This is a genomic window from Isoptericola sediminis (assembly GCF_013085345.1).
In the GTDB taxonomy this organism is placed as follows: domain Bacteria; phylum Actinomycetota; class Actinomycetes; order Actinomycetales; family Cellulomonadaceae; genus Isoptericola; species Isoptericola sediminis.
In genome coordinates, this window is record NZ_JABFAJ010000017.1 from 56,309 (window position 1) to 107,300 (window position 50,992).

Annotated in this window: 54 protein-coding genes and 3 tRNA genes (1 of these 57 only partly in view); 28 read left to right on the forward strand and 29 right to left on the reverse strand. The window is 73.1% G+C overall.

Annotated elements, in window-relative coordinates:
• The 4 genes from HLI28_RS09260 to HLI28_RS09275 all read right to left on the reverse strand — a co-directional run.
• A protein-coding gene (locus HLI28_RS09260; protein WP_216077559.1) for an ABC transporter substrate-binding protein crosses the window boundary here: on the reverse strand, positions 1-904 show its 5' portion. The gene continues 359 nt to the left of window position 1, outside the view; the window shows 904 of its 1,263 coding nt (coding positions 1-904); its start codon is at positions 902-904; its stop codon lies beyond the left edge, outside the window.
• A gap of 65 nt (positions 905-969) precedes the next feature.
• A complete protein-coding gene (locus HLI28_RS09265; RefSeq protein ID WP_171247231.1) occupies positions 970-1,776 on the reverse strand; it encodes a carbohydrate ABC transporter permease in 807 nt (268 codons plus the stop codon).
• Complete coding sequence (locus tag HLI28_RS09270; protein ID WP_171247232.1) at positions 1,769-2,713, reverse strand: carbohydrate ABC transporter permease; 945 nt, start codon at positions 2,711-2,713, stop codon at positions 1,769-1,771. Before HLI28_RS09270 ends, HLI28_RS09265 begins: the two co-directional genes overlap by 8 nt.
• Complete coding sequence (locus tag HLI28_RS09275) at positions 2,713-3,936, reverse strand: ROK family transcriptional regulator (RefSeq protein ID WP_171247233.1); 1,224 nt, start codon at positions 3,934-3,936, stop codon at positions 2,713-2,715. Before HLI28_RS09275 ends, HLI28_RS09270 begins: the two co-directional genes overlap by 1 nt.
• Positions 3,937-4,148: 212 nt before the next feature.
• Here HLI28_RS09275 and HLI28_RS09280 point away from each other — a divergent pair, with 212 nt between their 5' ends.
• From HLI28_RS09280 to HLI28_RS09295, 4 genes are read left to right on the forward strand one after another with little or no spacing between them, the layout of a single operon-like run.
• Entirely contained in the window at positions 4,149-4,601 is a 453-nt protein-coding gene (locus HLI28_RS09280) for a cation diffusion facilitator family transporter (RefSeq protein ID WP_171247234.1), read from the forward strand.
• The gene (locus HLI28_RS09285) at positions 4,598-5,341 is read left to right on the forward strand and encodes a DUF4389 domain-containing protein (RefSeq protein ID WP_171247235.1); all 744 of its coding nucleotides are present in this window, start codon (positions 4,598-4,600) and stop codon (positions 5,339-5,341) included. Before HLI28_RS09280 ends, HLI28_RS09285 begins: the two co-directional genes overlap by 4 nt.
• Positions 5,342-5,384: 43 nt before the next feature.
• Positions 5,385-5,939 carry a hypothetical protein gene (locus tag HLI28_RS09290; protein ID WP_171247236.1) on the forward strand — a complete coding sequence of 185 codons (555 nt, stop codon included), beginning with the start codon at positions 5,385-5,387 and terminating at the stop codon, positions 5,937-5,939.
• Positions 5,936-7,525: an FAD-dependent monooxygenase gene (locus tag HLI28_RS09295; protein ID WP_171247237.1), complete on the forward strand. Its 1,590-nt coding sequence runs from the start codon at positions 5,936-5,938 to the stop codon at positions 7,523-7,525. The genes HLI28_RS09290 and HLI28_RS09295 overlap by 4 nt, the downstream gene beginning before the upstream one ends.
• Here the strand turns inward: HLI28_RS09295 and HLI28_RS09300 are convergent.
• The 5 genes from HLI28_RS09300 to rnhA form a co-directional block, all read right to left on the reverse strand.
• Positions 7,500-8,672, reverse strand: coding sequence for a MarP family serine protease (locus HLI28_RS09300; RefSeq protein WP_171247238.1), 1,173 nt, complete (start codon positions 8,670-8,672; stop codon positions 7,500-7,502). The two genes, HLI28_RS09295 and HLI28_RS09300, sit on opposite strands and share 26 nt — an antisense overlap.
• 407 nt (positions 8,673-9,079) lie before the next feature.
• Positions 9,080-9,775, reverse strand: a complete 696-nt coding sequence (locus HLI28_RS09305) for a nucleotidyl transferase AbiEii/AbiGii toxin family protein (protein WP_171247239.1) — start codon at positions 9,773-9,775, stop codon at positions 9,080-9,082.
• Complete coding sequence (locus HLI28_RS09310; RefSeq protein ID WP_171247240.1) at positions 9,772-10,344, reverse strand: type IV toxin-antitoxin system AbiEi family antitoxin domain-containing protein; 573 nt, start codon at positions 10,342-10,344, stop codon at positions 9,772-9,774. The genes HLI28_RS09305 and HLI28_RS09310 overlap by 4 nt, the downstream gene beginning before the upstream one ends.
• A gap of 241 nt (positions 10,345-10,585) precedes the next feature.
• Positions 10,586-11,989 carry a dihydrolipoyl dehydrogenase gene (gene lpdA / locus HLI28_RS09315; RefSeq protein ID WP_171247241.1) on the reverse strand — a complete coding sequence of 468 codons (1,404 nt, stop codon included), beginning with the start codon at positions 11,987-11,989 and terminating at the stop codon, positions 10,586-10,588.
• Positions 11,990-12,046: 57 nt separating this feature from the next.
• Positions 12,047-12,499 (reverse strand): ribonuclease HI, encoded by a 453-nt coding sequence (rnhA, locus tag HLI28_RS09320; protein WP_425483389.1) that lies wholly within the window; start codon positions 12,497-12,499, stop codon positions 12,047-12,049.
• A 130-nt stretch (positions 12,500-12,629) separates the two neighbouring features.
• Here rnhA and HLI28_RS09325 point away from each other — a divergent pair, with 130 nt between their 5' ends.
• The 3 genes from HLI28_RS09325 to HLI28_RS09335 all read left to right on the forward strand — a co-directional run bounded on the left by HLI28_RS09325 (position 12,630) and on the right by HLI28_RS09335 (position 14,913).
• Positions 12,630-13,493: an LLM class flavin-dependent oxidoreductase gene (locus HLI28_RS09325; RefSeq protein WP_171247243.1), complete on the forward strand. Its 864-nt coding sequence runs from the start codon at positions 12,630-12,632 to the stop codon at positions 13,491-13,493.
• A 74-nt stretch (positions 13,494-13,567) separates the two neighbouring features.
• The gene (locus HLI28_RS09330; RefSeq protein ID WP_171247244.1) at positions 13,568-14,509 is read left to right on the forward strand and encodes a hypothetical protein; all 942 of its coding nucleotides are present in this window, start codon (positions 13,568-13,570) and stop codon (positions 14,507-14,509) included.
• Positions 14,506-14,913 (forward strand): GntR family transcriptional regulator, encoded by a 408-nt coding sequence (locus HLI28_RS09335; protein WP_171247245.1) that lies wholly within the window; start codon positions 14,506-14,508, stop codon positions 14,911-14,913. Before HLI28_RS09330 ends, HLI28_RS09335 begins: the two co-directional genes overlap by 4 nt.
• Here HLI28_RS09335 and leuD read toward each other — a convergent pair.
• Entirely contained in the window at positions 14,906-15,544 is a 639-nt protein-coding gene (leuD, locus tag HLI28_RS09340; protein ID WP_171247246.1) for a 3-isopropylmalate dehydratase small subunit, read from the reverse strand. The two genes, HLI28_RS09335 and leuD, sit on opposite strands and share 8 nt — an antisense overlap.
• Before the next feature lie 35 nt (positions 15,545-15,579).
• Positions 15,580-17,055, reverse strand: coding sequence for a 3-isopropylmalate dehydratase large subunit (gene leuC, locus HLI28_RS09345; RefSeq protein WP_171247247.1), 1,476 nt, complete (start codon positions 17,053-17,055; stop codon positions 15,580-15,582).
• 131 nt (positions 17,056-17,186) lie between these two features.
• Here leuC and HLI28_RS09350 point away from each other — a divergent pair, with 131 nt between their 5' ends.
• The 3 genes from HLI28_RS09350 to HLI28_RS09360 all read left to right on the forward strand — a co-directional run bounded on the left by HLI28_RS09350 (position 17,187) and on the right by HLI28_RS09360 (position 18,965).
• Complete coding sequence (locus HLI28_RS09350; protein ID WP_171247248.1) at positions 17,187-17,906, forward strand: IclR family transcriptional regulator; 720 nt, start codon at positions 17,187-17,189, stop codon at positions 17,904-17,906.
• A gap of 100 nt (positions 17,907-18,006) precedes the next feature.
• Positions 18,007-18,174: a hypothetical protein gene (locus HLI28_RS09355; protein ID WP_171247249.1), complete on the forward strand. Its 168-nt coding sequence runs from the start codon at positions 18,007-18,009 to the stop codon at positions 18,172-18,174.
• Complete coding sequence (locus tag HLI28_RS09360; protein ID WP_171247250.1) at positions 18,171-18,965, forward strand: PH domain-containing protein; 795 nt, start codon at positions 18,171-18,173, stop codon at positions 18,963-18,965. Before HLI28_RS09355 ends, HLI28_RS09360 begins: the two co-directional genes overlap by 4 nt.
• A gap of 81 nt (positions 18,966-19,046) precedes the next feature.
• Here HLI28_RS09360 and HLI28_RS09365 read toward each other — a convergent pair.
• From HLI28_RS09365 to HLI28_RS09395, 7 genes are all read right to left on the reverse strand, one after another.
• Positions 19,047-19,119: transfer RNA gene (locus HLI28_RS09365), tRNA-Glu, on the reverse strand.
• Positions 19,120-19,174: 55 nt separating this feature from the next.
• A tRNA-Glu gene (locus HLI28_RS09370) sits at positions 19,175-19,247 on the reverse strand.
• A gap of 98 nt (positions 19,248-19,345) precedes the next feature.
• Positions 19,346-19,417 (reverse strand) — tRNA-Gln (locus tag HLI28_RS09375).
• Between the two features lie 184 nt (positions 19,418-19,601).
• Positions 19,602-20,357 carry an HAD family hydrolase gene (locus HLI28_RS09380; protein ID WP_171247251.1) on the reverse strand — a complete coding sequence of 252 codons (756 nt, stop codon included), beginning with the start codon at positions 20,355-20,357 and terminating at the stop codon, positions 19,602-19,604.
• A complete protein-coding gene (gene gltX, locus HLI28_RS09385; protein WP_171247290.1) occupies positions 20,354-21,745 on the reverse strand; it encodes a glutamate--tRNA ligase in 1,392 nt (463 codons plus the stop codon). Before gltX ends, HLI28_RS09380 begins: the two co-directional genes overlap by 4 nt.
• Before the next feature lie 106 nt (positions 21,746-21,851).
• Complete coding sequence (locus HLI28_RS09390) at positions 21,852-22,493, reverse strand: class I SAM-dependent methyltransferase (RefSeq protein ID WP_171247252.1); 642 nt, start codon at positions 22,491-22,493, stop codon at positions 21,852-21,854.
• Between the two features lie 18 nt (positions 22,494-22,511).
• Positions 22,512-23,297 (reverse strand): fumarylacetoacetate hydrolase family protein, encoded by a 786-nt coding sequence (locus tag HLI28_RS09395; protein WP_171247253.1) that lies wholly within the window; start codon positions 23,295-23,297, stop codon positions 22,512-22,514.
• A 98-nt stretch (positions 23,298-23,395) separates the two neighbouring features.
• Here HLI28_RS09395 and HLI28_RS09400 point away from each other — a divergent pair, with 98 nt between their 5' ends.
• Positions 23,396-23,968 (forward strand): DUF4190 domain-containing protein, encoded by a 573-nt coding sequence (locus HLI28_RS09400; RefSeq protein WP_171247254.1) that lies wholly within the window; start codon positions 23,396-23,398, stop codon positions 23,966-23,968.
• Between the two features lie 92 nt (positions 23,969-24,060).
• Here the strand turns inward: HLI28_RS09400 and HLI28_RS09405 are convergent, their stop codons facing one another.
• Complete coding sequence (locus tag HLI28_RS09405; protein WP_304604475.1) at positions 24,061-24,879, reverse strand: class I SAM-dependent methyltransferase; 819 nt, start codon at positions 24,877-24,879, stop codon at positions 24,061-24,063.
• 226 nt (positions 24,880-25,105) lie between these two features.
• Here HLI28_RS09405 and HLI28_RS09410 point away from each other — a divergent pair, with 226 nt between their 5' ends.
• Together HLI28_RS09410 and HLI28_RS09415 are read left to right on the forward strand one after the other, a co-directional pair.
• Positions 25,106-26,248, forward strand: a complete 1,143-nt coding sequence (locus tag HLI28_RS09410; RefSeq protein ID WP_171247256.1) for a heparan-alpha-glucosaminide N-acetyltransferase domain-containing protein — start codon at positions 25,106-25,108, stop codon at positions 26,246-26,248.
• A gap of 86 nt (positions 26,249-26,334) precedes the next feature.
• Entirely contained in the window at positions 26,335-26,598 is a 264-nt protein-coding gene (locus tag HLI28_RS09415) for a 2TM domain-containing protein (RefSeq protein ID WP_171247257.1), read from the forward strand.
• 6 nt (positions 26,599-26,604) lie between these two features.
• Here HLI28_RS09415 and HLI28_RS09420 read toward each other — a convergent pair whose 3' ends face one another.
• Together HLI28_RS09420 and HLI28_RS09425 are read right to left on the reverse strand one after the other, a co-directional pair.
• Complete coding sequence (locus HLI28_RS09420; protein ID WP_171247258.1) at positions 26,605-27,441, reverse strand: PhzF family phenazine biosynthesis protein; 837 nt, start codon at positions 27,439-27,441, stop codon at positions 26,605-26,607.
• Positions 27,442-27,482: 41 nt separating this feature from the next.
• Positions 27,483-27,647 carry a hypothetical protein gene (locus tag HLI28_RS09425; RefSeq protein WP_171247259.1) on the reverse strand — a complete coding sequence of 55 codons (165 nt, stop codon included), beginning with the start codon at positions 27,645-27,647 and terminating at the stop codon, positions 27,483-27,485.
• 117 nt (positions 27,648-27,764) lie between these two features.
• On the opposite strand from HLI28_RS09425, the gene HLI28_RS09430 reads away from it, so the two are divergent.
• From HLI28_RS09430 to HLI28_RS09445, 4 genes are all read left to right on the forward strand, one after another.
• Complete coding sequence (locus tag HLI28_RS09430) at positions 27,765-28,637, forward strand: 3-methyladenine DNA glycosylase (RefSeq protein WP_171247291.1); 873 nt, start codon at positions 27,765-27,767, stop codon at positions 28,635-28,637.
• A gap of 117 nt (positions 28,638-28,754) precedes the next feature.
• The gene (locus HLI28_RS09435) at positions 28,755-29,630 is read left to right on the forward strand and encodes a zinc metalloprotease (protein ID WP_171247260.1); all 876 of its coding nucleotides are present in this window, start codon (positions 28,755-28,757) and stop codon (positions 29,628-29,630) included.
• Between the two features lie 89 nt (positions 29,631-29,719).
• Positions 29,720-30,463 carry an aminoglycoside 3'-phosphotransferase gene (locus tag HLI28_RS09440; protein WP_171247261.1) on the forward strand — a complete coding sequence of 248 codons (744 nt, stop codon included), beginning with the start codon at positions 29,720-29,722 and terminating at the stop codon, positions 30,461-30,463.
• A 29-nt stretch (positions 30,464-30,492) separates the two neighbouring features.
• Positions 30,493-33,213: a DEAD/DEAH box helicase gene (locus tag HLI28_RS09445; RefSeq protein ID WP_171247262.1), complete on the forward strand. Its 2,721-nt coding sequence runs from the start codon at positions 30,493-30,495 to the stop codon at positions 33,211-33,213.
• A gap of 1 nt (position 33,214) precedes the next feature.
• Here the strand turns inward: HLI28_RS09445 and HLI28_RS09450 are convergent, their stop codons facing one another.
• The gene (locus HLI28_RS09450) at positions 33,215-33,970 is read right to left on the reverse strand and encodes a TSUP family transporter (RefSeq protein ID WP_171247263.1); all 756 of its coding nucleotides are present in this window, start codon (positions 33,968-33,970) and stop codon (positions 33,215-33,217) included.
• Between the two features lie 89 nt (positions 33,971-34,059).
• On the opposite strand from HLI28_RS09450, the gene ybaK reads away from it, so the two are divergent.
• Complete coding sequence (gene ybaK / locus HLI28_RS09455; RefSeq protein WP_171247264.1) at positions 34,060-34,551, forward strand: Cys-tRNA(Pro) deacylase; 492 nt, start codon at positions 34,060-34,062, stop codon at positions 34,549-34,551.
• 45 nt (positions 34,552-34,596) lie between these two features.
• On the opposite strand, the gene HLI28_RS09460 is transcribed toward ybaK, so the two are convergent.
• On the reverse strand, positions 34,597-34,998 hold the full coding sequence (locus HLI28_RS09460; protein ID WP_171247265.1) for a YccF domain-containing protein: 402 nt from the start codon (positions 34,996-34,998) through the stop codon (positions 34,597-34,599).
• Between the two features lie 82 nt (positions 34,999-35,080).
• Between HLI28_RS09460 and HLI28_RS09465 the strand changes: the two genes are divergently transcribed.
• Positions 35,081-35,830, forward strand: coding sequence for a YggS family pyridoxal phosphate-dependent enzyme (locus HLI28_RS09465; protein ID WP_171247266.1), 750 nt, complete (start codon positions 35,081-35,083; stop codon positions 35,828-35,830).
• 5 nt (positions 35,831-35,835) lie between these two features.
• Here the strand turns inward: HLI28_RS09465 and lplB are convergent, their stop codons facing one another.
• Together lplB and cimA are read right to left on the reverse strand one after the other, a co-directional pair.
• Entirely contained in the window at positions 35,836-36,924 is a 1,089-nt protein-coding gene (lplB, locus tag HLI28_RS09470) for a lipoate-protein ligase small subunit (RefSeq protein WP_171247267.1), read from the reverse strand.
• 101 nt (positions 36,925-37,025) lie between these two features.
• Complete coding sequence (gene cimA / locus HLI28_RS09475) at positions 37,026-38,678, reverse strand: citramalate synthase (RefSeq protein ID WP_171247268.1); 1,653 nt, start codon at positions 38,676-38,678, stop codon at positions 37,026-37,028.
• A 334-nt stretch (positions 38,679-39,012) separates the two neighbouring features.
• On the opposite strand from cimA, the gene HLI28_RS09480 reads away from it, so the two are divergent.
• From HLI28_RS09480 to HLI28_RS09510, 8 genes are all read left to right on the forward strand, one after another.
• Entirely contained in the window at positions 39,013-40,224 is a 1,212-nt protein-coding gene (locus tag HLI28_RS09480; RefSeq protein ID WP_171247269.1) for an inositol-3-phosphate synthase, read from the forward strand.
• The gene (locus tag HLI28_RS09485; protein ID WP_171247270.1) at positions 40,221-41,123 is read left to right on the forward strand and encodes an SCO3242 family prenyltransferase; all 903 of its coding nucleotides are present in this window, start codon (positions 40,221-40,223) and stop codon (positions 41,121-41,123) included. Before HLI28_RS09480 ends, HLI28_RS09485 begins: the two co-directional genes overlap by 4 nt.
• Positions 41,120-42,022, forward strand: coding sequence for a sugar phosphate isomerase/epimerase family protein (locus HLI28_RS15275; RefSeq protein ID WP_343035758.1), 903 nt, complete (start codon positions 41,120-41,122; stop codon positions 42,020-42,022). The genes HLI28_RS09485 and HLI28_RS15275 overlap by 4 nt, the downstream gene beginning before the upstream one ends.
• The gene (locus HLI28_RS15280) at positions 42,022-42,672 is read left to right on the forward strand and encodes an EboA domain-containing protein (RefSeq protein WP_216077562.1); all 651 of its coding nucleotides are present in this window, start codon (positions 42,022-42,024) and stop codon (positions 42,670-42,672) included. Before HLI28_RS15275 ends, HLI28_RS15280 begins: the two co-directional genes overlap by 1 nt.
• A 2-nt stretch (positions 42,673-42,674) precedes the next feature.
• Positions 42,675-43,550 (forward strand): TatD family hydrolase, encoded by an 876-nt coding sequence (locus HLI28_RS09495; RefSeq protein WP_171247271.1) that lies wholly within the window; start codon positions 42,675-42,677, stop codon positions 43,548-43,550.
• A gap of 7 nt (positions 43,551-43,557) precedes the next feature.
• Positions 43,558-44,745 (forward strand): metabolite traffic protein EboE, encoded by a 1,188-nt coding sequence (gene eboE, locus HLI28_RS09500; protein WP_171247272.1) that lies wholly within the window; start codon positions 43,558-43,560, stop codon positions 44,743-44,745.
• Positions 44,742-46,163, forward strand: a complete 1,422-nt coding sequence (locus HLI28_RS09505) for an alkaline phosphatase family protein (RefSeq protein ID WP_171247273.1) — start codon at positions 44,742-44,744, stop codon at positions 46,161-46,163. The genes eboE and HLI28_RS09505 overlap by 4 nt, the downstream gene beginning before the upstream one ends.
• An 82-nt stretch (positions 46,164-46,245) precedes the next feature.
• A complete protein-coding gene (locus HLI28_RS09510) occupies positions 46,246-46,815 on the forward strand; it encodes a hypothetical protein (RefSeq protein WP_171247274.1) in 570 nt (189 codons plus the stop codon).
• Between the two features lie 60 nt (positions 46,816-46,875).
• Here the strand turns inward: HLI28_RS09510 and HLI28_RS09515 are convergent, their stop codons facing one another.
• From HLI28_RS09515 to HLI28_RS09530, 4 genes are all read right to left on the reverse strand, one after another.
• Complete coding sequence (locus tag HLI28_RS09515; RefSeq protein ID WP_171247275.1) at positions 46,876-48,006, reverse strand: branched-chain amino acid aminotransferase; 1,131 nt, start codon at positions 48,004-48,006, stop codon at positions 46,876-46,878.
• 137 nt (positions 48,007-48,143) lie between these two features.
• A complete protein-coding gene (locus HLI28_RS09520) occupies positions 48,144-49,187 on the reverse strand; it encodes a 3-isopropylmalate dehydrogenase (RefSeq protein ID WP_171247276.1) in 1,044 nt (347 codons plus the stop codon).
• A 67-nt stretch (positions 49,188-49,254) separates the two neighbouring features.
• Entirely contained in the window at positions 49,255-49,653 is a 399-nt protein-coding gene (locus HLI28_RS09525) for a VOC family protein (protein WP_171247277.1), read from the reverse strand.
• Positions 49,654-49,665: 12 nt separating this feature from the next.
• The gene (locus HLI28_RS09530) at positions 49,666-50,250 is read right to left on the reverse strand and encodes an ASCH domain-containing protein (protein WP_171247278.1); all 585 of its coding nucleotides are present in this window, start codon (positions 50,248-50,250) and stop codon (positions 49,666-49,668) included.
• 208 nt (positions 50,251-50,458) lie between these two features.
• Between HLI28_RS09530 and HLI28_RS09535 the strand changes: the two genes are divergently transcribed.
• Positions 50,459-50,890 carry an NUDIX hydrolase gene (locus HLI28_RS09535; RefSeq protein WP_171247279.1) on the forward strand — a complete coding sequence of 144 codons (432 nt, stop codon included), beginning with the start codon at positions 50,459-50,461 and terminating at the stop codon, positions 50,888-50,890.
• Positions 50,891-50,992 lie beyond the last annotated feature (102 nt).

A 50,992-nucleotide genomic window follows, 5' to 3' on the forward strand; every position in this document is an offset into this window, starting at 1 on the left:
ACATGGCGGACGCCTGGCGCTCGTCACCCGGCTCGACGGCGATGTCCCACGCGAACGATGCGTCCGCGAGCGCACCGAACATCCAGATCCCGGTGTGCCACATGGCGAGCTTGCCGTCGGTGAACAGGGTGGTGTCGAAATCGGGGGTGCCGGCACCCTGCTCGGCGGTCGGCATGACGGTGCCGGACTTCTCCACGAGCCAGCGGGCGGCCTCCAGGCCCTCGGGCGAGTTGAACGCAGCGGCGCTGCCGTCCTCGGTGAGGAAGGAGCCGCCGGCCTGGTCGACCGTCTTGTAGAACTCGTGGAAGCTGATCGGCTGGTAGTCGCCGAACACCCCGGCGTCGGCGTCGGTGAGCTTCTCGGCGGCGGCCTTCTCGTCGGCCCAGGTCCAGTCGGCGTCCGGGTAGTCGAGACCAGCAGCGTCGAACAGGTCCGCGTTGTAGTAGAGCACGACGTTCGAGAACGACGACGGCAGGGCGTACTGGGTACCGTCGGTGGCGTACGCCTCGGCGAGCGACTCCTGGTAGGCGCTGGTGTCGGCACCCTCCAACGGCGCGAGCACGCCGTTCTGCTGGTAGCCCTCGTAGTCGGCGAACTCGATGTCGAAGACGTCGGAAGCCGTCCCACCGGCCAGGTCCGTCTTCAGGGCGGTGGAGTAGTCCGCGTACGGCATCGTCGTCACGTCGACGGTGATGCCCGGGTTCTCCTCCTCGAAGGCCTCGACGATCGTCGCGAGGTTCTCCTCGTTGCCACCGTTCGAGATGAAGTTCGTGTAGGTGATCGTGACGTCGCCACCGCCCTCGGCCCCGGTCTCGGCGGCGTCGGTGCCACCTGCGCAGGCGGTGAGCGTGAGGCCGGTGACGGCGGCGAGCGCGACCCCGGTGGTGAGTCGTGAGCGGAACATGAGCATGTCTCCTTCGACAGTCGTGCGGACAGGTGGTGAGGGGTGGCTGGTGCCGTGCCGGGGGGCTACTTGATGCCCGTGCCGGCGACCCCCTGGATGACGTACTTCTGGGCGGTCAGGTAGATGGCGAGCATCGGCAGGATCGACACGACGGAACCGGCCATCATCACGTCCCACTGCGTCGTGTACTGGCCCTGCAGCCCGGCGAGCGCGAGCGGCAGGGTCTGCAGCTCGTCGGTCCGCAGGATCACCAGCGGCCACAGGAAGCTGTTCCAGCTGCTCATGAACGAGAAGACCGTCAACGTCGCCAGAGCGGGACCGACGAGCGGGAGCACGATGCGGGAGAAGATCCGCAGGTGCCCGGCGCCGTCCAGGGTCGCTGCTTCGTCGAGCTCCCGGGGCACCGAGTTCATCGCCTGCCGGAGCAGAAAGACGCCGAAGGCCGACGCGACACCCGGGAGCAGCACCCCGAGGTAGGTGTCGACGAGCCCGAGCGCTCGCATCTGCACGAAGAGGGGGACGATGAGCACCTGGATCGGGATCATCATCGTGGCCAGGTAGACGGCGAAGACCACGCCCCGCCCACGGAAGGGCATGCGCGAGAACACGTACGCCGCCGTCGCGCTGGTCACGAGCTGCAGGACGGTCGTGGCCACAGCGAGGCCCACCGAGTTGAGCACGACCCGAGCGAACGGTGTGTTGCCGAACAGCTCGCGGTAGGCCTCCAGCGACGGATCGGCAGGTATCAGTGACGGCGTCGCCGACAGGCCGGTCTGCGACGAGAGCGAGGTGACGACCGTCCAGAGGAACGGGAAGAACATCACGACGGCGCCGAGCACGACGAGCACGGTGAGCGCGATCTTCCTAGGCATAGTGGACCCACCTCCGCTGGCCGCGGATCTGGACGAGCGTCACGAGCATGACGAGCGCGAAGAGCAGCCAGGACAGGGCGGACGCCATGCCGGCCGACCCGTAGCGGAACGTCAGGTCGTAGATCTGCTGGACGACGACGGTGCTCGCGCCGGCGGGTCCTCCCCCGGTCATCGCGTACACCTGGTCGAAGACCTGGAAGCCGTTGATGAGAGAGATGACCAGGACGAAGAAGGTCGTGGGCGACAGCAGGGGCAGCGTGACGGAGACGTGCCGGCGCCACCATCCCGCACCGTCGAGCGTGGCCGCCTCGTAGAGCTCCTCCGGGATGAGCTGCAGACCGGCGAGCAGGATGATCATGACGAACCCGAGGTCCTTCCACGCCGAGGCGAGGATGATCGAGGGCATCGCCCAGGTGGGATCGGTCCACCAGCCGGGCCCGTCGAGGCCGAGCAGACCGAGGACATGGTTGACCACGCCGTTCGACGGGTTCAGCAGCCACCGCCAGACGATCGCGACGACGATCCAGCTCGTGACCACCGGCAGGAAGTACACGCCGCGCAGCAGGTTGCGCCCCGGGATCGCGGCGTTGAGGGCGAGGGCCAGGAAGAGGCCTCCCACGTAGACGATCGGCAGGTAGCCCGCGATGTAGTAGAGGGTGTTCCCGAAGGCCCGGTGCGTCTCCGGGTCCTGCAGGAGCTCCGCGTAGTTACCGAGGCCGACCCACCGCATGTCGGACAGCAGGTTCCACTCGTGCAGGCTGGTCCACAGCGCACCGATCATCGGGTAGACCGTGAACAGCGCGAGCGGGACGGCGCTGGGCAGAAGGAAGGCCACGACGGTCAGGGCGTAGCGGACCCGCCGGGCCCGGGGCCTCGGAGCCCCGGCGGCGGGCGACGGCGCCTGAGGGCGAAGGCGGGTGAGGGTCGGTGTCGCCATCAGCGGGCCACCTCGGCCTGCTCGGTGCGCGACGACACGTTCATGCGCTCCCGCACCAGGCGCCCCTGCTCGCCGGAGCGTCCCTGAGCGTCGAACGGGGTGGAGAGCACCAGGCTCGCGGCACCCTGCGCCCAGCGGTCGTCCTGCCAGGTCTCGACGGCAACGACGATCCCCCGCTTGCGCGGAATGACGGCGGAGCGCAGCGCCGGCTCGAACCCCGCGGCCCAGTACGGCCAGGCGGTGACCCCCTCGCCGAGCACGACGACGATCTCGGGGTCGAGCAGGTTGACGGCTCCGGCCAGGGCTCGGCCGAGCAGCGCACCGGCCGTGGCGAACAGATCCCGTGCGCCCTCGTCGCCGTCGTCCGCGAGCGCCTGGAGGTCGGTGATGGTCCCGTCCTGCTCGAGGAGGCCCCGTCGGACGGCGTCACGGACGATGGCATGTTCTCCGACGAGCGCCTCCAGGCAGCCATGCGCCCCGCACTGGCAGACCGGGCCGTCCGGGACGACGGGCAGGTGCCCGAACTCCCCCACGCTGCCGGTCGCGCCTCGGAGGACGACGCCGTCGCTGACGATGCCGGCACCGACACCCGTCCCGATCGTGACCACGAGCACGTCGTCGTGACCTCGCGCCTGACCGAACAGGCGCTCGGCCATGGTCAGGGCATTGACGTTGTTCTCGACCAGGACGGGCATCGCGAGCTCGCGGCGCAGGATGTCGCCCAACGGGACGTGCTGCCAGCCGAGCTGCGTCGAGTCGACGGTGCCCGTGGCCTGGGCATCGACGCTGCCGGGAATACCGACACCGATCCCGAGCAGCGGGTCGTGCCGTGACGTGGCGACGAAGCGACGCAGGATCTCCACCAGCTCGCCGACGGCGGTCGGCGCGGTGGCGTCGAAGGGGTCCGTGACGGACCGCAGGACGGTGCCGTCGATGCCCGCCTCGATGACGGTGACGTGCCCGGCGACGACCTTGACGCCGACCGCCGCGCCAGACGTGGTGGCCAGACCGAGCAGACGGGCCGGCCGACCACCGGTGGACGGCGTGGTCTGCAGCTCGACGAGCAAGCCGTCCGCCAGGAGCCGCTTGGTGGTCTGCGTGACCAGAGCCGGGGAGACGGCCAGCTCGCGGGCGAGATCCGCCCGCGACATCGGCCCTCGTGCCCCGATCCGCGCAAGGACGGCGGACCTGTGGGCGTCGGCGCGGTCCGACGACTGCTTCATCCCGAACTCCTTCGTTTAGGTCTAAATAAACCCTAGAACGAAGTCCCCTCGCGATGCAACGCCATGGGGTCACGATTCGGCAACGTGGCGTTCCGGGCCGAAGGTCCCGCCCACGCGGGACCGACGGCCCGGGCGAGCGCTGCGCGCGGGGAGCATGATCGAACCAGGACGGGCGCCGCTCCGGGGCCCGTACGGACGGGGATCGGCCTGTCATGAACGCTCCACGGACCACGGGCACCGCCGCTCGACGGCCCACCGGCGCCGCGCGGCGGGTCGGCTACTCCTTCGCGGTGCTCGCCAACGGCCTGCTGCTCGTGCTCATCCACGGCTGGCCCGGCTGGGAGACGGTGCCGTTCCTGACCCCGGAGACCGTCGAGGTCCTCCCCCTGGTCAACGCCTCCATCGTCGTCGGCATCGCCGCCAACGTCGTCTACCTCGTGGTGGACCCGCTCTGGCTGCGAGCGCTCGGCGACGTCATGGTCACCGTCGTCGGGCTCGTCGCGACCGTGGCCGTGTGGCGGGTCTTCCCGTTCGACTTCACGGGCTGGTCGTTCGACTGGACGCTCGTGATCCGCATCCTGCTGGTCGTCGCCATCGTCGGCAGCGCCATCGGGATCATCACCGGGATCGCCCGTCTCGTGACCGTGCCAGGGAGGCATCGATGACCGACACCACACCGCCGCGACCCACCGGACCCGCCCCGTACCCGTTGCGGATGGACGCCGAGCCACCGACCCAGCTGTCCCGGGGGCTGTGGCTGGTCAAGTGGCTCCTGATCTTCCCGCACGTGGTGATCCTCATCGGGCTCTGGATCGCCTTCGCGGTGCTCACCGTCATCGTGTTCTTCGCGATCCTGTTCACGGGGCGCTACCCGCAGGGGATCTTCACCTTCAACGTCGGCGTCCTGCGCTGGACCTGGCGGGTGTCGTACTACTCCTACGGTGCGCTCGGCACGGACCGCTACCCGCCCTTCACGCTCGCGGAGGTGCCGGACTACCCCACCCACCTCGACGTCACGCCCCCGCAGCAGCTCTCCCGCGGTCTGGTGCTGGTGAAGTGGTGGCTGCTCGCCATCCCGCACTACATCGTCCTCGGCATCTTCCTGGGCACCAGCTCCCGCACGACGGAGATCGCCTCGGACGGGACGGTGGTCGTCACCGACTGGCCGCCCGGCGTCGGGCTCGTCGGCGTGCTCGTGTTCTTCGCGGCGGTCGTGCTGCTGTTCCGGGGCGACTACCCGCGCGGGATCTACGAGCTCGTGCTGGGCCTGCAGCGGTGGTCGCTCCGGGTCGGCGCCTACGCCGCGCTCATGACGGACGAGTACCCGCCGTTCCGGCTCGACATGGGCGCGCGGGAGCCCGTCCGTACACCGGCCGACCCGGGGCCGCCACCACCGTCGGTCTGACACCGGCGGGCTCCTCGCCGGCCGGCGGAGCAAGGAGGCAGACATGGCGAGCCCGAGCCCCGCACCCCAGCGGGTCGCCTGGCCGGCGGTCGCGCGATGCGTCGCCGTCAGCGTCCCGCTGCTGGTTCGCGGACAGGTGCGACTCCCCCGCCACAACCTCGGCAGGAGGTTCCGCTTCGCCGACGGGACGACGGCGACGACCTACCGCGAGACGGTCGTTCCCCGGGGACCTCGCAACCCCTGCTTCCTGGCGGTCTCGTTCCGGCTGCGCGGTGTCCGTGGGCCACGTGGGCACGCCGCGTTCCGCGCCGAGAGCCTGCTGAACACCCCGCTGTTCGTCGGGTTCCCGGGCTTCGTGTCCAAGCTGTGGCTCGCGGCCGACGAACGGCACGTCTACCGCGGCCTGTACGAGTGGGACGGCAGCGAACGTGCCGAGCACTACGCCCGGTCGCTGTGGCGCGTGCTCGCGCTCGTGAGCGAGCCGACGTCGATCGACTACCGGATCGAGTCCGGTCTGGGACGTGACGAGGCGATCCGGCGGTCCGCCGAGACGGCACTCCCGGGGAGCGGCGGCTGGTGGCAGGTGGTCGAGGGATGAGCGCCGACGTCGACGTCCTGGTGGTGGGCGCCGGTCCCACCGGGCTCACGACGGCTCTGCAGGCGCACGACCACGGGGCGTCGGTCCGTGTCGTGGAGCGCCGCCCGGAGGCGTTCCGCCCGTCACGGGCGATGATCCTGCACCCGCGCACGCTCGAGTCCCTGCGTCCGCTCGGAGTGGTGGACGAGCTGCTGGACCGCGCCGACCGTGCTCCGCGGGCCTCGGTCCACCTCGGGAGGCGCGTGGTCGACGTCCGGCTGACCGACGTCACCTGGCCGGGCACGCCCTTCCCGCACCTGACCCTGGTGCGGCAGGCGGACGTCGAGGCCGTGCTCGGGGCCGCACTCCAGCAGCGCGGCGTCACGGTCGAGCGGGACGCCGAGCTGGTGGCGGCGTCCACCACGGACGACGCCGCCCGCGCCGAGGTGCGCGTCGGGGGGTCCGTGCAGCAGGTGACCAGCCGGTTCGTCGCGGGGTGCGACGGGCCGTCCAGCACCGTCCGTCGGATCGCGGGGGTCGGCTGGCGCGGTGGCCCGTACCGCGAGGAGGTCGTCCTGGCCGACGTGGAGCTCGACGCCGCCCTGGCACCGGGTCTGCTGCACGTCGTGGTCGGTCGCCCCGGCCTGGTCTTCCTCTTCGCCCTGGGCGAGGGGGCCACGTGGCGTGTCCTCGCCACCCGAGCGACGACCGGGCACGGTGCCCCCTTCGGGCAGCCCGGGGAGGCGGTCCCCGCGTCCGAGGTGCACCGGCTGCTGGAGGCCGCCGGCCTGCCCGCCGCGGTCACCGACCTGCGGTGGTCGGCGCGCGTCCGGCTCCAGCACCGGATGGCCGGCGCCTTCCGTCGCGGTCGGCTCTTCCTCGCCGGTGACGCGGCGCACGCGCACTCACCGGCCGCGGCGCAGGGGATGAACACGGGGATCCTCGACGGCGTGAACCTGGGGTGGAAGCTCGCTTTCGCGGCGTCCGGGTGCGGGGACCCCGAGGCGCTGCTGGACTCCTACGGGCTCGAGCGACGTCCGGTCGACCGCCGGGTGCTGGCCCTGACCCACCTGGTCTTCTACGGGGAGGCCTCGACGACACCGCTGCCGACGCTGCTGCGGGGCACCCTGCTGCCGTGGGCCGCACCGCTGGTCCCGGCCGTCGCCGCACGGCCGCGGGTCATGGCGTTGCTCGTCCGGTTGCTGTCCCAGGACTGGACGAGCTACCGCAGCAGCCCCGTGTCCGCCGACGGGACGTCTGCCCGACGGAGCCCTCGCCCGGGACGGCACCTCCCCGACCGCGACGTCGTCCACGAGGGACGGCGCCGACGGCTGCACGAGCTGACCGCGCACCCCGGGATCCACCTGCTCCTCGACCGGGACGCCCCGGCGCCCGACGCGCGGGGCCTCGGCCCGTGGGTCAGCACGCACCGGCTCCAGAGCAGTCCCGGGCGCGGTCTGGTGGCCGTTCGTCCGGACGGGTTCGTGGGGTTCGGCACCGCCGAGCGCGACCCGGAGGGCCTGGCCCGATGGTTGGAGCGGGTCTGCACCCCGGACCGCGTGGTGCCCGCGGAGGGCCCGCTCAGCCGGAGCAGCTCCCCGGTGTGACGGCGTCCTGCAGGTCGGGGGCCCGCGCGACCACCGGCATCAGCTCGTTCGTGGTCACGCCGTAGCCGAGCCCGTCGTCGGACTGCGACCTGCCGAAGATCACGCCGACGACCTCGCCGCCCGGGGACAGCACCGGGCCGCCGGAGTTGCCGGCGCGGATCTCGGCGGCGAGCGCGTAGACGTCGCGCTCGACCCGGCCGCTGCCGTCGCTCGCGGGGACACGCACGCCCCCGGCGTCGAGCACCTCCGCACCGACCGAGGTGAACGGGCCGCCGTAGGGGTACCCCTGCACGACGGCCGCGTCGCCGACCTCGAGCGTCGGGGCGACGGCGAGCGGCGCGGCGTCCAGGCCGTCGACGGCGACGACGGCGAGGTCGGCGTCGGGGTCGTAGTAGACGACGCGCCCCTCCTCGGCTGGCCGGCCCGGCAGCTCGACGAGCGGCCGCTCGACGCCCGCCACGACGTGCGCGTTGGTCACGACGCGGTCGGACGCGACGACGAACCCCGAACCGGTCACGCCCGTCCCGCAGGCGTACGCCGTGCCCCAGACCCGCGCCACCGACTGGGCGGAGGTGTCCAGGGCCGGGTCTGCGAGGTCGACGTCGGGCGCGACGCGCGTCCGACGCGGATCGAGCAGCCCGTCCAGGGTCGGCAGCCCGTCGTCGACCACCGCGGCACGCGCCTGGGCCAGCGAACGAGTCACGGGGGCCGGCGTGTAGTCCTCGATGGTGCGCAGGACCGACGACGACGAGACGGCCGGCGCGAGCACGGGCGACCCGGTCGCTTTGACCGTCGTGCCGAGGAAGGACAGCGCCACGGCGGCCACCAGCAGGCTCGCCACGCCACCGAGCAGACGCTCGAGCGGACCGAGCGGGGTGCGGTCGACCTGCCGCCGCAGTCCGTGCCCGATCCCGGAACCGACCGAGGCGCCGATCAGCGGGATCACGACGGCGAGGAAGAGCGTCGCCGGGCCGCGCCACTGAGCGGTGGGCAACGCGTCGACCACGAGGGGCACGGCCAGGAAGGTGACGACTCCGCCGACGACGAGACCCACCAGACCGCCGAGCGTGGCCAGCAGCCCCCGGGACAGCCCGGCGACGACGGCCACCACGAGGAGCACGACGAGCACGACGTCGAGGGGTGTCACCGGGATCCTCCGGGGTGCTGGGCGACGAGGAACGCCGAGGATACGTGGTCGGGCTGTGTTCTTCCTGAGAACGGGGCCGCCCTCCGGTGGTCGCTGGCCACCAGGCATATCGCCGCAGAGGCACCTAGGCCCACGTCGATTTCGGCATGGACGCACTCACCTACTGCGCGCTGTCGATCTGGACGATCCACTCGTTGACCGCCGCGACCGCATCGTCGAGCGGCATCGACAGGCCGGCGTCTCGGGCTGCCGTCGCGTAGTCGTGCGCCGCCCAGTGTTCATGAGCAGTGACGTTCGGCGGCCATGAGCGCTCAGGGCGACCCAGTGCACGCGCATCCTCAGCGCGCCGAACACCGCTATGGCGGCCGGACGAATGTCGCTCAGGCTCGGCTCGCCGTCCTCGTCGATCATGGACCGCAGGAGGACGAGGTCGAGACGTCGCGGGGCCGGTCGTTGACCCACATCGGGGGCTCGTGCGGATCCGAGGCCGCGTGGAGCTTCTGCGCGATCTGGTAGCGCATCGCGATCGTGACGAGTGCGTCCGGCGTCGGCAGCCCGAACGGCTCGAGGCGCGGAGCCGGGATCGTCTCAGGCATCGCGCCCGCGCCACCCTCGTCTGGCGCGAGCTCGACCTGGACGTTGCGCCACACCTGTCCCTTCAGACTCACGAACACCTGGAAGCGGCGGGGCTGGACGACACGGGTCGGGGTCTGGATCGCCTCGACCTCGGACCGGGTGAGCGTGAGCGGTCCCCACTGCTCTTCGAACGCGGCATCGAGCGCGACGATGAAGTCGTCGATGTCTCCACGGACGAGGCCGTCGAGGTCGCTCGTGGCACGCGCGGTCTTGCCCAGTCGATGCTGGAGGTAGGTACCGCCCTTGAGCAGGAAGCGGGGTGCGCCTTCGGAGTCGACCGCGCGTTGGAGCGCGGCGATCACGACCGTGGACGCGACGAGCCAGCCCATCCGCCCACCAGCGGCGGGCACGTCGAGCGCCTTCTCGGCATGGGTGACCCACTGTGCGAGGATCGACGCGCTGGCCGGCGGCTTGGCCTTGGGCTTGAGGTCGGCGAGCGTCTTGGCGGGCGGCTCGGCCTCGGTCATGCGCGATCCTCCAGGAGTTGGGTCAGACGGGCCACGTCGGCGCGCCGGACCGCGCCGGTCCGCTCCCCGCGCTCGATCCCCTGACGCAGGAGATACGTGGGCGTGCCGTAGGCGATGCACTGCTCGATCGCGGTCGTCGCCGTGACGACGCGCATGAGGTTCCACCAGCCGAGCTGGTCCGGCATCAACTCCTCGACGTGGACCACGAAGGCGTCGTTGTCGGACCGTCGAATCCGACGAGCCGTAGGGATGGTGACGTGGTAGCGGGCGGGGTTCACGTCGCTGATCTCGTGCAGCGCGAGGGCCGTCTCATGGCTCAGTGCCGCCTCCGGGTCACCCGTGCGCAGGAGCGCGACCTGGTACCGCTCGTTCTCGACGCCTGGCAGGTAGGGCACGCGATAGATGCCGCGAGCCACGGGGAGCAGCCCTCCACGAGCGACGAGATGGTCGAGGGCACCCGGGGTCACGCCCAGGTCGTCGACAGCCTGCCTGCGGGATACCAGGCCGTTCTGCCCCTCCGCAAGATCACGCAGGGCATCGCGAGCGAGAACCTCACCAGGACCAGGCATGTCAAAAAACTACCACTAGTGGTGGTGTTTTGACATGCCTTGTTTGCCCGAACTCCTTCCCACGCGTCACCCGACCTCTTGCCCAACCGGCTCCGACCTCGGCGCAGGGAAACACCCCTGCCCTCGGCCGACCCCGGTCGCCCGCCACGGTCGAGGCACAGAAGAGGCCCTGAACTGCGGCGATACCGCAGTTCAGGGCCTCCGAGCAGGACGGTCGAACCTGTCCGTGCTGTCGCAGGGATCAGAGGTTGAGCATGTGCCCCGCGAGACCGTGCACGGCCTCCTGGACGGACTCCGACAGCGTCGGGTGGGTGTGCACGTTGCGCGCCACCTCGTCGGCCGTGAGGTCCCACTTCTGGGCCAGGGTGAGCTCGGGCAGCAGCTCCGAGACGTCCGGGCCGATCAGGTGGGCGCCGAGCAGCTCGTTGTACTTCGAGTCCGCGACGAGCTTGACGAAGCCGGCGGTCTCGCCCAGGCCGTGTGCCTTGCCGTTGGCCATGGTCGGGAACTTGGCGACCTTGACGTCGTAGCCCTCGTCCTTGGCCTGCGCCTCGGTGAGGCCGAAGGAGGCGACCTGCGGCGAGCAGAACGTCGCACGCGGCATCATCCGGTAGTCGCCGAGCGTCATGGTCTCGGCACCGGCGATGGTCTCGGAGGCAACGACACCCATGGCCTCGGCCACGTGGGCGAGCATGAGCTTCGCGGTGACGTCACCGATGGCGAAGATGTGCGGCACGTTCGTGCGCATGTGCTCGTCGATCTCGATGGCGCCCTGCTTGGTGAGCTGCACACCGGTGTTCTCCAGACCGAAGCCCTCGACGGCCGGGGCGAACCCGACGGCCATGAGCACCTTGTCGACCTCGAGCGAGCCGGGCTTGTCGTCCTTGACGCCCTTGTACTCGACCTTGACCGAGGAGCCGTTGTCCTCGACGGACTGCACGGCGGTGGAGGTGAGGATCTTGATGCCGAGCTTCTTGTACTGCTTCGCGATCTCCTTGGAGACCTCGGCGTCCTCGTTGGGCAGCGCCCGGTCGAGGAACTCGACGATGGTGACGTCCACGCCGTAGTTCTTCATGACGTAGGCGAACTCCATGCCGATGGCGCCGGCGCCGACGATGGCGACCGACTTCGGCAGCTCGCGCGTCATGATCTGCTTCTCGTAGGTGACGACGTTCTCGGAGAGCTCGACGCCGGGAAGCAGCTTGACCTGGGAACCGGTCGCGATGATCACGTTGTCGCCGGTCACGGTCTCGGTGCCGCCGTCGTTGAGCGCCACCTCGATCGTGTTCGCGTCACGGAAGGTGCCGCGGCCGTCGTACTCGGTGATCTTGTTCTTCTTCATGAGGAAGTGGACGCCCTTGACCCGGCCGTCCGCCACCTCGCGGGACCGGTCGTAGGCCTTGCCGAAGTCGAAGCTCACGTCCCCCGACATGCCGAAGTAGTCGGCCTGCTCGTGGAAGATGTGCGACAGCTCGGCGTTGCGCAGGAGAGCCTTGGAGGGGATGCAGCCCACGTTGAGGCAGACACCACCCCAGTACTTCTCCTCGATGATCGCAACGGACTTGCCGAGCTGGGCCGCACGGATCGCGGCGACGTAGCCGCCGGGGCCAGCTCCGAGGAGAACGACGTCGTAGTGAGAAGCCATGGGCCACAGCCTATGTGGTGCGCGCCGGTGCGTGCGTCGTGAGGTCCGTCGCAGGTTTCAGCGCACCGAGTCGACCCCGTCGTTGGCGAGCTGGTCGGCCCGCTCGTTGCCCGGGTCGCCCGCGTGGCCCTTGACCCAGACCCAGTGCACGTCGTGCTCGGCGACCTCGGCGTCGAGGGCCTTCCAGAGGTCGGCGTTCTTGACCGGCTTCTTCGCCGCGGTCTGCCACCCGTTGCGCTTCCAGCCGGCGATCCAGGACTTCATGCCGTTCATCACGTACTGGGAGTCGACGTGCAGGGTGACGTCGCTCGGGCCCTTCAGCGCGCGCAGCGCCTCGACGACGGCCGTGAGCTCCATGCGGTTGTTCGTGGTGGCCTTCTCACCGCCGAAGAGCTCCTTGCGGTGCTCGCCGGAGCGCAGCAGGGCGCCCCATCCCCCGATGCCGGGGTTGCCCTTGCAGGCACCGTCGGTCCAGATCTCCACGGTCGGCTTGTCGCTCACGGGGGTCACCCTACGTCCCGGCACCCCTGCCCCCGCCGCCGCCGACGCCGACGAGCGTGCGCCCTTGCTCCCTCTTCGGCCCGGACGAGGGAGCGAGTGAGCACGCTCGTTGTCGGAGGGGGTGTCTAGCGTCACGGAGATGAGGTTCGGGTTCATCAGCAGCTTCGGCACACCCGCCCAGCACGTGGAGATCGCCCGCGCGTGCGACGAGCACGGCTGGGACGGCTTCTTCACCTGGGACGGCGTCAGTCTGGGCGAGTTCGGCGAGGGCGCGGTGGCGACGTGGGACCCCTTCGGGATCCTCGCGGCCGCGGCGACGGTCACCGAACGCGTCACGCTGGGGGCGATGGTCTTCGCCCTGCCCCGGTACCGGCCGTGGGAGCTGGCGCAGCGGGCGCTCACCGTCGATCACCTCTCGGGCGGCCGCCTCGTGCTGCCGGTGGGCGTCGGCGTCACCGACGACCGCGCCTTCAGCTCCGTGCCGGGGCAGCCGCTCACGCTGAAGGACCGTGCGGCGGCCCTGGACGAGACCCTGGCCTGGCTCGAGCGGTCGTGGTCGGGCGAGCCCTTCACCGCCGACGGCGAGCACGTGCGCACCGGTGTGTTCCAGTTTCCGCAGCGGCCCGTCGCGGGCCGCGTCCCCGTGTGGCCGGTGGGGGTCTGGGACGCCACCCGGCCGCCGGCCCGGAACCTGCGCCGCGCGCTGCGCTGGGACGGCGTCGTCCCCCAGCTGCGCGGCACGGCCGAGGTCCCGGGACCCGACGACGTCGCGGGTCTCGTCGCCTGGATCGCGGCCGAGCGCTCCGCGCGGGACGGCGCCGGACGGCCGTTCGACGTCGTCGTGCAGGGTCGCCTGCCTGACGACCCCGCGGAGGCCGCGGAGCTCGTCGCGGCGATGCGCGAGGTCGGCGCGACGTGGTGGGTCGAGTCGCGCTGGGACCCGGCGCAGGACACCCCCGAGTCGCTCCTGGCCCGCGTCCGCCAGGGACCACCGGCCACCTGACGGCACCGGTGGACGACGCGCCGCCGATTCAATGGTTCAATGTGTTGACTCATCGAGCGAACAGGGAGGTTCCCGTGGCGGTCGTCGTCCTGGCGCTGGGGGTGGCCGCGGCCGCCGTGCCCGCGCTGCTCGTGAGCGCCGTGCTGTGGTTCCGGCGCCGGCCCACCGACGTCGGCGAGCCCACCCTCGCGGCCCGGCGCCACGAGGTGCTGGTGTCCACCGCGGCGCTGCTCGCCGCCGCGGTGTGCGCGGGCGTGCTCCTCGCACAGCCGGTGACCTGGCGGCCGGGCACGCCGGGCACGCCGGCCCCGGGGCTGCTGCAGGCGCTCACCCCCTGTGCCGTCGCGGCCACGTTCGCCGCCGTGCGCGGTGTCGGTGAGCTGACCTGGCCCCGGCCGCGCGGCGAGGTCCGCAGCGCCCCGCTGCGACGCCGCACCGCACGCACGCTCGGCGGAGCACGCCTGCGCCTGATGATCCTGACCGCGGGATGCCTCGCCGCGACGCTGGTCGGGTTCGGCCTCACGGCCGACCCGACGGGCCGCGCGTTCGCGACCGGACCGGTCGCCCTCGCCGACGGCGGGACCCTGAGCGGCGCCACCGGCCCCTACCCCGGATGGCCCTACGGCGGCCCCCTGCTCGTCGCCGTCCTGATCACCCTCGGGGTGACAGGCCTCGCGCTCGCCACGATCGTCCGACGGCCGCCGCTGCACGGTGTCCCGGGGCACCACGACGACGCCGTGCGGGCCACGAGCACCGCGCGCCTGCTGGGTGCGGTCCAGCTCTGCCTCGGCGTCACGCTCGGGGGCGTGCTCGTCGTCGGCGGCATGGCACTGCGGGGCGCGGGAAGCTCCCTGCTGCTGAACGGGGCGTCGCCCCACGGACTGGTCGCCGTCGGCACCGCCCTGGCCCTGGCCGGTGGCGCGATCCTGCTCGCCTCGGTCGTCGCGGGCCTCGTGACCGTGGCCCCGCGGCAGGCGCCCGACCCCGCGACCCCGGCGGACGCGACCGTCGCATGAGCGACGTCGTCGTCGACCTCGGCTCTCCCGTCCCGGCCTACGAGCAGATCCGGGCCCAGGTCGCCGCTGCCGTCGCGGTGGGCACGCTCCGGCCCGGGGACCGGCTGCCGGCATCCCGCGCCCTGGCCCACGACCTCGGTATCGCGGTGGGCACCGTGCAGCGGGCCTACCGCGAGCTGGAGGGCGACGGCGTGGTGGTCTCGCGACGGCGCACCGGCACCGTCGTCACGCCGGGGAGGACGACGACGGGCGGCGGGACCGTGGTCCCGCCGCCCGTGATCGTCGAGCGGACCCGCGCGCTCGTCGTCGAGGCGCGGGCCGCCGGCCTCACCGACGAGGCCGTGCTCGACGTGGTCCGGGGCGTCCTGGCCGCACCGCACGGCCAGGACTCCGACGTCAGCTGACCGGACGCGCCGGCTCGATCTCGACCTTCGGCAGGTGCTTGGCCGGCAGGGTCGTGGGGCGCCAGGACGACCGCGACTGCTCGTACGCGGAGATGTCGTCCTCGTGCTGGAGGGTGAGACCGATGTCGTCCAGACCCTCCATGAGCCGCCAGCGGGTGTAGTCGTCGATCTGGAACGGCACGGTGACGTCGTCGGCGTGCACGGTCCGCTGCTCGAGGTCGACGGTGACCTCGGTACCGGGCTTGGTCTCGAGGATCTTCCAGAGCAGCTCGATGTCGTCCGGGGCCACGACGCCGGCGACGAGGCCCTGCTTGCCCGAGTTGCCGCGGAAGATGTCCGCGAACCGGGAGGCCAGCACGACGCGGAAGCCGTAGTCCTTCAGCGCCCAGACGGCGTGCTCGCGCGAGGAGCCGGTGCCGAAGTCCGGGCCGGCGACCAGCACCGAGCCGTTGCGGTAGGCGTCCTGGTTGAGCACGAACGACTCGTCGCCGCGCCAGGCGGCGAACAGGGCGTCCTCGAAGCCGGTGCGCGTGACCCGCTTGAGGTAGACGGCGGGGATGATCTGGTCGGTGTCGACGTTGCTGCGGCGCAGCGGCACCCCGACGCCGGTGTGGGTGAGGATCTTCTCCATGAGGGGTTCTCCTGTCGGAAGGACGCGGGGCGGGCTCAGACGAAGGACGGCGCGGTCAGCGGCGCCAGCGGGGACCCGTCGAACGTGGTCAGGTCGATGTCCTCGCCCAGGTCGAGGTCGGCCACGGAGGACAGCGTGCCGCGCACGGCCGTGGCGGCCGCGACGAGCGGCGAGACCAGGTGCGTGCGGCCGCCCTTGCCCTGGCGCCCCTCGAAGTTCCGGTTCGACGTCGACGCCGCCCGCTCCCCCGGCTGCAGCTGGTCGGGGTTCATACCGAGGCACATCGAGCACCCGGCGTTGCGCCACTCGGCCCCGAAGTCCTTGAAGACGACGTCCAGGCCCTCGGCCTCGGCCTGCAGCCGGACGCGGGCGGACGCGGGCACGACGAGCACCCGCACGCCGTCGGCCTTGGTGCGGCCCTGCAGGACCTTCGCCACGGACCGCAGGTCCTCGATGCGGCCGTTGGTGCACGAGCCGATGAACACGGTGTCCACGGCGATGTCGCGCAGCGGCGTGCCGGCCTCGAGCCCCATGTACTCCAGGGAGCGCTCGGCGGCCACGCGCTCGCCCTCGTCGGCGATCTCGGCGGGCACGGGCACGGAGGCGGACAGCGGCAGCCCCTGGCCGGGGTTCGTGCCCCAGGTGACGAACGGCTCGAGGTCGGCGGCCTCCAGCACCACCTCGGTGTCGAACTCGGCGTCGTCGTCGCTGCGCAGCGTCCGCCAGTACTCGACGGCGGCGTCCCAGTCCTCGCCCTCGGGGGCGTGGGGACGGCCCTTCAGGTACTCGAACGTGGTCTCGTCGGGGGCGATCATGCCCGCCCGGGCGCCGGCCTCGATGGACATGTTGCAGATGGTCATCCGCGCCTCCATCGACAGCCGGCGGATCGCCTCGCCGCGGTACTCGAGCACGTAGCCCTGGCCGCCGCCGGTGCCGATCTTGGCGATGATCGCCAGGATGATGTCCTTCGACGTCGTGCCGGGCGGCAGGTCGCCGTTGACGGTGATCGCCATCGTCTTGAACGGGGCCAGCGGCAGCGTCTGGGTGGCCAGCACGTGCTCGACCTCCGAGGTGCCGATGCCGAAGGCGAGCGCCCCGAAAGCGCCGTGCGTCGACGTGTGTGAGTCGCCGCACACCACGGTCAGCCCCGGCATGGTGAGACCGAGCTGCGGGCCGACCTGGTGGACGATGCCCTGGTCGGCGTCGCCGAGCGAGTGCAGGCGCACGCCGAACTCCGCGGCGTTGTTCCGCAGGGTGTCGATCTGGGTCCGGCTCGTGGGGTCGGCGATCGGCAGGTCGATGTCGAGCGTGGGGGTGTTGTGGTCCTCGGTGGCGATGGTCAGGTCGGGACGGCGGACGGGCCGTCCCGCGAGACGCAGCCCTTCGAAGGCCTGGGGGCTCGTGACCTCGTGCACCAGGTGCAGGTCGATGTAGAGCAGGTCCGGTGCCCCGTCCGTGCCCTGGCGCACCAGGTGCGCCTCCCAGACCTTCTCTGCCAACGTGCCGGCCATCGCGACCTCCTCGTCCGCCGCCTCGTGAGCGGCTCGTCGTCCATTCCATCGTGCGGGCTCTGACGTGACGGCGGGAGCCCTCACCCGCTGAGAACTTGCAATCTCAGTACGCGAGACGTCAGTATCGACCTATGGACGATACTAGCGGAGTCGGCGTACTGGACAAGGCCGCGTCCGTACTCGGAGCACTGGAGGCCGGTCCGGCCACCCTCGCGCAGCTGGTCGCCTCGACCGGACTGGCGCGACCTACCGCGCACCGCCTGGCGGTCGCGCTCGAGCACCATCGGTTCGTCGCACGGGACATGCAGGGACGGTTCGTGCTCGGGCCCCGGCTCAACGAGCTCGCCACCGCGGCGGGCGAGGACCGGCTGCTCGCCGCGGCGAACCCGGTGCTGACCGCGCTGCGCGACCACACCGGCGAGAGCGCGCAGCTCTACCGCCGCCAGGGCGACCACCGCGTGTGCGTCGCGGCCGCCGAACGGCCCGTCGGCCTGCGCGACTCCATCCCGGTCGGCGCCACGCTGACCATGCAGGCCGGCTCGGCCGCCCAGGTCCTGCTGGCCTGGGAGGAGCCGGACCGCCTGCACCGCGGGCTGCGCGAGGCGGTGTTCACCGCGACGATCCTGTCCGGCGTGCGCCGGCGCGGCTGGGCGCAGTCCGTCTCCGAGCGGGAGCTCGGCGTCGCGTCGGTCTCGGCCCCGGTCCGCGGACCGTCGGGGCGGATCGTCGCCGCGGTCTCGGTCTCCGGTCCGGTGGAACGCCTCACGCGCCAGCCCGGCCGGCTGCACTCGGCCTCGGTGATGGCCGCGGCGAACCGTCTGACCGAGGTGCTGCAGCGCGCCGGGGACTGACGGCGCGCCGACCCGATTGTCACGAACATCACGTCCCGGTCAGTAGGCTCACCAGCAGCGGGACAACACAGTCTCGTGACCCGAGAGGCGTGAGGACCGGATGTCGGGAAAGGCCAAGACCGTGCTGATGTGGATCGTCGTGATCTTCCTGATCTACGCGATCGTGACGAGCCCTGAGCGCTCCGCCGACATCGTCCAGGCCCTGTGGGACGTCATCGTGGGGGCGTTCGCCAGCTTCGGGGAGTTCGTCTCGAACCTGATGTCATGAGCAGCTTCGCCGACCCCGAGCTCGCGGTCCGGCGCCACCGGCACCTGCGGCGCTACGTGCTGGCCGGCGAGAAGGTCACGGTGGCCACCCGCCTGCACTGGTCCAAGCTCGTCGAGCCGGTCGTGACGACGATCGCCGTGACGATGCTCGTGGCGTGGCTGCACTCCACGACGCAGGTGGGCTGGGTCTGGATCCTCTGGGCCCCGGTCGTGGCGCGCCTGGTGCTGCGGTGGGCCGAATGGCACTACGAGTGGTTCGTCGCCACCGACAAGCGGCTGCTCCTCAGCTACGGCTTCATCATCCACAAGGTGGCGATGATGCCCATGACCAAGGTGACGGACATGGGGTACACACGGACGCTGATGGGTCAGCTGCTGGGTTACGGCCGCTTCGTCATGGAGTCGGCCGGCCAGGACCAGGTACTGCGGCAGATCGACCGCGTCCCCGACGCGGACCAGACCTACCGCACGCTGTGCGACACGATCTTCTCGCCGAAGCCACCATCCGCGCAGGGCGATCAGCCACCCCGCCCGCCCGCGATCGTCCCGTCCGAGCGGGCCGCGCGGCGGCCGGGCACGGCGGAGATCCCGGTGGTCGCCGCCGGAGAGCCCGCACCGGCGACGGGGTCCCCCACCACGCTCGAGGACCACCCGACGTCGACGGCGGAGCCGGCCACGGTGGGCCCGTCGGACGTGCTGCGTTCGTGGCGACGTGCCCGACGGCGGCGCTCCGGCCGCGACGACGCGGAGGAGTCCACCGGCGGCACCACCGTCCCCGACCCGTTCCTGTGACGCGGCGGGGTCGGGTCCCGGCGGCGAGCACCCCACGCACGACGAAGGCCCGGTCCTGTCGGACCGGGCCTTCGCGATGTGTACCCCCAGCGGGATTTGAACCCGCGTTACCGCCGTGAGAGGGCGGCGTCCTAGGCCGCTAGACGATGGGGGCCGGACGTGACCCCGCGAACGGAGTCTGCGCACCGTCCGTGACGGACGATGATGCGTACCCCCAGCGGGATTTGAACCCGCGTTACCGCCGTGAGAGGGCGGCGTCCTAGGCCGCTAGACGATGGGGGCCTATGGTTGGTCGATCCGAGGAGCGACTTGCCGGTGAGAACTCTAGCGCACCGTGAGACCGGATCAGGGCCTCGTGAGGTGTGACGTAGAGCGCTGCGCTGGGGTACCAGGACTCGAACCTAGACTAAGTGGACCAGAACCACTCGTGCTGCCAATTACACCATACCCCATGGTGTCCGGACCAAGCGGGACATATCCGATCTTTGTCGGCGTTCCCTGCGTGGCCCAACGACCGGAAACATTACCGGACGAGAGCCCCGGATCCAAACCGGCCGACGGGTGCCCTTCGTCACGCCCGCCGCGCCCGCCCGACGCCGCCGGACCGACCGGCCCACGGTCGGCGCGGCGCGGCCGTCAGGCGTCGCCGACGAGGTCCGGGAGCGCCGCCGCCAGCCCCGGCACGACGACGATGCCCCGTGCCCGCATGGCCGCGACGTCGGCGTCGTGCTCGTCCGCTCGCCGGGCGCCCGGCCGGTCCAGCCAGACGCCCAGCAGGCCCGCCTCGTGCGCGGCGGTCGCGTCGACACGCGGCTCGTCCCCCACGTAGGCGGTGCGACCCGGCAGGGTCCCCAGGCGCCGCGCCCCCTCGACGAAGACGTCCGGGTGCGGCTTGCCGTAGCCGAGGGTGTCGACGCCGACGAGGATCGGCAGGTCGAGGCCGACGGCGGCGAGCTTCTGCTCCTGCAGCGCCACGGCGGCGTTGGTGACGACCCCCAGGGCGACGCCCGCCGCCCGGAGCCCGTCGAGGAACCCTGCGGCGTCGTCGAAGGCCCGCCACGACCGTTCGAACGTCCCCCAGAACAGCTCGTCCCAGGCGTCGAACGCCTCCTCGCCCACCGGGGCCCCGCCGAACGTCCGGTGCAGCAGGTCGGCGCGCAGGCGACGCTGCGTGCGGTGGTCGGTCTCGCCCCGCGTGTAGCGGCGGTAGTGGCCGGCCGGGTCGGAGCGCCAGTGGTCCAGCACCGCGCCGTGGTCGACGTCCTGGGGCAGGTGCGCCTCCGCCACGGCCCGCAGCGCCGCGGCGAACGCTCCCCGCGTGTCCACCAGGGTGTCGTCGATGTCGAGCAGGACACCGTCGACGCGGCGTGGCGGGACGCCGAACGTCGTCATCGCACCGGGTCCTGCGGGGGGTTCTCGGCGAGCGCGGCCAGGGCGGCGTCGATCCGGCCGAGGGTCCGCTCGCGACCGAGCACCTCCAGGGACTCGAAGAGCGGCAGACCGATCGTGCGGCCGGTGACGGCCACACGGACCGGCGCCTGCGCCTTGCCGAGCTTCATGCCGTGCCACTCCCCCGCCGTGGCGACGGTGTTCTTCAGCGGCTCGGCCTCCCACGGGTCGAGCGTCGCCAGCGCGGCCCGCACGTCCGTGAGCAGCTCGACGGCGCCGGGCTTCATGGCCTTGTTCCAGGACTTCTCGTCGAACACGGGCTCGTCGAGGAACAGGAAGTCGACGTTGTCGGTGATGTCGCCGAGCAGCGCGACCCGCGACTGGGCCAGCGGCGCGACGGCGGCGAAGGCGGCGGGGTCGAACTGCTCCTCGGCCCAGGGCGCGTGCGGGGCCCGCAGCCACGGTCCGACGGCGGCGATGAACTCGTCGACGCTCAGCGCGCGGATGTACTCACCGTTGAACGCGGCGAGCTTCTTGAGGTCGAAGAACGCCGCGGCGCTGTTGACGTCCTCGATGCGGAACCGCTCGATCATCTCCTCGAACGGCAGGATCTCCTCGTCGTTGCCCGGCGCCCAGCCCAGCAGCATGAGGTAGTTGACCATCGCGGCCGGCAGGTAGCCCTCGGCGAGGTAGTCCTCGAGGGCGACCTTGTCGCGGCGCTTGGAGAGCTTCTGGCGCTTCTCGTTGACGATGACCGGCAGGTGCGCCCACACCGGCGGCTCCGCGCCCAGCGCGATCCACAGCAGCTGCTGCTTGGGCGTGTTCGACAGGTGCTCCTCACCCCGGATGACGTGCGTGATGCCCTCGTCGAGGTCGTCGACCACGTTGGCCAGCAGGAAGACCGGCGACCCGTCGCCGCGCGCGACGACGAAGTCCTCCATCGCGCCGTTCGGGAAGACGGGGTTGCCCCGGATGAGGTCCACGACGCGCGTCTCGCCCTCGTCCGGGGTGCGGAAGCGCAGCGCCCGGCCCGGGGCCTCGGTCAGCCCGCGGTCGCGGCAGTGCCCGTCGTAGCCCGACTGCTGGCTGCCGGTCCGCGCGGTGACGTCGTCGCGGGTGCAGTCGCAGTAGTAGGCGCTGCCGGCCGCGAGCAGGGTCCGGAGTGCTTCGCGGTGCTTGTCGAGGTTCGCCGACTGGAAGTACGGCCCCTCGAACGTCGGGTCGTCGGCGTGCATGCCGAGGGCCGCGTGCGCCGCGAGGATGCCGTCGACCCACTCGGGCTTGTTGCGCGAGGTGTCGGTGTCCTCGATCCGCAGCACGAACCGGCCGCCGGTCTGCTTGGCGACGGCCCAGTTGAAGAGCGCGGAGCGCGCACCGCCGACGTGGAACATGCCGGTCGGGGAGGGTGCGAAGCGGACACGGACGGAGGAGGTACCAGCTGCGGGGATCACGGGCACAGCCTAGTTGTCCGACGCCGACGGGTCGCCCGGGGTCGGCTCAGCGCGCGAAGACCAGGTGGTGGTCGAAGGCGAAGCGCTCCTCGCGCACCAGGCGCAGCCCGGCGTCGGTGGCCGCACGCGCCACGTCGTCCGGCCGGTGGACCCGGAAGCGCCAGTCGCTGCCCCGCAGGCGCGGGTAGACGTTGAGCACGCCGCCCGCCGCGCGCATCCACCAGGTGTCCCGCGGGAACGCCAGCACGAGGTACCGCCGGGTCCGGTCCGCGGCCGCGGTGACGAGCGCTCGGGCGTCGGGGTAGCAGCACACCACGCTGTGCAGGGCGACGACGTCGGCCGGGCCGGCCAGGTCCGGGTGCGTCACCAGGTCGCCCGTGCGGCGGCCCGCCCGGCCCGTCAGGCCCGCGTCGGCCAGCAGGCGGGCGGCCACGGCGTCGTAGCCGGTGGACATGTCCACGCAGACGGCCCGGTCGACGCCGGCGCCGAGCATCTCGGCGGAGAAGTCACCGATGCCGCCGCCCACCTCGAGCAGCGTCGAGCCGCCGATCACGCCGTCGCGGTAGAGCTCCAGCGTGCGCCGCGGCAGGGTGGTCAGCCCGGACCGGGCGTACCGCGCGGCGGCGCGACGTGCCTCGCGGTCGTCGAAGACCTTCTCGTAGCCCTGCGGCTCGCAGCACGCCGACATCGCACGCCCTCTTCCCGCTCAGTCCTCGCGACGCACCACGGGGTTGGCCAGCACGCCGATCTCGTCGACCTCGCACTCGACCCGGTCACCGGCCTCGATCCGCCCCACCCCGGCCGGGGTCCCGGTGAGCAGCACGTCACCGGGCAGCAGGGTCATGGCCTTGGAGGCGTAGGAGATGAGGTAGTCGACGTCGAAGATCATCTCCGCGGTGCGACCGTCCTGCTTGGTCTCGCCGTTGACGCGCGAGACCACGCCGACGTCCTCGGGGTCGAGGTCGGTCTCGATCCACGGCCCGAGGGGGCAGGCCGTGTCGAAACCCTTGGCCCGCGCCCACTGGTCGTCGGTGCGCTGGGCGTCCCGGGCGGTGACGTCGTTGGCCACGGTGTAGCCGAGCACGTAGGCGCGCGCGTTCTCCGGCTCGACGTCCTTGCACGGCTTGGCGATGACGACGGCGAGCTCGGCCTCGTAGGAGACCTCCGTCGTCCACTCCGGCAGCACGACGGGGTCGTCCGGCCCCACGACGGACGTGTTGGGCTTGAGGAAGAGCAGCGGCGCCGTCGGCGGCTCCCCGCCCATCTCCCGGACGTGGTCCATGTAGTTGCGGCCGACGCCCACGACCTTCGAGCGCGGGATCACGGGCGAGAGCAGCCGCACCCCGTCGCCGAGCTCGATCCGCTCGCCCGTCGGCATCGCCGGCATGGACAGCGGGTCGCCGCTGAGGACGGCGAGGTAGGTCCTGTCGCCCTCGGTCTGGACGAAGCCGAAGCGGGGGTCGTCACCGGTGGTGAATCTCGCGATACGCACGGGTCCAGGCTAACCGGCCGTCCGCCCTCGTGGGCGGAGGCGCAGGCGCCCCGATGCCGATAACCTGCATCGACACACTCAGCGACCGAAGGGGCATCATGAGCACGCCGCACGACGACTCGAACGCACCGCACCGCGACGAACCGTCCCGCCCCGACCGCCACGACACCGAGCACCACGACGCCGACCGCCGCGACGCCGGGGCCTACGACGCCGACCGCCGCGACGCCGGGGCCTACGACGCCGGGCACCAGCAGCCGTACGCGGCCCAGGGCGCACCGGCCGCCCCCTACGCCGGCGGCACGCCCACGCAGGGGCCGGCCCCGAGCCGTGGGCTGGCGATCGCCGCGCTGGTCCTCGGCATCCTCGCGGTGCTCGGCTCGTGGATCCCGGTGCTCAACATCGGTGCCATCGTCCTCGCCATCATCGGCATCGTCCTGGGCATCATGGCGCTCGTGCAGGCGAAGCGGGGGACGGCGGCCGGCCGAGGCATGGCGCTGTTCGGCACGGTGCTGTCGGTCGTCGCGATCATCCTGGCGATCGTCGTCAACGTGTTCCTCGTGTCGACCCTCGAGGAGCAGGCCCCGGCGATCCAGCAGGAGCTGGAGCGCCAGCTCGAGGAGCAGGGCTACTCCGACGAGGAGATCGAGGAGCTGCTGGGCAACGGCTGACGCCGGTCCGCACGCCCGCACGGCAACGCCCGGTCCGCCTCCTGGCGGACCGGGCGTTCCCGCGTCCGGCGGCGTGGCCGGGCCACGGCTGGTCAGGCCCGGGCGAGCACCTCGCCGTGCAGGACGGCGAACCAGCCGTCCGGCGCCTGGGCCCAGGCCCGCCAGTCGTGGGCGAGCTGCTCGAGGGCGACGTCGTCGGCGAGGTGGGACTCCTGCGCCTGCCGCGCGAAGTTCGACTCCACGCACCGCTCGGCCCAGACCTGGCCCCACCATTCCCGGTCCGTCGGGGTGGCGTAGCACCACGAGGACGCGCTGGGCACGGTGCCCGCGACGTCGAACCCTGCCTGCAGCACCCAGGAGAACAGCCGACGCCCGGCGTCGGGCTCGAACCCGTAGGCGCGTGTGACCTCGTGGTACAGCGTGTTCCACTCCGTGAGCCCGGCCGACTCCGGGTACCAGGCCATGGCGAGGTAGTCGGCGTCACGGGCGGCGACGAGACCGCCGGGCTTGGTGACCCGCTTCATCTCGCGCAGCGCGGCGACGGGGTCGGACAGGTGCTGCAGGAGCTGGTGGGCGTAGACGACGTCGAAGGTGTCGTCGTCGAAGGGGAGCTCGTAGGCGTTGGCCTGCTCGAACCGGACGTTCTGCGCCCCGAGTGCGTCGGCGTGCGCCTGGGCCGCCTCGAGCACCGTCGCCGAGGCGTCGACGCCGACGACGCGCCCGCCGGCCAGCACCCGCCCGAGGTCGGTCGTCACCGTGCCCGGACCGCACCCGACGTCGAGCAGGTGCATGTCGTCCTTGAGGTGCGGCAGCAGGAACCCGGCGGAGTTCTGCGCCGTCCGGGCGCGGTGCGCGCGCAGCACCGACTCGTGGTGTCCGTGCGTGTAGGACTCCGACTCCTGGCTCGGCACCGTCTGGTGGGTGCTCGGGGCCTCGATCGCGTCGGAGAGGGCCGCGCCCGACGGCTCGTCGGAGGCGTTCCCGTTCGGGCCGTCGGCCGGGCTGCCCAGGCTCGGGGGCTCCGGGAAGTCGGGCTCGGAACCCGTCGGCAGATCACTCATGGCGCCAACCTAGTGAAGACACCCTGTCAGCACATCCCGTTTCTCACGAGACGGGACGGCTGGCAAGATCGCTGCCATGCCCACGGTCCGCGAGCGCCTCCTCGGCGGTCCCGCACGCGTCGTGGGGCTCGACGTCGCCCGCGGACTGGCCGTGCTGGGCATGTTCACCGCCCACGTCGGCGTGGCCGAGGACTCGACGGCCTGGCTCACCATCGCCGACGGCCGGTCCTCGGTGCTGTTCGCCCTGGTCGCCGGCGTCTCGCTCGCCCTGGTCACGGGTGGCCCGCGGGTCCTGGCCGGTGACGTGCTGGTCCACGCGCGGGCCCGGCTGCTCGTCCGGGCCGTCCTCCTGCTCGCCCTCGTGGCGCTCCTCGACCTGCTCGGCACGCGCGTGCTGCTCATCCTGGGCTTCTACGCGGCGTACTTCGTGCTGGCGCTGCCGTTCCTCACGTGGGGGCCGCGGCGGCTGGCCGGGGCGGCGGTCGTGGTGGCCGTGGCCGGGCCGCCGGTGGCGTACTGGGGCCCGGTCGCCCTGAGCCGCGCGGGCCTGCACCCGCCGGACGACGGGTCCGGGGCCGTCACGGACTTCCTGCTGACCGGCCACTACCCGGCGGTGGTGTGGATGGCCTACGTGTTCGCCGGGATGGCGATCGGGCGGTGCGACCTGTCGTCGGCCCTGCTGCGCCGAGGGCTGGTGCTGGGCGGTCTGACGGCCGTGGTGGTGGGCACGCTGGCATCCTCGGCGGTCGTGGACCGGTTCGGCGGCCCCTTCGCCGTGCGTGACCAGGTCGCCGTCGCGTCCACACCCGGCTGGTCCTGGACCGATCCCTGGCCGACGGCGGCGTACCTCGCGCTGGCCGGCCCGCACGACGACAGCTGGCTGGAGGTGGTGGCCACCGGTGGGTTCGCGGTGGCCGTGGTGGGGCTGTGCCTGTCGGTGGGACGGGTCGGCGGCTGGGTGCTGTCCCCGCTGGCCGCCGTGGGGTCGATGGCGCTGACCGTCTACTCGCTGCAGATCGTGGCGATCTGGCACTGGGACCTCATCGGGTCGGCGACGAACGGGCCGCTGCTGCTGATGATCCTGGCCTCGCTGGTGGCGGCCACGCTGTGGCGGGTCTGGCTGGGCCGCGGCCCGCTGGAGCGGCTGTTCACCGCGGTGGCCCGGCGCACCGCTCCCCCGCCGCCCGCCCCGCGGGACGCCGCCGTCGGACCACGATGACCGTTCGGCCCGCGGCGAGGGGCCGAAAGCCCCTACCCGACGGTCGCTCCCCGGCATAGCGTCGGGCCAGGACGGGGGTGAACGTGATGAGTGACCGTGCGGAGCAGGACCCGGCACGACGTCAGGCGAAAGCGGCGATCGGCCTGATGTGGCACGCCGGGGTGTTCGTGATCGTCAACGGTTTCCTCTGGGCCATCGACCTGTCGATGGACCCCGGGGTGGACTGGGCCTTCTGGACCACGCTGCCGTGGGCGGTCGGCCTGGCCTTCCACGCGCTCGCGTACTTCATCGACAGCCGGCAGGTCGAGGACCGGCTGACTCGGAAGTTCGAGGAGCGCCGGGGCGGCTGACCCTCGTCAGACGGTGACCTCGCCGCGCACGGTGGTGACCGTGGAGCCACCGACCCGGACGACGTCGCCGTCGCGGCGCACGTGCACGCGCCCCCGCCGGCCGAGCACCGTGCCCTGGGAGGCGACGTAGGCCGTCGGCAGGACCGTGCCGGCGAGCCACTCCCCCAGCCCGGCGTTGAGCGAGCCGGTCACGGGGTCCTCGGCCGCACCGATCTCCGCGATGAACGCGCGCACCTCGACGTCCGCGTCGGACTCCCCCGGACCGTACGGCCCGACGACGCCGACGGCGAGGCCGCCGAGCGCGGCCGGATCGGGGCCGACGGCGAGCACCGCGGCGGCGTCGGCGAGCCGGACGCCCACCCAGCCCGGTCCGTTGTCGACCCACGCGGCGTCGACGACGTCGGTGTCCCGGAGGCGCAGCGCCCGGACGATCCGCTCGCGGTCCGCCGGCGAGACCGGTCCCGACCGGCGCAGCGGCGGACCCGTGAACGCGAGCCCGTCCACGGTCCGCGAGACCTCGACCAGCCCGACGCCGCACTCCTGGACGACGACGTCCTCGCGACCCGGCGTCCCGCCCGCCTCGAGCCACGCGTGGGCGGTCCCGAGCGTGGGATGCCCGGCGAAGGGGAGCTCGCCGCCCGGGGTCCAGATGCGCACCCGGTAGTCGGCATCGGGGTGCGTGGCGGGCAGCAGGAAGGTGGTCTCGGACAGGTTGGTCCAGCGTGCGAAGGCGGCCATGCGCTGCTCGTCCCAGGCCCCGGCGTCGTGCACCACGGCCACGGGGTTGCCCGCCAGGGGACCGTCGCCGAAGACGTCGACCTGACGGAACGGGAAGCTCGTCATGGCCGCAAGGTACCGCCGGACGACCCCCGGCGCCGCGCGGATCAGTCCACGTAGCGCAGCAGGGTCGCGATCACGGCCGCGATCCCGACCAGCAGACCGACCGTGGTGCCGTGACGTTCCACCCACGTGTCCAGCGGGACGTGCGGCGTGGGTTCGACCTCGTCCTGGTGCGGGTCGAAGTCCGACTGCGTGCCGACGGTGGCCATCGTCACCACCTCCCGTCTCCTTCCACGGTACGACGACCGCCGTACGCTGGCCGGGTGACACCGCCCTCTCTCCTCGCCGGTCCCGAGGCTCTCCGCGAGCCCGTCGGGGGTGTCGTCGTGGACGGCTGGCGCGAGCCCGCGGCGGCGCACGCGCGGCGTGCCGACGCGCTCACCGCCGTCTGGCGCGCCGCCCGCGACCGGGGCGAGAAGCACGCGATCGAGGACTTCCTGTTCACCTACTACCCGACCCGCGTCAGCCACCTGCGGCGCTGGCACCCGGGCGCAGGCCGGGTGCTGCCCGGGGCGGACGAGCACGTCTCCTGGCGCTGGTACCGCACGGTGACGCTGCCCGACGGCGGCACGGGCGCCACGCTGGACACCGCGGCGTTCCTCGCCGGGCGCGGCGACACCGTGCGCTACGTCCGGTCGCTGGTGAGCGCCACGGCCGGTCGGCCCGGCACCTTCGGCTGCTTCGGGCTGCACGAGTGGGCGATGGTCTACCGCGACGCCGCGGCCGGTCGCGACCACCGGCACCCCCTGCCGCTGCGGCTGGGAGCCTCCGGCACGGACGAGGTCGTCGAGTCGCACCGCGTCGGCTGCTCGCACTACGACGCGTTCCGGTTCTTCACCCCGGAGGCGCATGACGCCAACCAGCTCCGCCCCACCCGCGAGCGCCAGGTCGCGATGGAGCAGCCGGGCTGCCTGCACGCGAACATGGACCTGTACAAGTGGTGCCAGAAGCTCGGTCCCGCGGTGCCGGGCGAGCTGCTGCTGGACTCCTTCGAGCTGGCCCGCGACATCCGGTACACCGACATGGCGGCCTCGCCCTACGACGTCTCGGCCTACGGCGTCGAGGCGGTCGCGATCGAGACGGCGGCGGGCAAGGTCGAGTACGTCCGGCGCCAGCGCGCCTTCGCCGAACGGGCGCAGGCGCTGCGGGGGCGGCTGCTGGACGTCTGCGACGCGCTGCTCGCCGACGACGAGGGCTGAACCGCTCCGTGACGGCGTCGCACCGACGCTCTCGTATCACCCGAGCCCCGCGACGCCTCCCTCCAGGAAAGGGGGCCGCGGCGGCGGGCCCGGTCGAGCTCGAGGAGATGACCCGCCATGGGACTCGGCAGCACGTTCGGGAAGATCGCCAAGAAGGCGAAGAAGGCAGCGAAGAAGGTCGGACGCAGCGCCCGAGGTGCGGCCAGGACGGTCGGACGCAGCGCCCGGCGCGCGTCGAGGACGACGGGCCGTGCCGCGCGACGTGCCGGTCGGGGCGTCCGCAAGGGCGCCGGCTCGGTCGGGTCCGGGGGCCTCAACGTCGTCCAGGAGACGGTGAACCGCGCCGCCGGTCTGCCGGGAGCGGCGCTCGGCGCGCTGGGCGTCCGGCCGATGAAGAAGCTGCGGCTCCGGGTGGTCGTGCTCGCGGGCGCCGACGGCGCCCCGGTGACGGGGACGTCGGCCGCGCGCGCCCGCGAACGGGTCCGCGAGGCGGTCGAGGTCGCCGACGGGCTCTTCCGCCGCGAGGCGCGGTTCCGCCTGGTCCCTGCCGGTCGGCGGTTCGTCACCGTCGACTCCGACCCGGCGCCCGCGCCGGCCCGGCGGGTGCGCTGCAACGGCGGCGCGCTGCAGGACGACCTCACGGACGCGGGCGGATACTTCCGGGGTCGGGCCACGAGCAACCTCGTCGGTACGCTGACGGGCGCCGGCTCCCCGCTGACGGCGTTCGTCGTCGAGGACGTCGAGGGCAAGGCCGGGTGCTCCCTCGGCCCGCTGACGGACTACGTCACCGTGGACGACGGTGGGCTGGGCGCGCGGCGCACGCTCGCGCACGAGATCGGCCACGCCCTGGGACTCCCGCACACCGGCGGGGCGGGCAGCGCTCTCTCGGGCAGCAGCACGTCGAACCTCATGACGCCCTCCGGCCACGGGGCGAACCTCAACGACCGTCAGGTGCTGACGTTGCGCAGCTCGCGCCACGTCACCCTGCTGTGAGCGCGCCCCGAGGATCACCAGCTCGGCGTGCGCGGTGCGCAACCGCGGCGGTCCCGGCCGCCGGGTCGACGACCTGCCAGGATCACGACATGTCCCGCGACCTCGCCGCCCCGCCGCGCGGACCCGTCGTCGTCCCGGACGCCGTGGCCGCGCTGGCCGGTGCCGACGCCGTCGCCCCGGTGTGGCGCAACACCCTCGGTGGCCTGACCTTCCGGCTCTCCGGCGGCCAGGGCGAGCGGTACGTCAAGTGGGTGCCCACGGGGACGCCGGAGATCGACCTGGACGCCGAGGCGGAACGCCTCGTCTGGGCCGGCCGCTACACCCGGGTCCCGCGCGTCCTGGGCCGTGGTGGCGACAACGCCGGGAGCTGGCTGGTGACGGCGGCGCTGCCGGGCCGGTCCGCCGTCGACCCGTCGTGGCTGGCCCGTCCCGAGGCCGCCGTCCGCGCGATCGGCACCGGGTTACGCGCGCTGCACGACACGCTGCCCGTCGCGGACTGCCCGTTCTCCTGGAGCGTGACGGACCGGGTCGCGCGGCTCGCGTCGGCCGCACGTGCCGATGTCGGGCCCGTGCCGCCCGTCGACCGTCTCGTGGTCTGCCACGGCGACGCCTGCGCCCCCAACACCCTGGTGGCCGACGACGGCACCTGGGCCGGGCACGTCGACCTGGGCACGCTCGGGGTCGCCGATCGGTGGGCGGACCTCGCCACGGCAAGCCTGAGCCTGGGCTGGAACTACGGCGACGGGTACGAGCCGCTCTTCTTCGCGGCCTACGGCATCGAGCCCGACGCCGAGCGGATCGCCTTCTACCGCCGCCTGTGGGACGCGGCGTAGCGGCGGCGGGCTGACACAATGACCGCACGATGACTGCCACCGACACCGCCGCCCCGTCCGTCACCCCCGCCCCGCGTCCCGCCGGCACCCTGCTGCCGCACCTGCCCGCCCCGACGGGCCAGGCCCCGGACCCGGACGCGCTGTTCGAGGGCTTCGGCGAGTGGGCGGCCGCGTCGGGCAGGCCGCTCTACCCGCACCAGGAGGAGGCGCTGCTCGAGCTCATGACGGGCTCGCACGTCGTCCTGGCGACGCCGACCGGGTCGGGCAAGTCGATGGTGGCGATGGGTGCGCAGTTCGCGGCCCTGGCGGCGCGGCGGTCCGGCCTGGGCGGGCGCACCTACTACACGGCGCCGCTCAAGGCGCTGGTCAGCGAGAAGTTCTTCGACCTCGTGGCCGCGTTCGGGTCGCGCAACGTCGGCATGATGACCGGCGACAGCGCGGTCAACGCCGACGCACCGATCATCTGCTGCACCGCCGAGATCCTGGCGAACCTCGCGCTGCGCAACGGGGCCGGGAGCCCGGGCGACGACGACTTCATCGCGCAGGTCGTCATGGACGAGTTCCACTTCTACGGCGACCCGCAGCGCGGCTGGGCCTGGCAGGTGCCGCTGCTCGAGCTGCCGCAGACCCAGTTCTTGCTGATGTCCGGCACGCTCGGCGACACCACCCGGCTGCGCGAGGACCTCACCGAGCGCACCGGCCGTGACGTCGCGGAAGTCACCGGCGCCGAGCGGCCCGTCCCGCTGGAGTTCTCCTACGTCCAGGAGCCGCTGCCCGAGGTCATCGAGGAGCTCGTGCAGACCCACCGGGCACCCGTGTACGTCGTGCACTTCACCCAGAAGGACGCCGTCGACCGCGCCCAGGCCCTGCTGAGCACCAAGCTCGCCTCCAAGGAGGAGAAGCAGGCGATCGTCGACGAGATCGGCGCGTTCCGGTTCGGCACCGGGTTCGGCAAGATCCTGTCCAAGTACCTGCGCGCCGGCGTCGGGGTGCACCACGCCGGGATGCTGCCCAAGTACCGCCGGCTCGTGGAGCGCCTCACCCAGAAGGGGCTGCTCAAGGTCGTCTGCGGCACCGACACCCTGGGCGTGGGCATCAACGTGCCGATCCGCACCGTGCTCATGACGTCGCTGGTGAAGTTCGACGGCGAGCGCATGCGCCATCTGACGGCCCGGGAGTTCCACCAGATCGCCGGGCGGGCCGGTCGCGCGGGCTACGACACGCTCGGCGAGGTGCTGGTCATGGCGCCCGAGCACGTCATCGAGAACCGCAAGGCGCTCGCCAAGGCCGGGGACGACCCCAAGAAGAAGAAGAAGATCGTCCGCAAGAAGGCCCCGTCGGGCGCGGTCAACTGGACCGAGTCGACCTTCGACCGCCTGCGCGACGCCCCGCCGGAGCCGCTGGCCAGCCAGTTCCACGTCAACCACGCGATGGTGCTCAACGTGCTGGCCCGCACCCGGGGGACGGGCGACGGCGCCGCCGCCGACCCGGTCGAGGCGATGCGCCACCTGCTGACCGCCAACCACGACACCGCCGCCCAGCAGGCCGGCCACGTGCGCCAGGCGCTGCGCATCTACCGCTCGCTGCGGGTGGCCGGCGTCGTGGAGAGGGTCCGCGTCCCCGACGACACCCGCCCCGCGGGCTACCGCCCGAGCGTGCGGCTGGTCGTGGACCTGCCGCGGGACTTCGCTCTCAACGCCCCGCTGTCGCCGTTCGCGCTGGCGGCCATGGACCTGCTCGACGTCGACTCGCCCACCCACGCCCTCGACGTCGTGTCGGTCATCGAGGCCACGCTCGACGACCCGCGCCAGATCCTGTTCGGCCAGCAGAAGAAGGCGCGCGGCGAGGCCGTCGCCGAGATGAAGGCCGAGGGCATCGAGTACGACGAGCGCATGGAGCTGCTCGAGGAGGTGTCCTGGCCGAAGCCGCTCGCGGACCTGCTCGAACCCGCGTTCGCGCAGTACAAGCAGTCCAACCCGTGGGTCGCCGGGGCCGAGCTGGCCCCGAAGGCCGTGGTGCGCGACATGCTCGAGCAGGCGATGACCTTCGCCGAGATGGTCAGCACCTACGGCCTGGAGCGCACCGAGGGCGTGGTGCTGCGCTACCTCGCCGACGCCTACCGCGCGGTGCGTCAGGTCGTGCCCGAGGAGCACCGCACCGAGGAGGTCGCCGAGGTCGTCGAGTGGCTCGGCGAGCTGGTGCGCGGCGTCGACTCCTCGCTGCTGGACGAGTGGGAACGGCTGCAGAACCCCGTCGACGACGACGCCGACACCGTGGTGGAGGGCGAGCTCGCCGAGGCGGGCGCCGAGGCACCCGCCCGGCCCGTCACCGGCAACCCCCGCTCGTTCCGGCGCTTGGTGCGCAACGCCATGTTCCGGCGCGTCGAGCTCGCCGCCCGGGAGGACTACGACGCCCTGGAGACCCTCGACAAGGCCTCCGGCTGGGACGGGGACGCCTGGGCCGACGCGCTGGAGGACCTCTTCGAGACCCAGGGCGACGACGCGATCGGCTTCGGGGCGGACGCCCGCTCGGCCGCGCTGCTGACCATGCTGGAGCCCGGGGCCGCCCTGCCCGCCGGCGCCCCGCCGTCGGACGCCACGACCGTGCCGGCCGACACCTGGTGGGTCCGTCAGATCCTGGACGACGCGAACGGCGACCGCGACTGGGCGATCACCGCGCTGGTGGACCTGCCGGCCTCCGACGAGGCGGGCCGTCCGGTCCTGGAGGTCCTCGCGGTCGGGCGGCTGTAGCTCACAGCAGGCCGGTCAGGCCGCGCACCAGCGTCGCCACGCCGCCGACGTAGGCCAGCACGATGAGCACCCGGCGGGTCGCGGTCGCCGAGACCCGCGGGGCGAGCCGGTCGCCGACCACGAGACCCGCGAGGATCGAGACCATGAGCACCACCCACTCCCAGGGCGCCATGGACGGGAACGAGGCGTCGGAGAGCACCAGCTTGGCCACCATGGCCGCCAGCGCGTTCGCCGCGAAGAACGGCTGGGCCGTGGCCGCGAACCGCTTCGGGTCCCAGCCGCTGAGCACCGCGTAGACCGCGACCGGCGGCCCGCCGATCCCGGCCGCGACCGACCCGATCCCGCTGGCCGTCCCTGTCACCGCGAGCGGCCAGCCCGCCGCGGCGTCCACCGGGTGCCGGCCCTCGCGGCGCAGCCGGGTCGTCACCACCGCCAATGTCATCGCGGCCACGACGAACGCCCCGATCGTCACCTCGAGGGCGGGGGCGCTCACCTCGCGCAGGGCGAGGGCCGCGGGGACGGTGACGACCAGCGACGACAGGGTCAGCCACGCGAACTTGCGCCACTCGACGTCGCGGACCACTCGGCCGAGGATGAGGGTCGACGCGGTCGCCCCGGCCAGGTTGACGAACAGCACGCCCTCGAGCGGGCCGACGATCAGCACGATGAACGGTCCGGCCACCAGGCCGAACCCCATCCCCGAGACCCGCTGCAGGACGCCACCGACGAGGATGGCCAGGACGAGGAGGGCGAGCACGGCCCCACCGTACGCCGCGCGGGCGGGCGGGGCGGTCCGTGCCGTGGGGCGGACCTGCCCGCCGGCGAGTCGTCGGGCACACTGGCCGCGTGACACGCCGGAGGAACAGCGCACCGACCCTCGCCGTGCTCGCCCTGGAGAGGGCCGGGATCCCGCACGGGCTGCACCCGTACGACCACGACCCCCGCAGCACCCTGGGCTACGGGCTCGAGGCGGCGCGGGCGATCGGCGTCCCGCCCGAGCAGGTGTTCAAGTCGCTCGTCGCCGACGTCGACGGCGAGCTGGTGGTCGCCGTGGTCCCCGTGACGGGCGAGCTCGACCTCAAGGCGCTCGCCCGCGCCGTCGGCGGCAAGAAGGCGGTGATGGCGCCGGTCGCCCGGGCCGAGCGCGCCACCGGCTACGTCGCCGGCGGCATCTCCCCGCTGGGGCAGCGCACCCGCCTGGTCACGGTCCTGGACGCCTCCGCGACGTCGCTGGCGGTCGTCTACGTCTCGGGCGGTCGGCGCGGCCTGGACCTCTCCCTCGCCCCCGCGGACCTGGTGCGGCTCACCGGCGCCACCACCGCTCCCCTGGCCCGGTGAGGCCGGCCCACGGGCGGCCCGGTGCCGGGGCGGGGACGGGCGGCGTCAGGAGGGCTGGTAGGTCGGGTACCGGGTGTCGGTGGAGACGATGTCCTTGCCGAGCGGCAGCAGGGAGATCGGGATCATCTTGAGGTTGGCGATGCCGAGCGGGATCCCGATGATCGACACGAACAGCGGGATCGCGGTGACGACGTGCCCGAGGGCCAGCCACCAGCCCGCGACGACGATCCAGATGATGTTGCCCAGCACGGACCAGCCGCCGGCGCCGGGACGATCCACGACGGTGCGACCGAACGGCCACAGGGCGTAGCCGGCGATGCGGAACGAGGCGATCCCCCAGGGGATCGTCACGATGAGCAGGCAGCAGATGATGCCCGCGGCGGCGTACCCGATCGCGAGCCAGAAGCCCGACAGCACGAGCCAGATGACGTTGAGGATCGCTTTCACGCCGTCGATTGTGCCCCGTGGGGCCGGGCAGGGCATCCGGGAGGTCCCTGATCCTGCCCCGGAGGTTCCTACACTGGGCGCCATGCCGTCCGACCTCCCCGACCGGATCGCCCGGGTACGCGCACGGATCGACGACGCCGCCACCGCGGCGGGCCGGCGCCCCGACGACGTCCGGCTGATGCTGGCCACCAAGACCCAGGACGCCGGGACCGTCCTCGCGGCCGTCCACGCCGCCGCCGACCTGGCGGCCGCGCGCGGGGACGACCGGCCGGTGCTCGTCGGGGAGAACCGGGTCCAGGAGCTGGTCGCCAAGGCGCCGGACCTGGCCGACCTGGTCGCCGCCGGCCGGCTCGAGGTGCACATGATCGGGACCCTGCAGCGCAACAAGATCAACCAGATGCTGCCGACCGTCACGGGGCTGGCCGCCGTGGACCGGCTCTCGCTCGCGGAGGCGGTGGCGCGGCGCTGCGTCCGCGACGGCCGGACGCTGGACGTCATGGTGCAGGTCAACGTCTCCGGCGAGGAGTCCAAGTCCGGGGTGGCGCCGACGGAGGCCGTCGAGCTCGCGACCGGCGTCGCGGCGCTGGAGGGGCTGCACCTGACCGGGTTCCTGACCATCGGGGCGAACACCCCCGACGAGGACGAGGTGCGTGCCGGATTCGCCCGGCTGCGCGCGGTCCGCGACGAGGTCGTGGCCGGTGGCACGCCCGGCACCGAGGACGCCCGGGAGCTGTCGATGGGGATGTCGACCGACCTCGAGCTCGCGGTCGCCGAGGGGGCCACGATCGTGCGCGTCGGGACCGCCGTCTTCGGCGCGCGCCCACCCGCCTGACCTGCTCAGGGCACCCGGTGGATCCACTCGGCGGTGTCGAACTTGGTGCGCACCAGGTCCTGGGCCCGCTCGAGCTCCTCGGGGCGCAGGTCGGAGGGCTCGGTCCGGTGCCGCTCGGCGAAGTACACCGCGAACGCCTCGACGACGTCGTCACGCGTCATGCCGGTCTGCGAGCGCAGCGGGTCGACGCGCTTGTTCGCGCTGCGGGTGCCCTTGTCGGACATCTTCTCCCGGCCGATGCGCAGCACCTGCATCATCTTGTCGGCGTCGATGTCGTAGGCCATCGTCATGTGGTGCAGCACCGCTCCCCCCGCCAGCCGCTTCTGCGCGGACCCGGCGAGCTTGCCGCCGGGTGAGGCGACGTCGTTCATGCCGCTGAAGTACGCCTCCACACCCAGCTCGCCCAGCGCGCCGAGCACCCAGGTGTCCAGGAACGCGTAGGACTGCTCGAAGCTCATCCCGTCGACGAGTGAGCCGGGCACGACCAGGGAGAACGTGACGCAGTTGCCCGCTTCCATGAACATCGCGCCGCCGCCGGAGATGCGTCGCACGACGGTCACGTCGTGCTCGGCGACGCCGTCCTCGTCGATCTCGTTGCGGTAGGACTGAAAGGAACCGATGAACACGGCCCGCTCGTCCCAGTCCCAGAACCGCAGCGTCGGGCCGCGGCGGCCGGCCGCGAGCTCCTCGGTGAGCACCTGGTCGAGCGCCGCGAGCGTGCGCGGGGGCAGGGGTCCGGGGCGCAGCACCTCGAAGGTGTGGTCCTCCCAGGTGGTGGCCAGGCCCAGCGCGCGACGCACGGCGACGGCCACGGCCCGGGCGTCGAAGCCGACCATCGCCACGGGTCCGGCGATCTCCCCGCCCTGCTCGGCCTTCTCCAGCGCCTCGGTGACGGTGCGCGCGAGCTCGCCGGTGCCGGTCGTGGCCGGCAGCCCGGTCAGGGCGGTGTCGATGACGCCCAGCGCCTCGTCGGGTTCGAGGAAGAAGTCGCCCGACACGCGCACGTCCGTCAGGACGCCATGTCCGGTGGACTCGTCGACCGCGAGGTCGACCGCGACGAGCTTGCCGCCGGGGACCTTGTACTCACCATGCACCCCGCCAGCCTAACCGCCCCGCGCGGACCGTTGTGGGCATGAGATCTGCAGCTCCGGGCGCACCCGGAGCTGCAGATTTCATGCCCACAACAGGAGAGGGGTCAGCGGGGCTCGACGTCGGCGTGCAGCAGCCCGTAGACGTGGGCGTCGATGAGCGCCTCCCAGGCGGCCTCGATGATGTTCGGCCCGACCCCGACGGTCGACCAGGTGTGGTGGCCGTCCGTGGTCTCGACCAGCACCCGGGTGGTGGCGTCCGTGCCGTGCTCGGCGTCCATGATCCGCACCTTGAAGTCCACCAGCTCGAAGGTCTCGATGGTCGGGTAGACCTTCCGCAGGGCGTGCCGCAGGGCCTGGTCCAGGGCGTTGACCGGACCGTTGCCCTCCCCGGTGACCACGATGCGTTCGCCACCGGCGTGCAGCTTGACCGTCGCCTCGGCCAGCGCCTCGGCGTCCCGCTGGTCGGCGTCCGGCACGCCGCCGCGCCCGCCCGTGGTCTCGACGATCGCGCGCCACGACTCGACCCGGAAGTAAGCCGGCCGCTGCCCGGTGAGCTCCTCGCGCAGGATGAGCTCGAAGGAGGCGTCGGCGGCGTCGAACGTGTAGCCCTGCGCCTCGGCGTCCTTGACGCGGTTGGTCACGCGGGTCAGCAGCTCTCCCTGGCCGGCCAGGTCGAACCCCAGCTCGCGGCCCTTGAGCTCGACCGACGCCCGCCCGGCCATGTCGGAGACCAGCATCCGCATGTCGTTGCCCACGGCCGTCGGGTCGATGTGCTGGTACAGGTCCGGGTCGATCTTGATGGCGCTGGCGTGCAGGCCGGCCTTGTGCGCGAACGCGCTGGCCCCGACGTACGGCTGGCGGGTGTAGGGCGCGATGTTGGTGATCTCGGCGACGGCGTGCGCGATGCGGGTGGAGTCGGCCAGCCCGTCGCCGGCGAGGGTCGGCAGGCCGCGCTTGAGCGCGAGGTTCGCGACGACGGACACCAGGTCCACGTTCCCGGTGCGCTCGCCGTAGCCGTTGACGGTGCCCTGGACGTGCGCGCACCCGGCGGCGACGGCGGCCAGCGTGTTGGCCACGGCGCACCCGGAGTCGTTGTGCGCGTGCATGCCGAGCAGCGGGTCGCCCGGCAGGGCATCGCGGCCGTGCGGCAGGTCGAGCCCGGTCCGCAGCTCCTCGACGACGTCGCCCACCCAGTCGGGCAGCATGCCGCCGTTGGTGTCGCACAGCGCGACCACCTCGGCACCGGCCTCGAAGGCCGCCGCGACCGCGGACCGCGTGTAGGCCGGGTCATACCGGTAGCCGTCGAAGAAGTGCTCGGCGTCCACCACGACGCGGCGACCCTCCCCCACGAGGAACTGCACGGTGTCGGTGATCATCGCCAGTCCCTCGTCCGGCGTCGTGCGCAGCGCCCGCTCGACGTGCCGGACGTCGGACTTGGCCACGAGCGTCACCACGGGGGCCTCGGAGTCGAGCAGGGCGCGCACCTGGGGGTCGTCCCACGCCCGGGAGCCCGCGCGCCGGGTGGCTCCGAAGGCCGCCAGCACGGCGTTCTTCAGCTCGAGCTCCTTGGCCGCGCGCCGGAAGAACTCGGTGTCCTTGGGGATCGCGCCGGGCCAGCCGCCCTCGATGAAGCCGACGCCGAGCTCGTCCAGCAGCGGCGCGATCGCGAGCTTGTCCGCGACGGACAGGTTCATGCCCTCCTGCTGGGCGCCGTCGCGCAGGGTGGTGTCGTACACGTGGAACGGTGCGGTGGCCATCGGTGGCTCCGTAGGTGCGGTGGCGGCAACAAAAAAGACCCTCCGGGTACGGAAGGTCTGCGCGTCCGGTGGGGGTGCACCGGACGCGCTAGCTAATGAGGCAGTGACGGCGCTGGTCGCACCGCCGTGCGTGAGTCATACGTCACATGGTGCCACAGGTGGCCACCCATCGGTCAGCCCCGTCCGAGCCGCGGACACCCCTCGCCGGTTCTAACCAAAGTTGGTCATCTTTTGATTGCATATCGCCGTAAGTCCCGCTAGCGTGACGGCCGGAGGCAGGGACGCCTCCGACGCCACGACCGGTCCGCGCGACCGGCTTCTGGGGGGAGCAACGATGCACCACGGGACCACGACCGCCACGCAGCCGCCCGCGACGACGGGCCGCACCGGCCTCTGGTTGGTCGGCGCCCGCGGCTCGGTGGCCACCACGGCCACGCTCGGGCTCGCCGCGCTCGCCGCCGGCCACGCCCCGCCGACCGGCTGCGTCACGGCGGCCGAACCGTTCGACCGGCTCGCCCTGCCCGCGTTCGACGACCTGGTCGTCGGCGGGCACGACGTCGCCCCGACCACGGTGGTCAAGCAGGCCGAGGCGCTCGCCGACGCCGGCATGATCCCCGGCCACCTGCTGGCCGGCACGCGCGACGCCCTGGCCGCCGCCGACGCCGAGGTCCGGCCCGGCCACGACCCCCGCCATCACCAGGGCTCCCAGCAGGAGGCCGCCGAGACGCTCGCCGCCGACCTCGTCGCCTTCCGCGAGCGCCACCGCCTCGACCGGGTCGTCGTGATCGACGTCGCCTCGACCGAACCGCCGCTGGACCCGGTCCCCGAGCACGACGACCCCGAGCTGCTGCGTGCCGCGCTGCTCGACCCCGACCGCGCCGTGCTCCCGGCCTCCTCGGTGACCGCGTACGCCGCCGTGCTCGCCGGCTGCGCCTACGCCTCGTTCACCCCGTCGGCCGGCATGACCGTGCCGGTCCTGACCCGCTGGGCCACCGAGGCCGGGCTCCCCGTGGCCGGCCGCGACGGCAAGACGGGACAGACCTGGCTGCGCACCGTCCTGGCCCCGGCCTTCGCCGCCCGCGGCCTGCGGGTGCTGTCCTGGGCCGGGACGAACCTCCTCGGTGGCGGCGACGGCGCCACCCTGGCCGACCCCGTGGCGGCCCGCAGCAAGCTGACCTCCAAGAACCGCGGCCTGCGCGACCTGACCGGCACCGACGTCACCCCGCTGCACATCGACAACGTCCCCGACCTCGGCGACGTCAAGGTCGCGTGGGACCACGTGCACGTCGAGGGGTTCCTCGGCTCGCGCCTCACCCTGCAGACCACGTGGAGCGCGCACGACTCCATGCTCGCCGCGCCGATGGTCCTCGACCTCGCCCGCCTGCTGGCCCTCGCGCACGCGGCCGGGCTGGCCGGCCCCGTCCCGGAGCTGGGGTACTTCTTCAAGGACCCCTGGGGGTCCGACGTGCACGGGGCCGCCGCCCAGGCGGTCGAGCTCGCGGACTGGGCCGGTCGCACCGCCGACGCCGTGGCTCGGCGGCCATGAGGGCGGGCGACCTGGTCGAGCTCGTCCGCGCCCCGGCGGCGCTGACCGTCCTCGGCGACACCCTCGCCGGGATGGCCACGGCACCGCCGCCGGACCTCCGCCCGGCGCGGCACGCCCTGCTGCCCGTCGCCTCGACCTGCCTCTACCTCGGTGGCATGGCGCTCAACGACTACGGCGACCGCGACCTCGACGCCGTCGAACGTCCCGAACGTCCCATCCCCTCCGGACGCGTGACGCCCCGGCAGGCGCTCGCCGTCGGCACGGGGCTCGTCGCCACCGGCGTCGCGGCCGCGGGTGCCGCGAGCGGCCGGCGGGGGCTCACCGTCGCGGTGCCGCTCGCCGCGTGCGTGCTCACCTACGACCTCGCGGCGAAGGACCGGCCCGCCGGTGCCGTCGTGATGGCCGCATGCCGCGGGCTCGACGTACTGCTGGGCGCCACCCCGGGCTCCGTGCGGACGGCGCTGCCGACCGCCGCCGTGCTGACGACGCACACGCTCGCCGTGACGGCGCTGTCGCGCGGCGAGGTCCACGGCACCACCCGCGGCGTGGCAGGGTCCGCCGTGGCCGGCACCGTGGTGGTCGCCGCCACCACGGCCGTCGCGGCGTGGCGGTCACCGGCCGGTCCGCCGGGCGGTCCCACGGTCCGGCGCGTCGCAGCGCTGGCCGCCACCGCCGGATACGTGGCCACCTGCCTGCCGGCGCAGCGCACCGCGGCCGCGGACCGCACGGCCACCGCGGCCAGGACCGCGACGCGGGCGGGGCTGCAGGCCATGATCCCGCTGCAGGCGGCCTGGACCCTGCGCGGCGGCCGCCGGGCGAGCAGCGCCGTGCTGGCCGGCGCGGCCCTCACCGGGCGGCTGCTGCACCGACGGGGCCGTCGGCAGGTGAGCATCACGTGACCACCCACCCCGCCCCCGACCGGCCCCCGTTCGCGCTCGGGTACGGCACCAACGGGTTCGGCGACCACCCGCTGCCCGCCGCGCTCGACGTCCTCGACACGCTCGGCTACGAGGCCGTCGCCCTCACGCTCGGCCACCCGCACCTCGACCCGTTCGCACCCGGTGCCGCGTCCGCGACGGCCCGGCTGGCCGACCGCCTGGGCCGGATGCGCGACGGCGCGGGGGCGGACGTCGTCGTCGAGACGGGGACGCGCTACACCCTCGACGCGTGGACGAAGCACCGGCCCACCCTCGTCGACCACGAGGCCGACCTGCGGATGCGCTACCTGACCCGGGCGATCGACGTCGCCGCCACCCTCGACGCGACGTGCGTGTCCTTCTTCTCCGGCGTGCTCCCGGACGGCGACCGCCCCACCGAGGGATGGGCCCGGCTGCTCGACCGTCTGCCGGTCCTCCTGGAGGAGGCCGGCGAGCACGGCGTGCAGCTCGCGATCGAACCCGAACCGGGCATGCTCGTCGAGACCGTCGAGGACGCCCTGCGGCTGCGCTCGGACCTCGGCGACCCCGCCGGTCTCGGTCTGACCGTCGACGTCGGGCACTGCCTCGTCGTCGAACCCGGCGGCGTGGTCGGCGCGCTGCGCGCCGCCGCCCCGGTGCTGACGAACGTCCAGCTCGACGACATGCCCCGCACGCACCACGAGCACCGACCCTTCGGCGAGGGCGACCTCGACCTGCCGCTCGTGCTCGCCACCCTGGCCGACATCGACTACCGCGGCGTCGCCGCGGTCGAGCTGCCCCGCCACTCCCACGACGCCCCGGCGCTCGCCCGCCGCAGCCTCGCCGCGTTGCGGCGCGCCTGGGCGGACGTCGTCGGGCACCCCCACCCGGAGGCCCCCTGATGAGCGACACCTGGATCGACCGGACCCGGGCCGAGGTCGCCCGCGACCCGCGCACGCTGCCCCGCGCCTTCGCCCTCGCCTCTCGGCGGGCCGGCCGCGGACCCCGGCGTCCCGGGACCGACCCGCACGGCCTCGTGCACGGCACGTTCGAGGACGAGACCCGCGCCGCCCTGGTCGTGGCGCTGGCCCACGCCGCCGGCGACGGCGAGGACGTCGCCGGACGGCTGCGCGACCTGTTCTGGCAGGGGGACACCGGCGAGCGGCGCGGGGTGCTGCGCGGCCTCGACGCCCTGCAGTCCGACGGCGGCGTGGGAGGCGGCTCCCCCCTCGCGCGGACCGGCGTCGAGCTCGCCCACGACGCCCACCGCGCCAACGACCCCTCCCTCGTGGCCGCCGCCGTCGGACCGTTCGGCGCGGCGCACCTGGACCAGCACACGTGGCGGCACACGGTCCTCAAGCTCGTCTTCCTCGGGGTGCCCCTCCACGCCGTCGCCGGGCTGGCCGACCGCGTCGACGCCGAGACCGCGCGGATGGCGTCCGACTTCGCCGCCGAACGACGCGCCGCCGGACGCCCGGTCCCCGCCGACGTCGACCGGCTGCTGCAGCACCGACCCGACCCGGCCGTCCCGGCCCCGACCACCGCGGAGTGACCATGCGCATCTTCGACCCGCACGTCCACATGACCAGCCGGACCACCGACGACTACGAGCGGATGTACGCCGCCGGGGTGCGCGCCGTCGTCGAACCCGCGTTCTGGCTCGGCCAGCCGCGCACCGGGGTGTCCTCGTTCACCGACTACTTCGACTCCCTGCTCGGCTGGGAACGGTTCCGGGCCGAGCAGTTCGGCATCCGGCACCACGCCACCATCGCCCTCAACCCCAAGGAGGCCAACGACCCGCGCTGCCGCGAGGTGCTCGCTGAGGTGCCGCGCTACCTGCTCAAGGACGGCGTCGTCGCGGTCGGCGAGATCGGCTACGACTCGATGACACCCGCCGAGGACGAGGTGTTCGCCGCCCAGCTCCAGATGGCGCGCGAGGCCGGGCTGCCCGTCCTGGTGCACACGCCGCACCGGGACAAGCTGAACGGCACCCGCCGCACCCTCGACGTCGTGCGCGAGTCCGGGATCGACCCCGCCCGGGTGCTCGTGGACCACCTCAACGAGACCACCGTGGCGATGGTGCGCGACGCCGGCGCCTGGGCGGGCTTCTCCATCTACCCGGACACGAAGATGGACCCGCACCGCATGGTGGCGCTGCTGGACGAGTACGGCACCGAGCGGATGATCGTGAACTCGGCCGCCGACTGGGGCCGCAGCGACCCGCTGCTGACGGCGCGCACCGGCGCCGAGATGCTCGCCGCCGGGTTCACCGAGCACGACGTCGACCGCGTCCTGTGGCGCAACCCGGTGACCTTCTACGGGGCCTCCGGCAACCTCGTGCTGGAGCCGGTCCCCGGCGTCGTCGCCGGCGAGGTCCCGGCCCCGGCCGAGTTCGAGGGCTCCTCCGTGCTGCGCGGCGCGCGCGTCTGAGGGCCCCATGCACCTGTCGTACTGCACCAACGTCCACCCCGCCGAGGACCTGGACGGCGTGCTGGACCAGCTCGCCCGCAGCGCCGGCCCGGTCCGCCGCGCCGCCGGGCTGGACCGGCTCGGGATCGGGCTGTGGCTGCCCGCCCGTCTCGCCCACCGCCTCGACGCCTCCGCGGCCGACCGCGACCGCCTGCGTGTCGCCCTGCACGAGCACGGCCTCGAGGTCCGCACGCTGAACGCCTTCCCCGCCGGCGGGTTCCACGCCGACGTCGTGGGCCGCGCCGTCTACAGCCCCGACTGGACCCGGCCCGAGCGCCTGGCCTACACGCTCGCCTGCGCCCGGGTGCTCGCCGACCTGCTGCCGACGGGCGCCGGCGGGTCGGTCTCGACGCTCCCGCTGGGGTGGCGCACCGGCTGGACGGCGTCGGACGACGAGGCCGCCACCCGGGCGCTGGCCACCCTGTCGGCCGAGCTGCGCGCCCTGGCGGAGCGCAGCGGCGTGGTCGTCCGGCTCGCCGTCGAGCCCGAACCCGGCTGCGTGCTGGACACCGTCGACGACGTCGTGGGGTGGCTGGGCGCCCGGACCGGCGCCGACCGGCCCGCGACCGCGCGGATCGACCCCGCACTCGTCGGCGTCTGCCTCGACACCTGCCACCTGGCGGTGTCGTTCGCCGACCCGGCCGCCGCGGTGCGGCGCATCACCGGGGCCGGGCTCCGGGTCGTCAAGGTGCAGGCCTCCGCCGCCCTGCACGTCGCCGACCCGGCGGCGCCCGCCGCCCGTGATGCCGTGCGTCGGTTCGCCGAACCGCGCTACCTCCACCAGACCCGCGAGCTCGGTGCCGACGGGCGGGTGCACGGCGTCGACGACCTGACCGAGGCGCTGGCGGGCGGTCTGCCGGGCCGCGGGCCGTGGCGCGTGCACTTCCACGTCCCGCTGCACCACGACCCGGCGCCGCCCCTGACGGCCACCACCGACGTGCTGCGCGACGCCGTCGCCGCGGTGGCCGCGGCGCCGCACGGGGAGGAGGCGCACCTGGACGTGGAGACGTACACCTGGTCGGTCCTGCCCCCCGACGTCCTGCCGTCCGGCACCGACGAGCTGGTGGCGGGCATCGCCGCCGAGCTGCGCTGGGCCGCCGACCACCTGACCGCCCGTGACACCGTCCTGACCCCCGCCGGGAGGAGCACCCCGTGAAACCCGTCCTGCTGCTCGACGTCGTGGGGCTCACGCCCCGCGCCCTGGCCCACATGCCCCGGCTCCGCCGTCTCGCCGACGGCGGATGGTCCTCGTCGCTGGCGACCGTGCTGCCGGCGGTGACCTGCACGGTCCAGTCGACGATGCTCACGGGCCTGTCCCCCGCCGAGCACGGCGCCGTCGCCAACGGCTGGTACTTCCGCGACCTGGGCGAGGTCCACCTGTGGCGCCAGCACCACCGCCTGGTCGCCGGCGAGAGGGTCTGGGAGACGGCCCGGCGGCGCCGTCCGGGGTACTCCGCGGTGAACGTGTGCTGGTGGTACGCGATGGGGATGACCACGGAGGTCACGGTGACGCCCCGGCCGATCTACCACGCCGACGGCCGCAAGTCCCCCGACGCTTACGTGCGACCGCCCGGCCTGCACGACGAGCTGGCCGAGCGCTTCGGCGACTTCCCGCTGTTCACCTACTGGGGCCCGACGGCGTCGCTCACGTCCAGCCGCTGGGTCGTGGACGCCACCCGGCACCTGCTGCGCACCCGGGCCGCCGACCTGACCACCGCCTACGTCCCGCACCTCGACTACGACCTGCAGCGGTTCGGCCCGGAGTCTCCCCAGGCCGACGCCGCCGCGGCCGACCTGGACGGCGTGCTGGCGCCGCTGCTCGACCAGGCCGAGGCCGACGGCGTGACCGTCCTGGTCGTCTCCGAGTACGGCATCACCCGGGCCGAGCGCCCCGTGCACCTCAACCGGGTCCTGCGTCGCGAGGGCCTGCTGGAGGTGTACACCCAGGCGGGCCGCGAACAGCTCGACCCGTGGACCTCGCGGGCGTTCGCCGTCGCCGACCACCAGGTGGCGCACGTGTACGTCGACGACGCATCCGACGCGGCCCGGGTCGCCGCCCTGCTGCGCACCGTGCCCGGCGTCGACGAGGTGCTCGACCGCGAGGCCCAGGCCCGCTACGGGCTGGACCACGAACGCTCGGGCGAGCTCGTCGTCGTCGCCGAGCCGGGCGCCTGGTTCACCTACTACTTCTGGCTCGAGGACGACCGCGCCCCCGAGTACGCGCGCGCCGTCGACATCCACCGCAAGCCCGGCTTCGACCCGGCCGAGCTGTTCTTCGACCCCGCGGACCGGTTCGCGAAGGCCAAGGCCGGACTGAACCTCGTGCGCAAGAAGCTCGGCCTGCGGTACGCGATGTCGACCGTGCCGCTCGACGCCTCCTGGGTCGGCGGCACGCACGGTCGGTTGCCGGACTCCGCCCTCGACGCCCCGATGGTGCTGTGCTCCGACCCGACCGTCCCCGACCCGGTCGCGTCGTGGGTGCACGACGACGACCGAGCCGTGCCGGCCGCGTCCGTCAAGGATCTCGTCCTGTCACTGCAGGGCCTCGCGCACCCGGTCGGCGCGGCGCCGTGACGTGCCCCGGGGGGACGTCCGGGGGGCGCCGACGGCCCGGATGTGGTCCTCTAGGGGCACGACGACGGCGAGGAGAGGGACAGTGAGCGATCAACAGCGTCCGTACGGGTCCGAGGACCCGACGCAGCGCTACCGGCCGGTGAACCAGCCGGCGGAACAGCCTCCCGGGATGATGCCGGCGCAGAAGCCGACCTGGGAGGCCGCACCGAAGCCGCCTCCGCCCGAGCCGCGCCTCGACATCGGCCGGTACTGGGCCGGGGCCGCCGCCACCGTGCTCGTGTGCGCCCTGCTCGGCTTCACCGCCTCGGTGATCTTCGACGAGGTCTTCGGCATCGAGCTGATCCCGCCGCCCGACGTCGCCGGCGGCGGGGACGACGCCTCGTGGGCCGCCGCCGGGGCGCTCTTCGCGCTCGCCGCAGCCATCGTGCTCAACCTGCTCGTGGTCGTGGCCCCGCGGCCGCGGATGTTCTTCGGCTGGCTCGTCGGGCTGACGACGGTGATCCTCGCGGTGCTGCCGTTCACCGGCAACCCGGACCCGCTGTCCGGCGCGATGACCGCGCTGGTGTGGGCGGTCCTGGGGATCGCGGTCGCCTCGATGCTCGGCAGCGTCATCACCCGGACGCTCGTGGTGCCGACGGTCCCGCCGCGCTGAGGATCCGACGACGAGGGGGCCGGTGCGGACGTCCGCACCGGCCCCCTCGTCGTGGAGCGGTCAGGCCAGCCGGCGCATCCAGCCGTGCCGGTCCCGCGCCCGCCCGTACTGGATGTCCGTGAGCTCGCTGCGGATCGCCATGGTCAGCTCGCCCGGCTCACCGTCGGCGACGGTGTGGTCGAAGTTGCTGCTGGCCAGACGACCCACCGGCGTCACCACCGCCGCGGTGCCGCAGGCGAACATCTCCCGCACGCTGCCGCCGGCGAGGCCCGCCTCGATCTCGGCGAGGGAGATCCTCCGCTCGACGACCTCGTGACCGCGGTCCGCCACCAGCTGCAGGATGGACTTGCGGGTGATCCCCTCGAGGATCGAACCGGTCAGCTCCGGGGTGTGGACGGTGCCGTCGTCCATCACCACGAAGATGTTCATGCCGCCGAGCTCCTCGAGGTAGGAGTTCGTGCTGGCGTCCAGGAAGCACACCTGGTCGCAGCCGTTCTGCTGCGCCTCGGTCTGCGGCAGCAGGCTGGCGGCGTAGTTGCCGCCGCACTTGGCGTTGCCCGTACCGCCCGGCCCGGCCCGGTGGTAGTCCTGGGAGACCCAGATCGAGACGGGCTTGACGCCGCCGGCGAAGTACGGGCCGACGGGCGAGGCGATGCACAGGTACTCGACCTCGGCGGCCGGCCGGACGCCGAGGAACGGCTCGGAGGCGAACATGAAGGGGCGCAGGTAGAGGCTCGAGTCCTCCCCGCCGGGGACCCAGGCGCGATCGGTCCGCACCAGCGCGGCGATCGAGCCGATGAAGTCGTCCACCGTCAGGGCGGGCAGCGCGAGCCGGTGCGCCGAGCGCGCGAACCGGTCGGCGTTCGCCTCGGGCCGGAAGGTCCACACCGACCCGTCGGCGTGCTTGTACGCCTTCATGCCCTCGAAGATCTCCTGCGCGTAGTGCAGGACGGCGGTGGCGGGGTCGAGCTGCAGCGGACCGTACTTCTCCACGCGCCGGTCGAGCCAGCCGTCCTCCTGCCGCCAGGACACCCGGGCCATGTGGTCGGTGAACACCGTGCCGAAACGGGGTGCCGCGAGCGCTTCTTCGCGCTCGGCGTCAGGGGTGGGCTCGTCGGTTCCGCGGACGTCGAACAGGGCGACGAGGTCCTCGAGCTCCTCGGGGAGCACGTTGTGCGAGGTCGTGGTCATATCAGAGGCCTTTCACCAGGTAACCCCTGTAGGGTCCCACGACTCTCGGCATCGTGGGACCCCGTGCGGCGCCGCCCCTGCGCCGGCCCCCTCGCGCGCCCGGAGCCGTGCGGCTCCCGGGCGGCAGATCCGGCGGGTCAGCCCGCGACGCGCGCGGCGAGCTCGCGCCCGACCTCCGCCGTGGACCGCACCCGGTCGCCCCGCTCGGCGAGGTCGGCCGCCACGGCGGCCTCGACGCGGCGGGCCTGCTCGGTCAGCCCGAGGTGGTCGAGCAGCAGGGACACGGACAGCACCGTCGCCGTCGGGTCGGCCTTGCCCTGGCCCGCGATGTCGGGGGCGGACCCGTGCACCGGCTCGAACATCGAGGGCGTGGTGCGGTCGGGGTTGATGTTGCCGGACGCGGCCAGCCCGATGCCGCCGGTGATCGCCGCGGCCTGGTCGGTGAGGATGTCGCCGAAGAGGTTGTCGGTGACGATGACGTCGAACCGCGAGGGGTTCGTGGTCAGGAAGATCGTCGCGGCGTCGACGTGCAGGTAGTCGGTGGTGACGTCCGGGAACTCGGCGTTGACGGCCTCGACGGTGCGCCGCCACAGGTGACCGGCGTGCACCAGCACGTTGTGCTTGTGCACCAGCGTCAGGTGCTTCCGGGGGCGCGCCTGGGCGCGGGCGAAGGCGTCGCGGACGACCCGCTCGACGCCGAAGGCGGTGTTGACCGACACCTCGGTGGCGATCTCGTGGGGCGTCCCGGTGCGGACGGACCCGCCGTTGCCGACGTACGGACCCTCGGTGCCCTCGCGGACGACGACGAAGTCGACGTCGCCCGGGTCGGCCAGCGGGCTGGTGACGCCCGGGAAGAGCTTGCCGGGCCGCAGGTTGACGTAGTGGTCGAGGGCGAACCGGAGCTTGAGCAGCAGACCGCGCTCCAGCACGCCGGACGGCACCGAGGGGTCGCCGATCGCGCCCAGCAGGATGGCGTCGTGGTCCGTGATGCGCGCGAGGTCCTCGTCGGTGAGGGTCTCGCCGGTGCGGTGCCAGCGACGGGCGCCGAGGTCGAGCTCGGTCGTCGAGACCTTGACGTCGGCGCCGGTCAGCGCCGCGTCGAGCACGGTGAGACCCTGCTCGACGACCTCGGGACCGATACCGTCCCCTGCCACCACGGCCAGATCGATGTTGCGCGTCATGCGCCGATACTACGCGGGGGCACGCCATCATGCGGACGCGCGTCTCAACATGCGGACAGGACGCGAGCTACATCTCCCGCGAGGACAGCACGCAGAACTCGTTGCCGTCGGGGTCCGCCAGCACCGTCCACGACGCGTCCGCCGGCTGCCCGACGTCGATCCGCGTCGCCCCGAGCGACACCAGCCGGTCGATCTCGGCGTCGCGGTCGTCGCTGGTGTGCGGCGCGAAGTCCCAGTGCAGGCGGTTCTTCGACGACTTCTCGTGCTCCACCCGCACGAACACCATCCCCGGGGGCGTCTGGTGGAAGGTCAGGCTCCTGCCCAGCTCCCGGGCCCAGGGCGGGACGAGGACGCACTCCTCGTCGGACTCGTAGGCGAACTCCCATCCCAGGGCCTCCGCCCACCAGCCCGCCAGGGCACGCGGGTCGGTGGACTCCACGACGGTCGAGTACCAGCGCAGCGGCATGTCGCGATCACCTCACTCGGAGTAGAGGACCTTGAACCGCTCGCACAGGACCTCCAGCGACGGGTCGAACTCGTGGGCGGTGCCCGCCAGCGTGCGGCGCCAGTAGCGCTCGTGCTCGGTGCGCCAGGACTCCAGCGTCCGGTCGTCCTCGCCCTCACGCCAGGCGTGCTCCGCGGTGACCTCGCTGAACGGCACGCGGTCGACCTGGGTGGTCCGGATCAGCGCCCGGGGCTCGCCCGCCCCGTCGAGCAGGATCGACAGGTCCCCCTTGCGGGGCTCGGGTTCCCCGGCGTCCTCGTACTCGACGACGAGCGACGCCGTCGCCGTCTTGGTCCCCACGAGCACCAGACGGAGCAGCTCGTCGGCCAGCCGCGGCGAGTCGCCGAACGCCCAGGCCGGGGGCGGGACGACGTTCTCCGACCGCTCCCCCACGGCTCCGCCGTGACTGGTCCGGCCGGCACTGGGCCGGGCCGTGTCCCAGAAGGCCGTGATCCGCTCGGCCTGGGCCACGTCGTCCAGCTGCGGACCCTGGTCGGTCGTGGCGGCCGCCTCGGGCGGGGGTGCGTCGTGGCCGGTGAAGGCGCCGTCGTCCGTCATGCGGGACATCCTGCCACCGCCGCCGGTCCACCGCGCCCCCACCCCGCCTCCCGCGAGTCAGTACGGATCTCGGCGGGTCAGGACGAAACTCGGCGGGTCAGGACGAAACTCGGCGGGTCAGGACGGATCCCGTCCGGTCAGGACGGAACGCGGCGACTCAGGCCCTCGCCGCCCGTCTGCGACAGTCGCGATCTGCCAGGATCTCGGCATGTTCCTTCGGGTGGCGGCCTACGCCGTGATCATCGACGACGGTCAGGTGCTCCTGCCGCACTGGTCCGCGACGGGACGGTCGGGGTGGACGCTGCCCGGCGGCGGCATCGACCCGGGCGAGCACCCGGAGGACGCCGCCGTGCGCGAGGTGCGCGAGGAGACCGGGTACGACGTCGAGCTCCACGGCTTGCTCGGTGTGGACAGCCACGTGGTGGAACGCCAGGACCTCATCGGCTTCGAGGACGACCCGGACGCCGAACCCCTGCACGGCATCCGCGTCGTGTACCGGGCCCGTGTGGTCGGAGGGTCGCTCACCGTCGAGCAGGACGGGTCCACCGACGACGTGGCGTGGCACCCGCTCGACGCCGTGGCGCACCTTCCGCGGGTCGACCTCGTCGACATCGGTCTGGGCTGGGCCGGAGCCCTCTGACTCGCGGAGTTCCGCCCTGACTCGGCAGGAGCCGCCCTGAGTCACGGGGATACGTCCTGACTCGGCACGGGATGGTGGCCCGGGGTCGGACGTGCGAGCGGC

Bases quoted from the DNA above. Each gene is read 5' to 3' on its own strand.
- HLI28_RS09265 (WP_171247231.1), bottom strand. From the start codon at position 1,776: ATGCCTAGGAAGATCGCGCTCACCGTGCTCGTCGTGCTCGGCGCCGTC.
- HLI28_RS09270 (WP_171247232.1), bottom strand. From the start codon at position 2,713: ATGGCGACACCGACCCTCACCCGCCTTCGCCCTCAGGCGCCGTCGCCC.
- HLI28_RS09275 (WP_171247233.1), bottom strand. From the start codon at position 3,936: ATGAAGCAGTCGTCGGACCGCGCCGACGCCCACAGGTCCGCCGTCCTT.
- HLI28_RS09280 (WP_171247234.1), top strand. From the start codon at position 4,149: ATGAACGCTCCACGGACCACGGGCACCGCCGCTCGACGGCCCACCGGC.
- HLI28_RS09285 (WP_171247235.1), top strand. From the start codon at position 4,598: ATGACCGACACCACACCGCCGCGACCCACCGGACCCGCCCCGTACCCG.
- HLI28_RS09290 (WP_171247236.1), top strand. From the start codon at position 5,385: ATGGCGAGCCCGAGCCCCGCACCCCAGCGGGTCGCCTGGCCGGCGGTC.
- HLI28_RS09295 (WP_171247237.1), top strand. From the start codon at position 5,936: ATGAGCGCCGACGTCGACGTCCTGGTGGTGGGCGCCGGTCCCACCGGG.
- HLI28_RS09305 (WP_171247239.1), bottom strand. From the start codon at position 9,775: ATGACCGAGGCCGAGCCGCCCGCCAAGACGCTCGCCGACCTCAAGCCC.
- HLI28_RS09310 (WP_171247240.1), bottom strand. From the start codon at position 10,344: ATGCCTGGTCCTGGTGAGGTTCTCGCTCGCGATGCCCTGCGTGATCTT.
- lpdA (WP_171247241.1), bottom strand. From the start codon at position 11,989: ATGGCTTCTCACTACGACGTCGTTCTCCTCGGAGCTGGCCCCGGCGGC.
- HLI28_RS09325 (WP_171247243.1), top strand. From the start codon at position 12,630: ATGAGGTTCGGGTTCATCAGCAGCTTCGGCACACCCGCCCAGCACGTG.
- HLI28_RS09335 (WP_171247245.1), top strand. From the start codon at position 14,506: ATGAGCGACGTCGTCGTCGACCTCGGCTCTCCCGTCCCGGCCTACGAG.
- leuD (WP_171247246.1), bottom strand. From the start codon at position 15,544: ATGGAGAAGATCCTCACCCACACCGGCGTCGGGGTGCCGCTGCGCCGC.
- leuC (WP_171247247.1), bottom strand. From the start codon at position 17,055: ATGGCCGGCACGTTGGCAGAGAAGGTCTGGGAGGCGCACCTGGTGCGC.
- HLI28_RS09350 (WP_171247248.1), top strand. From the start codon at position 17,187: ATGGACGATACTAGCGGAGTCGGCGTACTGGACAAGGCCGCGTCCGTA.
- HLI28_RS09355 (WP_171247249.1), top strand. From the start codon at position 18,007: ATGTCGGGAAAGGCCAAGACCGTGCTGATGTGGATCGTCGTGATCTTC.
- HLI28_RS09360 (WP_171247250.1), top strand. From the start codon at position 18,171: ATGAGCAGCTTCGCCGACCCCGAGCTCGCGGTCCGGCGCCACCGGCAC.
- HLI28_RS09380 (WP_171247251.1), bottom strand. From the start codon at position 20,357: ATGACGACGTTCGGCGTCCCGCCACGCCGCGTCGACGGTGTCCTGCTC.
- gltX (WP_171247290.1), bottom strand. From the start codon at position 21,745: ATGTTCCACGTCGGCGGTGCGCGCTCCGCGCTCTTCAACTGGGCCGTC.
- HLI28_RS09390 (WP_171247252.1), bottom strand. From the start codon at position 22,493: ATGTCGGCGTGCTGCGAGCCGCAGGGCTACGAGAAGGTCTTCGACGAC.
- HLI28_RS09400 (WP_171247254.1), top strand. From the start codon at position 23,396: ATGAGCACGCCGCACGACGACTCGAACGCACCGCACCGCGACGAACCG.
- HLI28_RS09410 (WP_171247256.1), top strand. From the start codon at position 25,106: ATGCCCACGGTCCGCGAGCGCCTCCTCGGCGGTCCCGCACGCGTCGTG.
- HLI28_RS09415 (WP_171247257.1), top strand. From the start codon at position 26,335: ATGAGTGACCGTGCGGAGCAGGACCCGGCACGACGTCAGGCGAAAGCG.
- HLI28_RS09420 (WP_171247258.1), bottom strand. From the start codon at position 27,441: ATGACGAGCTTCCCGTTCCGTCAGGTCGACGTCTTCGGCGACGGTCCC.
- HLI28_RS09425 (WP_171247259.1), bottom strand. From the start codon at position 27,647: ATGGCCACCGTCGGCACGCAGTCGGACTTCGACCCGCACCAGGACGAG.
- HLI28_RS09435 (WP_171247260.1), top strand. From the start codon at position 28,755: ATGGGACTCGGCAGCACGTTCGGGAAGATCGCCAAGAAGGCGAAGAAG.
- HLI28_RS09440 (WP_171247261.1), top strand. From the start codon at position 29,720: ATGTCCCGCGACCTCGCCGCCCCGCCGCGCGGACCCGTCGTCGTCCCG.
- HLI28_RS09445 (WP_171247262.1), top strand. From the start codon at position 30,493: ATGACTGCCACCGACACCGCCGCCCCGTCCGTCACCCCCGCCCCGCGT.
- HLI28_RS09465 (WP_171247266.1), top strand. From the start codon at position 35,081: ATGCCGTCCGACCTCCCCGACCGGATCGCCCGGGTACGCGCACGGATC.
- cimA (WP_171247268.1), bottom strand. From the start codon at position 38,678: ATGGCCACCGCACCGTTCCACGTGTACGACACCACCCTGCGCGACGGC.
- HLI28_RS09480 (WP_171247269.1), top strand. From the start codon at position 39,013: ATGCACCACGGGACCACGACCGCCACGCAGCCGCCCGCGACGACGGGC.
- HLI28_RS09485 (WP_171247270.1), top strand. From the start codon at position 40,221: ATGAGGGCGGGCGACCTGGTCGAGCTCGTCCGCGCCCCGGCGGCGCTG.
- HLI28_RS15280 (WP_216077562.1), top strand. From the start codon at position 42,022: ATGAGCGACACCTGGATCGACCGGACCCGGGCCGAGGTCGCCCGCGAC.
- HLI28_RS09495 (WP_171247271.1), top strand. From the start codon at position 42,675: ATGCGCATCTTCGACCCGCACGTCCACATGACCAGCCGGACCACCGAC.
- eboE (WP_171247272.1), top strand. From the start codon at position 43,558: ATGCACCTGTCGTACTGCACCAACGTCCACCCCGCCGAGGACCTGGAC.
- HLI28_RS09515 (WP_171247275.1), bottom strand. From the start codon at position 48,006: ATGACCACGACCTCGCACAACGTGCTCCCCGAGGAGCTCGAGGACCTC.
- HLI28_RS09520 (WP_171247276.1), bottom strand. From the start codon at position 49,187: ATGACGCGCAACATCGATCTGGCCGTGGTGGCAGGGGACGGTATCGGT.
- HLI28_RS09525 (WP_171247277.1), bottom strand. From the start codon at position 49,653: ATGCCGCTGCGCTGGTACTCGACCGTCGTGGAGTCCACCGACCCGCGT.
- HLI28_RS09530 (WP_171247278.1), bottom strand. From the start codon at position 50,250: ATGACGGACGACGGCGCCTTCACCGGCCACGACGCACCCCCGCCCGAG.
- HLI28_RS09535 (WP_171247279.1), top strand. From the start codon at position 50,459: ATGTTCCTTCGGGTGGCGGCCTACGCCGTGATCATCGACGACGGTCAG.